Origin of the sequence: Halotalea alkalilenta DSM 17697 (assembly GCF_000621205.1) — a bacterium.
Taxonomy (GTDB): Bacteria; Pseudomonadota; Gammaproteobacteria; order Pseudomonadales; family Halomonadaceae; genus Halotalea; species Halotalea alkalilenta.
This window is the reverse complement of the sequence record NZ_KK211228.1, coordinates 250390-305590: the sequence shown is the minus strand read 5'-3', so window position 1 is coordinate 305590 and position 55201 is coordinate 250390. Positions and strand designations below refer to the sequence as shown.

Here is a 55201-nt window from a genome sequence, read left to right as displayed (position 1 = left end):
AGAGGGAGAGAGAGCGATGAAGCGTGGGCACAGCGATCACGGCGACGAGCAGCTGCCGAAGCGACGGGTGCACGTCGTCGCCGCCGCGATCTACAACGACGATGAGCGGGTGTTCCTCTCCCGGCGCCCCTCCTACGTCGACCAGGGCGGGCTTTGGGAGTTTCCCGGGGGTAAATTGCACCCGCACGAGACGGGGCTCGAAGCGCTGAAGCGCGAGCTCAACGAAGAGCTGGGCATCCACGTCAAGCGCGCGCAGCCGCTGATCCGGGTGCATCACGAGTACACCGACAAGCACATCCTGCTGGACGTATGGGGCGTTCGAGATTTCGAGGGCGCGCCCTACGGACGCGAGGGGCAGGTCGTGCGCTGGGTGCCGGTGGCCGATCTCGGACGCTACAACTTTCCCGCCGCCAACCTGCCGATCATCAAGGCGGTGGCGCTGCCGCATGCCTACATGATCACCGCCGACCGGGCCGACGAGGCGAGTTTCGAGGCCGGCCTGACGGCGGCGCTCGAGCGTCATCGGCCAAGGCTGGTGCGGCTGCGCGATACTGCGCTCGATGCCGAGGCCTACGCCGCTCGTGCCGAGCGGGCGGTGGATATCTGTCGCCGGGCCGGCGCTCAGCTGATGCTCGGGCACAGGGGGAGCGAAATGGAAGCGCTGGTCGCACTGGTCGAGCGCTTGGACGCCGGCGGACTGCACTTGACTAGCGATCAGCTCGGTGTGCTGGCTCGCCGGCCGCTGGATGGCGCTCGCTGGCTCGGGGCATCGGTGCACGATGCCGCGGGCCTGGCGCAAGCCGAGCGTCTCGACTGCGATTTCGCGGTGCTCTCCCCGGTGCGCGCCACTGGCTCCCATCCGGATGCGCAGCCGCTGGGATGGCATGGTCTACAGCAGATGATCGAACACGTACGGCTGCCGGTGTTCGCCCTGGGGGGCTTGGGGCTCGAGGATATCGACCATGCCCGAGGGGTAGGCGCCCAAGGGGTGGCGGCCATCTCTGCGTTCGAGCGCTAGAGTACGGATCCCGTCCAGCGGGATCGTTCGACGAAGGCGGCGCCGATCGATGGCGCCGCCTTTTTTCGTTCGCGGTGGAGTCGGGCAGGAGGCTGCGCGAGATTCTGCGACGCGGCGCTAGCGCTGCTCCTGCCCGCGTTCGAGGCTCTCCAGCATCGCATCGATGTCGGTTTCGTCCAGCGCCATCTCCCCGGGGATGCGGTGACTTTCATTCGCCCAGGCTCCCAGGTCCAGCAGCTTGCAGCGCTTGGAGCAGAAGGGGCGGTAGGGGCTCTGTTCGTTCCAGGGGACCTGGGTGGCGCACTGGGGGCAGGCGACCTTGAGGGAGTCGCGAGGTTTGGACATGGAATGACTCCTTCGCGCTTGTATCGCGATTGGGGTGGATCGATCGAGCCGCGGGCGGACTGTCGATATTGGGGCGAAGACGGCAGTGGTCAACTCCCGCAGGCGGTGCGTTGGTGTGCCAGCCGTCGATAGAAGGCGTCCAGTTCGGCGACTCGCCGCTCGGTCGATAGCTCGTCCCGGGAATTGTCGATCATCTCATCACTGCGGGCCAGACGTTCGGCGCGCGGCATCTGCGCGCGCACAATCGCTTCGGCCTGGGCGAGTTCGCCGCCATCGCGTGCCAGCACACGCTGCAGCTGCAGCGCTTCGGGGACGTCCACCACCAGTATCCGATCGACCACCTCGGCGTAGCGATCGGACTCGAGCAGCAGCGGTACCACCAGCAGGCGGTAAGGACCCTCGAGCGTCTCGAGCCGTTCGAGCATGCGCGCATGGATCAGCGGATGCATCCGCGACTCCACCCAGCGTCGCTCCTCGGGCGAGGCGAAGATCCGCTGGCGCAGCGCGGCGCGATTGAGCCGGCCCTGGCGGTCGAGGATTCGTTCACCGTAGCGCTCGACCAAGGCGTCGAGCATTGGTTCTCCTGGCTCGACCACCTCCCGGGCGATCTGGTCGGCGTCGACCGCTGCGATGCCGCGTTCGGCGAAGAGTCGAGTGACGGTGCTCTTGCCCGAGGCGATGCCGCCGGTTAGGCCGATGGTCAGCATGATAGCGCTCCGTGCCGGGGCGTGGATGAGGAAAGGGTTCAGTACTGGCCGCCGAGGTCGAAGACCGGCAAGTAAAGGGCGACCACCAAGAGGCCAATGACCAGGGTGAGCAGGGTCATGACGATCGGCTCGAGCAGCAGTTCCAGTCGCTCCAGGCGTCGCTCGAGTCTTTCCCGCTCGAGGGCCGCCGCGTGATCGAACGCTTCGGCCAGGCGACCCGAGCGCTCGCCGTTGGCGACCAGGGCGGCGAGCAGCGCACCGAAGGCGCGTTCAGCGCGCATCGCCACGCTCAGCGGTTCGCCCTGGGCGACTCTGGAGGCAAGCCTGCTCAACGGCAGCGCCCCCTTTGGGGTCGCGATGAGCTCAAGCGCGACGTCCAGGGCCAGCCCGCTGCTCTGGGCGAGTGCCAGTGCCTCCAGGATACCGACTTTGTCGCTCGATTGAAGCAGCGGTCCCAGCAGCGGCAGCCAGCGTGCAAGCCGCGCACTGTGTCGCCGTGCGGCGATCCAGCCGGCGATGAGCGCGAGCAGGGCGATGAGGCACGCTTCTAGCCGTGCGCCGAGTCCTGCGGAAAGGGCGAACAGCACCTCGGTGGGCAAGGGAAGATCCGTCGCATCGTCTGCATAGAGCGCGGCGAAAGTCGGCACGATCTCGATCAGCATTACCGCCATCAGGCCTACCGCGAGCACGGTCACCATCGCCGGGTAGCGCAGCGGGGCTGCGAGTCGGCGGCCGAGTCGGGCGCGTGCGTTGAGATGTTCGGCGAGGCGGGCCAGCACCGTCGCCAGTTTGCCACTGTGTTCACCCAGGCCGATCAGCGCGGTGCCGAGCGGCGCGTGGAGCGGCAAGGTGGTGGCGCCGAGAGCGGCCGAGAGCGAGTGCCCCTCGGTGATCGCTAGGCGAAGCGTCGACCAGTAGTGGTGTTCCGCTGCGGTCTCGGCATTTTCGCCGAGCTGCTCCAGCGCGTCGAGCAGGCCGATGCCCGCCTGCAACAGGCCGGATAGCTGGCTCAGGCGCAGCGCCAGGCGCTCGGGACCGAGGCGTTTGGTCCTCACGCGCAGGCGGCGCAGCCGTCGAACGATCAGTCCTCGCGCCGCGAGCTCGGTGTGGGCCTGGTCCCTGGTAGGGGCATGGAGTCTGCCGGTGCGGTGATCTCCGCTCTCATCCGTCGCCCGCCATTGCCATAGCCGCTGCTCAGAGCGCACGTTCCAGCGCCTGCCTCGAGATCACCCCCTGCGCCACCTTGTAGAGCCCTGCTCGGCGCAGGCCATCGACCTCCTCTGCGCCGGAGCGGTCGATCGGGCGCGAGAGCACTTCGAAGATGGCGATACGGCCGGCGTGTCCATTGTGGCAATGCCGACAGCCGCGGGCGACATGGGGGGAGAGCGTATCTGCGGTGAGGCCCAGCTCCATCGCCAGGTCCGCTTTCTGCGCCGATGGCGCCGGGACGCGGCAGGCAGGACAGAGCGTGGGTATGAGGCGCTGCGCGATCACCAGGGTCACGCACTCGGCGAGATCGCGCTCGTCGGCCCCCAGATGCGCCAGCCGAGCGAGGCTCGCTCTGGCGCTGGCGGCGTGCACGGTGGCGAGAACCAGGTGCCCGGTGCGGGCCGCCTTGAGCGTGATCTCGGCACTCTGGGGGTCGCGAATCTCACCGATCATCATCACGTCGGGGTCTTGGCGCAGGAACGCGCGCAGCGCAACGGTGAAGTCCAGCCCTATGCGCGGCTCTACCTGCAACTGCTGCACGCCGGGCAGGCGATGCTCGACCGGCTGCTCGGCGCTGACCACATGGCGACGCTGCCGATCGATGTGCATCAACGCGCTGTAGAGAGTGATCGTCTTGCCGCTTCCGGTCGGCCCGCAGACCAGGATCAGCCCACGGGCGGCCTCCAGGGCGCGTTTCAGCGCCGCCAACGGCAGCGGATCGAGGCCTAATTCGTCGAGGGAGAGCGCCTGGTAGGGCGCATCCACCAGGCGCAGGGATGCCTTCTCCCCTCGCACGGTAGGCAGCGTGGCGAGCCGGAAGGAGAGGGTGTAGCGATCCTCCGGCGAGATGCTCAGGCTGCCGTCCTGGGGCAGGCGCTGCTCGCCGACATCGAGGCCCGCGAGCAGCTTGAGTCGCATCATGCAGCGCTCGCCCAGCGCGGCGGGGAGCCGTTCGAGCGTGCGCAGTTCGCCATCGATGCGGATTCTCACCGTGAAGCGTTCTCCTTCGGGCTCGAAGTGCAGGTCGGAGCCACGCAGGCGCACGCAGGCCTGGGCGAGACGTCGCAGGCAGGCATCGGCCGAGGTATCGCTACTCGATGGTGCCGAGCGTTGGTCCGCATGAGCCAGATAGGCTTCCAGCAGCTTCGCCAGCTGCCGCGGTTCGGCGAGGCGCGGCACGATCGCGCGTGCGCAGGCGAAGCGTAGCTCGTCGAGCTGGTCGAGGCAGGCGCCGTTGGCCACGGCGACACTGAGCCTGCCTGCTTCTTCATACAAGGGCAGGGCGCCGATACGCGCGAACAGCCGGATCGGCAGGCCGGCGCAGGGTAGGCTGGATATCTCGATGCCATCGAGATCGACCGACTCGAGAAGTTCGGCAGGCGCTGCCGGACAGGCTTTTTCGTTCATCGCTGGATGCTCCCGGTGATCGCCAATGCGCACCGCGTCGAATGCCGCGGCATCGAAGCTATCGGCCGCGGCCGCCTGCTTTATAGGGGTCAAGTCCCCGGTTCGAGTGGACGTTATGCGCTGAGACGGGCGAGCACCGCTCGCTTGGATCGCAACGGAGGCGAGATGGACGAGAAACCGGCTGAGGCGGTGAATCTGGCGCGAGGCGCTCCTCCAGCGCATGCGCAGGGCGGATTCACGCTGCTCGAGATGATGGCGGTGGTAGCGATCGTCGGGGTGCTGGCGGCGGTGGCGATTCCCCGCTACCAGCTCTATGTCGCACGTTCCCAGGTCTCCTCCGCGAACATGCTGCTGAGGGCCCAGCAGGTGGGCGTGGAGGACCTGCTGCTACGCGGCCAGGAGGTGGATCTGGCGGCGCTGGGCCATTCGGGCGATTCGGTCGCCCATGCCCATGGCAGCTGGAGCGTCGAGGCGGACGGTACGCTGCGCTATCGATTCGGTGAAGGCTCCTCACCGCTGCTCGCCGGTGAGGGGGTGGAGCAATGGTTGCAACTGCAGCCGGGTAGCGGTCTCGAGGGTTGGCGCTGCCTAGCGTCGGCTGCGCTGGAGCCGACGCTGCTGCCTCCCGGTTGCTCGCTTTCGAACGGCGCCTAGTACAGCGCACGCTCCTCCTCGATCACCTCCTTGAGCAGGGCGAGGAACAGTTTGTCGGCGGGGGAGTGCTGGGATTCCCGAGTTGGGATCTTGACGCTGGTGGTGGCGGAGATCTCCTCGGCGATCCGCTCCGCTGCGTCTTTTTCTCCGCTGTGGCGTCTTGCGATCTCCAGGGCGGTGGGCAGGATCGAGGGATCGTAGAGGAGCTTCTTGATGAAACCGCGCAGCTCCTTGATGATCCGGGCCTGCTGCATTTCGCTGGATGTCGTCATGGGGATGCTCCTGTGGCATGTCCGGCGGCGGCCAGGGCGTGAAATGAAGACGAAGCGCCGCGAGTAGGGAAAGGGTGCAATGGGGCGATTATGGTCGGTTTGGGCGGTCAAAACATCCTAGTCCGACGCACGCCAGCATCTGATCTCGCCCAGCCAGTCGAGATCGACGGCCAGCGACGCCAGATGGGCGACGTCCGGCGGTGGCGTCTCGCGGCACAGATAGAGCTCGATATCGATGCGCCGCTGTCCGTCGCCGGCCGATGTGCGATAGTGAAGCGCCATGTCCAGGCGGCGGGACCACGCCTCGATGCCCTGCCAGTGCGCGTCGAGCAGCCGCTCCACCTCGCCGCGAAGCGGCAGGGGCCTCGCTTGGCGCCTGAGGCGCTCATCGCCATCGTTCTCAGGGTCGATGTGAAAGGTGACGTCGCGCAGGGCAGCGAAACGCTGGCGCAGGTGGCGGGTGACGGTATTGCCGATCTCGTGGGCTTCGGAAACCGTGAGCCGCGGTGCTACCAGCAGGTGCACGTCCAGCGCCACATCGGCGCCGATGCGCCTGGCGCGAAGATCGTGAAGATCGCGCAGTTCCGGAATCTCCAGCGCGCAGCGGCGCAGGCGCTCGGTCTCCTCTTCCGGCAGGGCGGTGTCGATCAGTTCTCGGCTTGCACCGCGGAGCGTGTCGAAGCCGATCTTGCCGACCAGGATGGAGACCGCCATGGCGGCGAGTGGGTCGAGCCAGTAGAAGCCGAATTGGGCGCCGGCGAGCCCGACCAGCACGATCAGCGACGAAAGCGAGTCGCTGCGTGAGTGCCAGGCGCTCGCCTCCATCAGCGGTGAACGCTGGCGTCGAGCCACGCGCAGCGTCCAGTGGAACAGCGCCTCCTTGACCAGCATCGCTAGCAGGGTGACGCCGATCGCCCAGTGTCCGGCATTCAATGCCTCGACCGAGAAAAGGCGCAGCGCGCTTTCCCATGAGACTGCGCCGGCGACCACCAGCAGCACGATGCCGAGCCAGAGGCTCGCCATCGTCTCGATCCGGCCATGTCCATAGGGGTGGCCCCGGTCTGGCGCGCGCCGGCCGAAGTGGGTGGCAATCAGCACTATCAGGTCGGTGAGCAGGTCCGCAAGGGAGTGGATGCCGTCCGCGACCAGCGCGCTCGACAGGGTGAGCGTGCCGACGATGATCTTCAGCGCGGCCAGCACCGCATCGATGAGGACGGTGGTCAGGTTGACGCGCTGTGCCTCGCGACGTCGCGCTGATGCGGTGCTGCTCGAGGATTGAGAGGGCATGGGGATCGCTGATCGGCGGACTCGACTGGAATTCTGTGCGGATGGGGGGGTGAAGGCAAATGCCCCGGTGACCCGCTGGTCGAAGGCTCAGCGCTTTTCATCCGCGGGCGGATCGATCCTGTTCGAAAAGCACCGCCCCTTGTAGACTTCGCAGCATGCTCCGGTTCGTCGCAGCCGCGTTGTCGCTCGCGCCATGCGTGCGATACGGCGTCCCTATGGTGTCGCAGATGGTGTCGAAGGAAACGTTCCACCGTGATGTCCCCCTTTTCGTGGCTACGCAATCTCTCCAATCCGTTGACCCACCAGGCCGGATTCGGACCGGTGCTGCGTATCATCGCGGTACTGCTGCTGGTACTGGTGGTGATGATGGCATTGCCGCTGGCGGTGCTCGCCCTCGAGCGTGATCCAGACATTCGCGCCTTCGCCACCTCTATCCTGATCACTCTCGGTGTATCGGGGCTGCTGCTGGTGCTGACCCGGGACGCCGGTTTCGAGCTGCGCCCGAGGCAGATGTTCATCCTCACCGTGATGAGCTGGGTGGTGTTCGCCGGCTTCGCCAGCCTGCCGATGATGCTCGGCTCGCCTCAGCTGTCGATCGCCGACGCGGTGTTCGAGGCGGTTTCCGGGGTCACCAGCACCGGCGCCACGGTGATCGTCGATCTCGATACCACCTCGGATGGAATCAAGCTCTGGCGGGGGCTTTTGCAGTGGATCGGCGGGGTCGGGATCATCGTCATGGCGATCGCGATCCTGCCGTTTCTCAAGGTTGGCGGCATGCGCTTGTTCCAGACCGAATCCTCCGCCTGGACCGAGCATATCGTGCCGCGCGCCGGGGGCATGGCGAAGTCGATCTCGATGGTCTATCTGGGCCTGAGCGCGCTGGCGATGCTCTCGTACTGGCTGCTGGGGATGCGCCCGTTCGATGCCGTCGTCCACGGCATGACATCGGTATCGACGGGGGGCTTCGCCAACTACGACGAATCCTTCGGCGTCTACGCTTCGCGCCCGGCGATCCTCTGGGTGACGGTGCTCTTCATGCTCAGCGGCGCGTTGCCATTCGTGCTCTACGTGCGCTTCATCACCCAGCGTTCGATGGCGATCTGGCGCGACCAGCAGGTGCGTGGATTCTTCACCATCCTGCTGGTGGTGATCGCGATGATGACGCTGGAGCGGATGCTCCATCACCCCGGGCCTTTCTGGCCGGCCCTGACCGAGATCACCTTCAACGTCGTTTCGGTGATCACCACGACCGGGTATGCCACCTCGGACTACAACCACTGGGGCACCTTCGCGGTGAGCGTGTTCTTCTACCTGCTGTTCATCGGCGGCTGCTCGGGGTCGACCACCGGTGGGATGAAGGTGTTCCGCTTCCAGGTCGGGCTGGTGATGCTGGTCAACCAGCTGCGTCACCTGGTCCATGCCCAGGGCGTGTTCGTCCAACGCTACAACGGCAGGCCGTTGACCGACGACATCGTCCGTGCGGTGGTGGCGTTCTCCTCGTTTTTCTTCTTCACCGTATCGGCGCTGTCGGTAGCGCTTTCTTTCCTCGGCCTCGACATGGTGACCTCGCTCAGCGCCTCGGTCTCGATGCTCGGTAATACCGGGCCCGGCCTCGGGGAGCTGATCGGGCCCGCAGGCAACTACGCGGGGATGCCCGAGGCGGCGAAGTGGCTGCTCAGCTTCGCGATGCTGCTCGGGCGGCTCGAGATCCTCACCGTACTGGTGCTGCTCACGCCGGCCTTCTGGCGCAAGTGACTGGGTGCCGGGGATGGTAGGGGAAGGCGAAGGCCCTCGATGGCTCGAGGGCTAAGGGTCAGGCGTCGAGCAGCATGGGGGCGCGGCAGTTGATCACCGGGTTGGCATACTGGCGCAGCCACCAGGGGCGAAGCTCCTTGGGAACCTCGGCAAGGCGCGCCTCGAAACGGGCGCGATCCGCCGAGGTGACGTCGTCGAGTTCGAGCAGCTCGGGATGCTCGCCCAGCTTCTCGAGCGCCAGGAAGTGCGAGGGATAGAGCCGGTAGCCCTCGAGCACTTGGCGATCTATCTCCTCGGTCAGTGCTTCGACGCTGTCGAAGTCACCGCCGTTGAGCGCGGTGCCGAAACGCAGGTTGACCCGCCCCTTGTCGCCGACGATGCCGGCGGCGATCGAGCGCATGTCCTCGAAGGCCAGCTTCTGGTAGCTGCCGTCGCTTTCGGTGGCGGCCAGCTCGCGGGCCTTCTGCACGTCGCAGGGATCGTACTCGTAGCTGATCGAGACCGGCACGACGTGCAGCCCGGCGATGATCTGCGCCAGCGGTGCGTCGCGATTCTCGGCGCGCTTGGCCATGCACAGCATCTTGATGATCGCCGGGTCGGTCCGGTCGATACCGTTCTTGGCGCGGCCCTGACGCTGGGCCATCCACACCGAGTGGTTGTCGATCTCGATCGAGTGTTGGATGTACTCGGAGAGCAGCTGGAACGCCTTGATCATCTCGCGTTTGCCGGTGGACGAACGTGGCACGATGAAGCTCTTGTTGAGCCGCATCAGATCGGAGACATAGGGCTTTTCGAGCAGGTTGTCGCCGATCGCTATCCGCACCGTGTTGCGGTTGTGCAGATAGAGGGCGAAGTTGACGAAGGCCGGGTCGAGCGAGATGTCACGATGGTTGCCGATGAACAGATAGGCCTGATTGCCGTCCAGCGCTTCGAGGCCATGGATCTCCAGGCCATCCACGGTGCGCTCGATCATGTGCTCCATGTAGTCGGCGATGTGGCGCTGGAACTCGGTGATCGAGTGGATGCCGCGCATGCGCCGACGCAGGCCGTAGCCGATCAGCGCACGGGTCAGCCAAGGAGCGACGGCGTCCAGGCGTGGGAGCCTGAAGCGAGCGATCGCGGCTTGGAATTCATCGTCGTGGGAGAGCCGGCTGAGAACGCTCGCCACCTCATCGTCTTGGTAGGGGCGCAGCGCCGAAAAACGGTCGGTGACCGTATCCGCGGGCGTGACGGGTGTCATTGATCGGAAATCACGGTGATTGATATGTTCATTTGGATGCATCAAGCCTCGACGGCCTCGTCCTGATGCCAGGGCGCGGGCCCGGTTTCCACCTCGCCCCCGAGCCACTCGATCAGCCGCTCGGAGAGCGCCGCCAGGGTGCTGGCCATCAGCGCGAACTCGGTCTCCAGACGTTCCACCGGATCATCGTTTCGTACCTCGTCATCGGCTTGGTCGAGCAGCTGATCGTCGAACTTCAGGCTTTTCAGCGCAAGGTCGTCCTGCAGCGTGAACGAGAGCTGGCCCTCCAGGCTCAGCGCCAGGCGGCTGACCTGACGCCCGGCCGCCAGCGCGGTCTGGATCTCTTCACCGTCGAGGTCGATGGCCCGCGCGCGCAGCACGCCATCGTCATCGCCGCGCAGCTCGACGGCATCGCCCAGAAGCAAATCCTGAGGCCTGCTCGCCGGCTCTCGCAGCCAGTCGGTGAGGGTCTTCGCCGGCGGTCGCTTGACCGACAGCGGGGTGACCTTGAGCGAGCCCAGCGCTTGACGCAGCAGGTCGATCATCTCTTCGCCACGCTTGCGGCTGGCGCAGTCGATCCCGATCAACGAGCGCCGGGTGTCCCACCATAGATCGATGTGCCCGCTGCGGGTGAAGGCCCGGGGCAGCAGCTCCTCGACCACCTTTTCCTTCAGCGCCTGCTTCTCTCGCCTGGGTGGTGCGAAGCCGTTGGCGGCCTCGAACGCTTCGCAGCGCTCCTCGAGCTCCTCGGCGACCACCGCGTTGGGCAGCAGGCGCTCCTGGCGGCGCAGCCTCAGCAGGCGGTGTCCTTCCAGCTCGTGGACCAGACGTTCGCCTCCGCGCCCAGCGGGAGCGCCGAAACCGACGCGCTTGGCCTCGAAGCGGCCGACCGGGCGGAAAGCCAGGACCGCCAGGGCGTCTTCGAGGGCCTGCTGGCTCAGCGATGCCTGATCATGCACTCGGTAAAGATGTAAATGCTTGAACCACATGGGGTGTCCATCCTTTTGATCCGGCCATTATGTCGAAACCCGCCTGGTGGTGCTAGGGCGGCGGGGTAATTGGCCATCGCCGCCGGGTGCGCTCCCGCCTTGGTCGCAGAGGCCCGGTATGCGGCCCGGTGGGGAGCGCCGGGGAGCCGCGCAGCGGCGTCCGGCGAGGCGGGCGGCGTGGCACGATTGTGGTACACTCGACGGATTCCGAAGACACCTCGTTGCCGTGGGCACGAGAGTCCCGCGCGGGCTGCGTTCGCCTGCCAGCGAGGTCGCTTCGGGCGCTCGTAAAAGTCAAATCAGGATTCAACGACCCATGGGTGAGATCGCCAGAGAGATTCTGCCAGTCAACATCGAGGACGAGCTCAAGCAGTCGTATCTCGATTACGCGATGAGCGTCATCATCGGTCGTGCTCTTCCCGATGTGCGTGATGGTCTCAAACCGGTGCATCGGCGCGTGCTCTATGCCATGCACGAGCTCAAGAACGACTGGAACCGCCCCTATCTCAAGTCGGCCCGCGTGGTCGGCGACGTGATCGGTAAGTATCACCCGCACGGCGACAGTGCGGTCTACGATACCATCGTGCGCCTCGCTCAGAGCTTCTCGATGCGCTATCTGCTGGTCGACGGCCAGGGCAACTTCGGCTCGATCGACGGCGACAGCGCGGCGGCGATGCGTTACACCGAAGTGCGTATGTCCCGGCTCGCCCACGAGCTGCTGGCGGACCTGGACAAGGACACCGTCGATTGGGTCGATAACTACGATGGCTCCCAGCGTATTCCCGACGTGCTGCCGACCCGGGTGCCGAACCTGCTGGTCAACGGCGCCACCGGCATCGCGGTGGGTATGGCGACCAACGTGCCGCCGCACAACATGGGCGAGGTCATCGACGCCTGCCTCGCATTGATCGACGATCGCCACCTGTCGATCGATGATCTGATGGAGTTCATTCCCGGCCCCGATTTCCCCACCGCGGGGATCATCAACGGTCGTGCCGGTATCCTCGACGCCTATCGTACCGGGCGCGGGCGGATCTACGTGCGCGCGCGCCACACCGTCGAGCACGACGAGAAGACCGGGCGCGATCACATCATCGTCACCGAACTGCCCTACCAGGTGAACAAGGCGCGGCTGATCGAGAAGATCGCCGAGCTGGTCAAGGAGAAGCGGGTCGAGGGGATCGCCGAGCTGCGCGACGAGTCCGACAAGGACGGTCTGCGGGTGGTGATCGAGACCAAGCGCGGGGAATCCGGCGACGTAGTGGTCAACAACCTTTTCTCGCTGACCCAGCTGGAGAGCGTGTTCGGGATCAACATCGTCGCGCTCGACAACGGCCAGCCGCGTACGCTCAACCTCAAGCAGGTGCTCGAAGCCTTCCTGCGCCACCGGCGCGAGGTGGTGACCCGGCGCACCCTGTATGAACTCAACAAGGCCAAGGAGCGCGGACACGTGCTCGAGGGCCTGACCGTCGCGATCTCCAACATCGACCAGGTGATCGAGCTGATCCGCGCCTCGAGCTCCGCGCAGGAGGCCCGCGAACGCCTGGTGGCGCGCAGCTGGCCACCCGGCCAGGTGCTCGGCATGCTCGAACGCGCCGGCAGCGTCAGCTGCCAGCCGGAAGGGCTCGACGACTCGTTCGGTCTCTCCAAGGATCGCAGCGAGTACCGTCTCACCGAGACCCAGGCCCAGGCGATCCTCGATCTGCGCCTGCATCGACTGACCGGTCTCGAGACCGAGAAGCTGCTCGAGGAGTACAAGTCGGTACTGGAGAAGATCGCCGAGCTGACGCGTATCCTCGCTTCGCCCGACCGGCTGATGGAGGTGATTCGCGAGGAGCTGACGGCGGTTCGCGAACAGTACGGCGATGCCCGGCGCACCGAGATCCAGGTCAGCCGGCGCGACCTGACCATCGAGGACCTGATCAACCAGGAAGACATGGTGGTCACCATCTCGCGCTCCGGCTACGCCAAGACCCAGCCGCTCTCCGACTACCAGGCGCAGAAGCGCGGCGGAAGGGGCAAGTCGGCGACGGCGATGAAGGACGAGGACGTGATCGAGCACCTGCTGGTCGCCTCGACCCACGATACCGTGCTGCTCTTCTCCGACCGCGGCAAGGTCTATTGGCTCAAGGTCTACGAGGTGCCCCAGGCGAGCCGCGGGTCGCGTGGCCGGCCGCTGGTCAACCTGCTTTCCCTCGACGAAGGGGAGTGGATCACTGCGATCCTGCCGGTGCGCGAGTATCGTGCCGACAGCTACATCTTCTTCGCCACCGCCAACGGCACGGTCAAGCGCACTTCGCTCGACCAGTTCTCGCGGCCCCGCTCCGCCGGCCTGATCGCGCTGGATCTCGACGAAGGCGATCGCCTGGTCGGTGCTGCGATCACCACCGGGCACGATCACGCGATGCTGTTTTCCTCCAATGGCAAGGCGATCCGCTTCGATGAGAACGACGTCCGCGCGATGGGCCGGACCGCACGCGGGGTGCGCGGCATGCGCCTGCTCGATGGCGCCAAGGTGATCAGCCTGATCATCCCCAGCACCACCGAGATCGACGAGTCCGCCGATAGCGATCTCGACACCGGCGAACCCGCGGACGGCAACGGTGCGGATCAGGTCTACATCCTCACCGCCTCCGAGAACGGCTTCGGCAAGCGTACCCGGCTCGAGGAGTTCCCGCTGCGTGGGCGCGGCGGCCAGGGCGTGATCGCGATGCAGACCAGCGAGCGCAACGGTGCTCTGGTCGCGGCGATCCAGGTCGGCGAGAACGACGAGATGATGCTGATCACCGATCGTGGCACCCTGGTGCGCACTCGCGTGGTGGAGATATCGCGCAGCTCCCGTAACACCCAAGGGGTTACCCTGATCCGCACCGCCGAAAACGAAAGCCTGGTCGCCACCGTGCGCCTCGACGACGAGACCGACGTCGATGCCGAGGATGCCGATGTCGACGAGGATGCACCGGAGAGCGGGGCGACTCCCGGTGACGAGCCCAACGCCTGACATCAGCGAAGATCATGAGCCGACATTTCAACTTCTGTTCCGGTCCCGCCACGCTGCCGCTCGAGGTGCTCGAGCGGGCGCGCGAGGAGCTCATCGATTACCAGGGGCGCGGCCTCTCGGTGATGGAGATGAGCCATCGCGGGGATGATTTCATCGAGATCGCAGCGCGTGCCGAGCGCAACCTGCGCGAGCTGCTCTCGATCCCCGAGGGCTATCGCGTACTGTTCGTGCAGGGCGGTGCGTCGACCCAGTTCTCCTGCGTGCCGCTCAACCTGCTCGGCGGCGGCGGCACCGGCAACTACCTCGACAGCGGCGTATGGGCGAAGAAGGCGCTGGCGGAGGCGCGGCACCTGGGTGGCGCCCACGTGGCCGCGAGCACTGCCGGCCTGGGCTATCGTCGTGCGCCCGCCCAGGACGAGATCGTGCTCTCCCCGGACGCGGCCTTCCTGCACTACACCGACAACGAGACCATCGGCGGCGTGGCCTACGACTACGTGCCGGAGGCCGGCGGCGTGCCGCTGGTCTGCGACATGTCCTCGTCGATCCTTGGCCATGAGATCGATGTCTCGCGTTTTGGTGTGATCTACGCCGGCGCGCAGAAGAACATCGGCCCAGCCGGGCTTACCGTGGTGATCGTACGCGACGACCTGCTCGATCGCGCGCGGCCCGAGACTCCGCAGATGCTCAGCTATCGGCAGGCCGCGGACCATGGCTCGATGCTCAATACGCCGCCGACCTATGCCTGGTATCTGTGCGGCCTGGTGTTCGAATGGTTGAAGGCTCGTGGCGGCGTCGCCGCGATCGCCGAGGTCAACCGGCGCAAGGCGGCCAGGCTCTATGCGGCGATCGACCAGAGCGAGTTCTACTCCAATCCGATCGACGCGGGCAGCCGCTCGGTGATGAACGTTCCTTTCCGGCTTCGTGACGAATCGCTCGACCAGCGCTTCCTCGCCGATGCCGAAGCGGCCGGGTTGCTCTATCTCCAGGGGCACCGCAGCGTCGGTGGGATGCGAGCGAGTATCTACAATGCCATGCCCGAAGAGGGTGTTGAGGCGCTGATCGAGTTCATGGACGGCTTCGCCCGTCGCCACGGGTGACCGCACGGCGGGGCGAAAACGCCGCGCCGTGTTCGAAGGCTATCGCACATACGGACCAAACCATGACAGAAGAGCGTTGTGCCCCTGGCGTTTCTCCGCACGATCTCGGCCGAGACATCGAGCAACTGGAGAGTCTCGACGAGCTGCGACAGCGTATCGACCAGATCGATACCGAGCTGCTAGGTTTGATCAGCGCTCGGGCGCGCTGCGCCCAGCAGGTCGCGCGGGTCAAGCTCAGCGATGATGCCGATGCCGTGTTCTACCGCCCCGAGCGCGAGGCGCAGGTGCTGCGTCGGATCATGGCGCTCAACCCCGGCCCGTTGGCCGACGAGGAGATGGCGCGGCTGTTTCGCGAGGTGATGTCCGCCTGCCTCGCCCTGGAGCGCCCGGTCCAGGTCGCCTACCTGGGGCCGGAGGGCACCTTCACCCAGCAGGCCGCGCTCAAGCACTTCGGCGATTCGGCCAGCACCCAGCCGATGCCTTCGATCGACGACGTATTCCGTGAGGTGGAGGCGGGGGCGGTCAACTACGGGGTGGTGCCGGTGGAGAACTCCACCGAGGGGGTGGTCAACCACACCCTGGATACGTTCATCGGTTCCTCGCTCAAGATATGTGGCGAGGTGGTGCTACGGATCCACCATCACCTGATGGTCGGCCAGAACACTCAGCGCGCGAAGATTTCGCGGATCTACTCCCACCCCCAGTCGCTGGCCCAGTGCCGGAAATGGCTCGATGCCCACTACCCGATGGCCGAGCGGGTCGCGGTCTCCTCCAACGCAGAGGCGGCGCGGCTGGTCAAGACCGAGTGGCACAGCGCGGCGATCGCCGGCGATATGGCGGCCCGCCGCTATGGGCTTGAGATCGTCGCCGAGAAGATCGAGGACCGGCCGGACAACTCGACTCGCTTTTTGATCATCTCCACCGATGACGTGCCGCCGTGCGGCAACGACAAGACCTCGCTGGTAGTGGCGATGCGCAACCAGCCCGGCGCGCTGCATGCGCTGATCGAGCCGTTCCAGCGCCATGGGATCGACATGACCCGGCTGGAGACCCGCCCTTCGCGTACCGGGGTGTGGAACTACGTGTTCTTCATCGACCTCAAGGGGCATCGTGAGGATCCCGTCGTCGCCGCGGCCCTCGAGGAAGTACAGCTGCGCGCTGCCGAACTCAAGGTGCTCGGCTCCTATCCGGTGGGCGTACTCTGAGATGAGCTCGAAGGTACAGTCGCCGCGCTGCACCGCGGTGGTCGGGCTGGGGATGATCGGTGGCTCGATCGCCGCGGGCCTCAAGCAGGCGGGATGGGGCGGCGAGCTGCTCGGCTGCGATCTCGATCCCAGCGAGCTTGCGCAAGGAATGGCGCTGGGGGTGATCGATCGCCAGGCGACTCTCGAGACCGTCGCGCGGGAGGCCGATCTGATCGTGCTCGCGGTGCCGGTATTGTCGATCCACCGGGTGCTCGAACGACTCGCGCCGCTGCTGGCGAAGCGCCAGTTTCCCCCTGTGGTGACGGATGTCGGCAGCGTCAAGTGCCGGGTGCGCGAGGCGGTGGTATCGGTATGCGGGAGCATGCCGGGCTGGCTGGTGCTCGGTCACCCGATCGCCGGTGCCGAGCGCAGCGGCGTGGCCGCGGCCAATCCCGAGCTCTACCGCCAGCACCGAATCATTCTCACTCCCGAGGCGGATACCTCTCCCGATGCGCTGGCGCTGGTGCGCACGATGTGGCAAAAGCTCGGTGGCGAACTGCTCGAGATGAGCGTCGAACGCCACGACGAAGTGCTCGCTCGGACCAGCCATCTGCCGCATCTGCTCGCCTTCTCGCTGGTCGATACCCTGGCGCTGCAGGACGAGCGGCTCGAGATATTCCGCTACGCGGCCGGCGGCTTTCGCGATTTCACCCGTATCGCGGGTTCCGATCCGGTGATGTGGCGCGACATCTTCATCGGCAATCGTGACGCGGTGCTGCATGCGCTCGACGAGTTCGAGGCGGGCGTGGCGCGATTGCGCCACGCGGTCGAGGCCGGCGACGGTGAGCGGATGCTGGGCGTCTTTACTCGCGCGAACCATGCGCGGCACTATTTCCAGACTTTGTTGAATCAGTCGAGTTACCAAGCGAGCTATCACCACATGGAACAACGCAACGTGCGCTATCGCGCTGCCGCCGGCGGTCGTGTCGAAGGCCGTATTCGAGTCCCGGGCGACAAGTCGATGTCGCATCGCTCGATCATGCTCGGCGCCCTCGCCGAGGGCGAAACCAGCGTCGAGGGCTTCCTCGAAGGCGAGGACAGTCTCGCGACGCTGCAGGCATTTCGCGACATGGGCGTGGTGATCGAGGGGCCCGAGCAGGGACGGGTGCGGATCCACGGCGTCGGCCTGCATGGCCTGCGCAAGCCGGCCGGGCCGCTCTACCTGGGCAATTCGGGCACCGGCATGCGGCTCTTCTCCGGCCTGCTGGCCGGCCAGGCCTTCGATACCGAACTCACGGGCGACGCTTCGCTGAGCAAGCGCCCGATGAATCGCGTCGCCGATCCGCTGCGGCTGATGGGGGCGGTGATCGAGACCGGCGATGGCGGCCGTCCACCGCTCAGGATCAAAGGCGGCCAGCGGCTGCACGGCATCGACTACGACATGCCGATGGCCAGCGCCCAGGTGAAGTCCTGCCTGCTGCTCGCCGGCATGTATGCCGAAGGCGAGACGCGGGTGCGCGAGCCGGCGCCTACCCGGGATCACACCGAGCGGATGCTCAGCGGTTTCGGCTACCCGGTTTCCCGCGAAGGCGCGGTGGCCTCGATCCGCGGAGGCGGACGCCTGAGCGGTGGAAAGATCGACGTCCCCGCTGATATCTCGTCCGCCGCGTTCTTCCTCGTGGCGGCCTCGATCACCCCGGGCGCCGACCTGGTGCTCGAGCACGTCGGCATCAATCCCACCCGGATCGGGGTGATCAACATCCTGCGCGAGATGGGTGCCGACATCACGCTGCTCGACGAGCGCGAAGTGGGCGGCGAACCGGTCGCCGATATCCATGTGCGCCACGCCGAGCTGCACGGCATCGATATTCCGCAGGACCAGGTGCCGCTGGCGATCGACGAATTCCCCGTGCTGTTCGTCGCCGCCGCCAACGCGCAGGGCACCACCCGGCTGCGGGGCGCGGAGGAGCTGCGGGTCAAGGAGTCCGACCGGATCCAGGCGATGGCCGACGGCCTCACCGCTCTTGGAGTGGTCAACCGCGTGCTGGAGGATGGTATCGACGTGGTCGGCGGCCCCTACGGTGGCGGCAGCGTCGACAGCCTCGGCGATCACCGCATCGCGATGGCGTTCACCGTGGCCGCGCTGCGTGCCGCTGGCGACATCGTGATCGACGACTGCGCCAACGTGGCGACCTCGTTCCCGAACTTCGAGGCGTTGGCCAAGCAGGTCGGCATGCGCCTCCAGGTCGAGGTCGAGCGGGTATGAGCGATGCGCCGGTGATCACCATCGATGGGCCGGGCGGCGCGGGCAAAGGCACCGTCTCTGCGTTGATCAGCGAGGCGCTGGGCTGGCAGCTGCTCGACTCCGGCGCGCTCTATCGCTTGACCGCGCTGGCGGCGAATCGCCAAGGCGTGGCGCTGGATGATGAGCCTGCGGTGGCGGCACTCGCCGAATCGCTGCCGGTGGCGTTCATCGCCGCCGAGGGGGGGGCGCGTATCGAGCTCGACGGGGTCGACGTGAGCCAGACGATCCGCAACGAGCAGGTCGGTGCCGACGCCTCGGTGATCGCCGCGCTGCCCAGCGTGCGCACCGCGCTGCTGGCGAGGCAGCGGGCATTTCGCCGGGCGCCGGGGCTGGTCGCCGATGGGCGCGACATGGGCACGGTGGTGTTCCCCGATGCGCCGCTGAAGATTTTTCTGACCGCGTCGGCCGACGAGCGGGCCCGTCGCCGGCATGATCAGTTGCGGGAAAATGGCACTTCTGCTACGCTTCAGAGCCTTTTGGAAGAGATCAGGGTTCGGGACGAACGTGATCGGAATCGCGCCGTTTCTCCGCTCAAGCCGGCGGCGGATGCGATAACCATCGACAGCACCGAACTCGAGATTCCAGAAGTAGTCGCCCGCATCAGGGCGCTGCTCGCCGAACGGGGGCTTTGAGCCACTGAGTCGGGTTGGAAAGCCCTTCTGGGATGCCCCATCAAGACGTCATGGGGTGACGATACCGAAATCGCAGTCTGAAAGGTGCGTCACTTCTAACCAGCGCTAACGTCCATGGGGAGCGTCACACTGGCCCACACTCGCTGGTGGTGTGGAGATCGCGGCGATTTTGCCGCCTTAACGTTGATCACGTAGGAATAACATGAGCGAAAGCTTTGCCGAGCTGTTTGAACAGTCTCTCAACGACATCAACATGGAGCCGGGCGCCATCGTTCTGGCTTCGATCGTCGACATCGATGGTGACTGGATCACCGTCAATGCCGGCCTGAAGTCCGAAGGCCAGATTCCGGCCGCTCAGTTCAAGGACGAGAACGGCCAGCTGACCGTCAAGGTCGGTGATGAAGTTCGCGTCGCGCTGGAAGCCGTCGAGGACGGTTTCGGCGAAACCCGCCTGTCGCGCGAGAAGGCCAAACGCGCCGAAGCTTGGAAAGAGCTCGAAGCGGCCTTCGAAGACGACCAGATCGTCAAGGGCGTGATCAACGGCAAGGTCAAAGGTGGCTTCACCGTCGACGTCAACTCGATCCGTGCGTTCCTGCCGGGTTCGCTGGTCGACGTGCGTCCGGTCCGCGACACCACCCATCTCGAGAACAAAGAACTCGATTTCAAGGTGATCAAGCTCGACGCCAAGCGCAACAACGTCGTCGTCTCGCGCCGTGCCGTGCTCGAAGCCGAGAACAGCGCCGAGCGTGAAGCTCTGCTCGCCACCCTGCAGGAAGGCCAGCAGATCAAGGGTATCGTCAAGAACCTCACCGACTACGGCGCTTTCGTCGACCTCGGTGGCGTCGATGGCCTCTTGCACATCACCGACATGGCGTGGAAGCGGATCAAGCATCCGTCCGAAATCGTCGCCGTCGGCGACGAGATCAACGTCAAGGTGCTGAAGTTCGACCGCGAGCGCAACCGCGTCTCCCTCGGTCTCAAGCAGCTGGGCGAAGATCCGTGGGTCAACATCAAGGCCCGCTACCCGGAAAACACCAAGGTGCGCGCCCGGGTCACCAACCTCACCGACTACGGCTGCTTCGCCGAGCTGGAAGAGGGCGTCGAGGGTCTGGTCCACGTGTCCGAAATGGACTGGACCAACAAGAACATCCATCCGTCGAAAGTCGTCCAGGTTGGCGATGAAGTTGACGTCATGGTGCTCGATATCGACGAAGATCGTCGTCGCATCTCGCTTGGCATCAAGCAGTGCACCTCGAATCCGTGGGAAGACTTCAGCTCGCGCTTCAACAAGGGCGACCGGGTTTCCGGCACGATCAAGTCGATCACCGATTTCGGTATCTTCATTGGCCTGAACGGCGGCATCGACGGTCTGGTCCACCTCTCCGACATCTCCTGGTCGGAAGCGGGCGAAGAAGCCGTTCGTCGCTACCGCAAGGGTGACGAGGCCGAGGCGGTCATCCTGTCGATCGATCCCGAGCGCGAGCGCATCTCGCTGGGTATCAAGCAGCTCGAAAGCGATCCGGTCTCCGAATACCTTGCCGTCAACGACAAGGGTGCGCTGGTCAACGGCCGCGTCACCGAAGTCGACGCCAAGGAAGTGCTGGTCGAGCTGGCGACCGATGTCATCGCGGTCCTCAAGGCTTCCGAGATCTCCGATGAGCGCATCGAGGATGCACGTACCGTGATGAACGTTGGCGACAGCGTCGAAGCGCGTATCGTCGGTGTCGATCGCAAGAACCGCATGATCAACCTGTCGGTTCGTGCGAAAGACCAGGCGGATACTCGCCGCGCGATGAGCAAGCTGCGTGACGAAGAGACCGAGACTGCGGGTCCGACCACCATCGGCGACCTGATCAAGCAGAAGCTCGGCCAGGACTGATCGCTGATCGGTCAATGATCGTCCGGCCGTATCTGGCCGGATGATCGAAACGAAACGGTGCCCCGTGCGATTTCGCCGGGGCACCGTTTTTTCATGTCACCAGGGTCGCGATCCTGGCGAGACAGGCCCGGTAACGTTTCCCGGTGCGCCGGATCATCTTCCCGCCAGTGCCTTGATCATCCCGGTGAGCATCGATAGCTCGCGTTTGCTGGGTTCGCTGCGACGGATGATCGCGCTCAGCTTCTCTTCCGTCTTGGCGTGGGGCTGATTGAGAAATCCACTCGGTCGGAGCAGCTCCACCAGCAGCTCGTCGAAGTACTCGAGCTGGGCACGGCTTGGCCGCGGCTCTCCTCCCTGCAATTCCCCCATGCGCGCCGACGGTGTGGCATTGGCGCTGCGACGCCAGGCATTGCGCAGCTCATAGCAGGAAATCTGCACCGCCTGGGCGAGGTTGAGAATCCCGTAGCTGGGGTCGGTAGGCAGCCGCAGCTGGTGGGTACAGTGATCCAGCTCCTCATTGGTGAGGCCGAATCGCTCTCTGCCGAAGACCAGCGCTACCGGGCCATGCAGTGCCGCATGTATTGCCGCCTGGCCCATCTGGTCTCCCTCCTCGAAGCAAGGCAATGCCCGCTCCCTCAGGCGCGCGCTGGCGCCGATCACCATCGTGCAGTCGCTCACCGCTGCCCGAAGCGAATCATGGACCTGGGCCCGATTGAGCAGTTCGCTGGCTCCGGCCGCCATCCGGCTCGCTTCTTCGGCGGGAAAATCGCGGGGATTGATCAGGTGCAACGCCGTTATGCCCATGGTACGCATCGCCCGAGCGGCGGCACCGATGTTGCCGGGATGGTAGGTCTGCACCAGCACGACACGGATATTGGCGAGCAGATGATCGTTGGCGGTAATCGGCATGAGGGGTATGGAGTCCGGGGGTAGGGCGAGGTGCCATTATATCGATGGCAACGGCAGGGGAGTATCGAACCCGCTCCTTGCCTCTTTCGCCGCGAGCCTGCGTCCGGCGCCATCGCGCCGGACGCGGTCATCGATGCCGGATCAGTGGGGGTTGGCGGCATCGATGAAATCGGACAGGTCGCGATCGAAGCGGTCGGCTTCCTCGATGAACGGTGCGTGTCCCGACTGCGCATAGCGCGTGCTGCGGATTCGCGGGTTCAGGGCCGTGGCGCGGGCGATGGAGCGCTCTGCGTCCACTAGGGAATCGCGTGCGCCATAGAGCAGCAGCAGTGGCTTATGGATCGAGCCCAGGCCTTCGGCGGAGGCGATCGTCATCGAAAGCACCGCACTTTGCATCTGCGGCGATGCCAGGGCCGCATTGGCGAGCAGGCGCTGGAAGGTGATCGGATCGGGCTGAGTCTCGAAACACAGGGTGAGGAAGGTGCGCTCTGCATCGAGGTGAGTCTTCAAATCGGGCGACGTCAGATCGCGGTACACGTCGGGGTGGGGCGCGCTCAGCTCCGGGCTTAGTTCGATCACGCCGCCGACATAGACGGCACCGGCGATGCGCTCGTCGCCGTAGGCGGCCAGGTAGTTCGTGATCACGGCGGCGCCTAGCGACCATCCCACCAGTACGGGATCACGCGCATCCGACGCTGCGATCACCGCCGCTAGGTCGTCCGCCCAGCGGCGCCCGTCGGTATAGGCATCGGTATTCTCCGGCTTGCCGGATAGACCATGGCCGCGCAGGTCATAGGTGATCAGCCGGTAGCGTTGGAGCTCCGGGCTGGTCATCTGCGCGTCCCAGCTCAGATGGCTGCCGAGCAGTCCGTGGACGAAGACCACCGCGGGGCCGTGGGGATCGCCCGATTCCTGGACGGCGAGCGTGACCCCATCCGGCGCGGTCACGGTGTAGTGCTTGGTGTTCGCCAGCGCGACGGCCGATATGGCCATCATCAAGGTCACCATCACTATTTGGAAACCACGAGCAAGCTTTGGGTGAAGCATGATGAGAAGGCTCCTGGAAGTGCAGATGGAGACAGTTTCAACCCTCACGCCGGTGTGAGGGTCAAGCGCCGGGTGCTACGCTTATGCCCCATGAACCAGATCACTTCCAAGCACCCCATGTCGATCGGCATGCTCGCCCGCGAAACCGGGGCGAGCGTGCGCTCGCTTCGCCACTATGACGAGCACGGCCTGCTCTCTTCCGGTCGTGCCGGTAACGGCTACCGCACATTCCCGGCCACAGCGATCGTGCGGGTCAGGCAGATTCAGCGGCTGATCGCGGCCGGCTTCAGCCTGACCGAGATTCGCGGGTTTCCCGACTGCATGCTCATGATCGAAGGCGCGGCGGCCTGCCCCGAAACCTCCGAGGTCCAGCGCAAGCGATTGGCTTCGGTGGAACGGCAGATCGCCGATCTCGAACGTCGCCGCGTGCGCCTGCGCAGGATGCTCGTCGAAGGGGCTGCCCCGCCATTGGATTAGTGCACCAGGCGCTCTCCACCCCGGGACGCTATCAGCTAAATCCCGCCGGGCTTCTCCGGGGAACTGGCACCGACTCGAGCCGTGGCTGGGCGCATAAAAAAGCCTCGCGCGGGGGCGCGAGGCTTTCGTTGGCCGGCCGTTGGATCGGCCGGGGAGGGCGTGGATTACATCATGCCGCCCATGCCACCCATGCCGCCCATGTCAGGCGCGGACGGGGCTTTCTCTTCCGGATCCTCGGCGATCATCGCCTCGGTGGTGATCATCAGGCCACCGACGGAACCTGCGGACTGCAGCGCGGTACGGGTCACCTTGGCCGGGTCGAGAACGCCCATTTCAGCCAGGTCGCCGTATTCGCCGGTCGCTGCGTTGTAGCCGAAGTTGCCTTCGCCTTCCTTGACGCGGTTGACGACCACGGATGCTTCTTCACCGGCGTTGGTGACGATCTGACGCAGCGGTGCTTCGAAGGCGCGCAGCGCCAGCTGGATACCGTGGGTCTGATCTTCGTTGTCGCCTTTGAGGTCCTTGAGCTTGGTCAGCGCGCGGATCAGCGCGGTGCCACCGCCAGGAACCACACCTTCTTCTACCGCAGCGCGAGTGGAGTGAAGCGCGTCTTCGACGCGAGCCTTCTTCTCCTTCATCTCCACTTCGGTAGCCGCGCCAACGCGGATGACCGCGACGCCGCCGGCCAGTTTGGCGACGCGCTCCTGGAGCTTCTCACGATCGTAGTCGGAGGAGGTCTCTTCGATCTGGGCACGGATCTGGCCGACACGTGCTTCGATGTCCGCTTCGGCGCCAGCACCATCGATGATGGTGGTGTTTTCCTTGGACATGGTCACCCGGCGTGCGTTACCCAGGTGCTCGACGGTCGCCTGTTCGAGGGTCAGGCCGACTTCCTCGGAGATCACGGTGCCGCCGGTCAGGATCGCGATGTCCTGCAGCATGGCCTTGCGGCGATCACCGAAGCCCGGTGCCTTGGCAGCAGCGACCTTGACGATGCCGCGCATGTTGTTGACCACCAGGGTGGCCAGCGCTTCGCCTTCGATGTCTTCGGCGATGATCATCAGCGGCTTGCCGGCTTTGGCGACTGCCTCGAGGACCGGCAGCAACTCGCGGATGTTGGAGATCTTCTTGTCGACCAGCAGGATGTAGGGGTCTTCGAGCTCGACCGCCATGGTTTCCTGGTTGGTGACGAAGTAGGGCGACAGGTAACCGCGATCGAACTGCATGCCTTCGACGACTTCGAGCTCGTCTTCGAAGCCACGGCCTTCGTCAACGGTGATGACGCCTTCCTTGCCGACCTTTTCCATCGCGTCAGCGATGATCTGGCCGATGGTGGAGTCGCCATTGGCGGAGATGGTGCCGACCTGGGCGATGGCCTTGGAGTCCTTGCACGGGACGGAGAGCTTCTTGACTTCCTCGACGGCGGCGATGATCGCCTTGTCGATGCCGCGCTTGAGGTCCATCGGGTTCATGCCGGCGATGACGCCTTTCAGGCCTTCGTTGACGATGGCCTGGGCCAGCACGGTAGCGGTGGTGGTGCCGTCGCCGGCGACGTCGGAGGTCTTGGAAGCGACTTCCTTGACCATCTGCGCGCCCATGTTCTCGAACTTGTCTTTGAGCTCGATTTCCTTCGCGACGGAAACACCGTCCTTGGTCACGGTCGGCGCGCCGAACGATTTCTCGAGAACAACGTTACGTCCTTTCGGCCCGAGGGTGGTCTTGACCGCGTCGGCCAGAACATTGACACCGCGTGCCATCCGCTTGCGAGCGTCATCACCGAACTTGATCTGCTTAGCTGCCATGTCTCTGTCTACCTCAATTAATTCAGTAGGCGAATAATGATGAAGGTGTCATTTGTCGCCGCTAAGGCGACCGGGTGTTCGAGATGGCCGATCAGGCCTCGAGCACGCCAAGAATGTCGGACTCGCTCATGATCAGGACTTCTTCACCGTCGATCTTCTGTTTCTCGACCCCGAAACCTTCCTTGAAGATCACTTTGTCACCGACCTTGACGTCGAGCGGGCGAACCTCGCCGTTTTCGAGGATACGACCCTTGCCGACGGCCAGGATTTCACCGCGGGTCGGCTTTTCTTGCGCGTTGCCCGGCAGCACGATGCCGCCAGCGGTCTTCTGTTCTTCTTCCAGGCGACGAACGACGACGCGCTCATGCAAGGGACGAATTTTCATTGCTCAAGTTCTCCTGAAGTTACCTGTCACTCGAATGTCGGACGCCTCGCCATCACTGGCTCGGCGGGGCTTGGCCGGTATCCCGGACCAAAACTCAAACGATCTCGTCTCGATGTCGGGCTATTAATGTGGTCGCGGTTTTGCATTTCAAGGGGCGCTCGGCAAATTTTTCGGCCCGGAGCACACCCTGGCGAAAGTCAATCGCGATGCTTGTGCTCGATGTACTCTCCTTCGATGGTCTGGCCTTGGTTGGATCGATCGCTTTGGGCTGCACGCTCGTCGCGGAAGGGCGCTTCACCGTGGAAGGTGTCTCCGCCGGTGCGGTCCCGTCGCGGGTGATAGGGCTCCACCGGTGGGTTGCCGCGCAAGCGCCGGAGCAGCAGCGGCACCAGGCAGCAGAGCCCGACCAGGTCGCTGAGTGGACCCGGCAGCAGCAGCATGAAGCCGGCGATGACCAGGGTGCTGCCACGGATCAATTCTGAAGGGTTGGCCCGTCCTTGAAGCAGGCTGAGCTGAGCGTTGCGCAATGCCTGCATGCCTTCACGGCGAATCAGTTGGATGCCGAGTACCGCCGTGCCGATGATCAGCAGCAACGTGGCGAGCACTCCGATCTGGCCACCAAGCAGGATCAGTGCGATCAGGTCGGCGAGGAAGTAAAGCGCGATGAAGATGAAAATCGGCATGGAGCGGTCCAAGGAGGTAAAGGAATGACCTTACTAGTGGGCGCTCCTTGGCCGGATTTCAATGGTGCTGGGTGATCCAGATCTGAAGCGGCGCGGCGGGCCGCGCCGCGATGGCTCAGAAGCTCAGGTGCTCTTCGAGGATACTGACGGTCGCCGCACCGATGCCCTCCGTGCGAGTCAGGTCCATGGCATCGAGGAAGGGGCCATTCGCTTCTCGCTCGGCGACGATCGCCTGTGCCTTGGCCGGGCCGATGCCTGGCAGGTGCACTAGCTGTTCGACGGTGGCGGTGTTGACATCGATCGGTGCTGGCTCGAGCGCTGCGGCGGGTTGGGCCAGCGTCAGCAGTACGGCGAGCAGGGGGGACAGAAGATAGGTGCTCATGGTCGGTCTCCGAAAGCGGAAATGTCGGTTGGAGGGAAACGCCCTCGATGAGAGCTATCGACCCGGCTCGTCGGTTTTTGACCCTGGACGAAAGGATGCCTCATCCGGATGAGTGGCGATCGCTTTCCAACTCGCGAAGCGAAGGGTATAAACGACGCCGACGAGCGTTGTGGATTCCCGCGAGGAACACGGACGCCGGGACGCCCTCCGTCTCTCTTCAACGAAGGATTCCCCATGCAATCACCCCTGATCATCGCCCTCGACTACGCAAAGCTGGACGATGCGCTGGCGATCGCCGATCTGCTCGACCCCGCGACATGTCGGGTCAAGGTCGGCAACGAACTCTTCACCGCGGAGGGACCGCTGGTCCTGCGCGCGTTGCGCAACCGTGGTTTCGAGGTATTCCTCGATCTGAAATTCCACGACATTCCGAACACCGTCGCCAAGGCGGTGCTCGCGGCGGCGGACCAGGGCGTATGGATGGTCAACGTCCACGCCTCGGGAGGACGGCGGATGATGGAGGCGGCGGCCGACATCCTCGAGAAGCACTCGATGAAGACCCACCTGACCGCGGTTACCGTGCTGACCAGCCTGGCCGGGAGCGAGCTGGCCGAGGTCGGTATCACCTCGACGATCGATGAGCAGGTCGAGCGCCTGGCGCAGCTGGCCCAGGCCTCCGGGCTCGATGGCGTGGTCTGCTCGGCGCGCGAGGCGCGCAGGGTGCGCCAGTGCTGCGGGGACGATTTCCTCAAGGTGACGCCGGGGATTCGCCCCTGGTTCGCGGCCGCCAACGACCAGCAGCGCATCACCACGCCGGCGCAGGCGCTGGATGATGGCAGCACCCATTTGGTGATCGGACGCCCGGTGACCCAGGCTGACGACCCCTCCAAGGCACTGGCGGAAGTGCTGCGCGAAATCGAGGGACACTGAACCCGGTCGTGAGCCCGGCTGCGCTCAGTGCGCGGCGTGGGGCGCTTCGCTGCGAGGCGGGAATTCGTCGATCGGCTTGATCGTTTCCCAGTCGTGGCATTGAGGGCAGTGCCAGTAGAGCCGTTCGATCTGGAAGCCACAGTGGCGGCAGACGAACCGCGGGTCTCGCTGGACCAGCCGCTCCAGATGATGATGCAGGGTCTGCATCAGCAGGCGCTCCGCCGGGTGCCGTGGATCGATGCGCTCGACGTCGAGCGCGGCGAGATAGACGACGCCGCGGAGATTGGGAAACTGCTCGAGCCGCTCGCTGAGCTTCTTCGCCGTGGCCTCCAACCCTTCGCGCGGCAGGCCACGCTGCGCTCTCATCAGTAGCGCCGAGATGCTCGGGGTCTGCTCCAGCGCCCGGTCGAGGTGCGCGAGCAGGCCGGGTTCGTCGTCGAGCATGTCGTAGGAGCGGCCCAGGCGCTCGAGGATGATCGGAGAGAACTCCCGGTCCTGCTGCGGAATTTTCGACAGCGCTTTGATCTCGTCGCGATAGCGGCCCAATGCATGGAAACGCTCCGCCTGGATCCAGTGGCTGCGTACCGAGCCAGGGCAGGTCGATAACGCCTGCTTGAGCTTTTTCTGTCCCGACGCGATGTGTCCCCGCTCGAACTCCTCCAATGCCAGCTCGCAAAGCCAGTTCGCCGCCGCGCGCTGCAGGGACGGATCGTCGCGCAGTCGCTGAGTGCTGGCTACGTCGAGTGCCGCTTGCCACTCCTTCTCCTGTTCGAACAGTTCGATCAAAAGCCGTCGCGCGGCGCTGAGTATCTGCTCGTCGTGGCAGCGCTTGATCAGAGAGTCGAGCAGCCCCTCGGCGCGATCGAGCACTCCCAGGCGCATGAAGTCGCGCGCGAGCTCAAGCTGGACCTGGTCGCTCTGGCGCGAACTGAGCGCCGGGCGGGCGAGCAGGTTCTGATGGATCTTCACCGCACGATCGGCTTCACCCCTGCTGCGAAACAGGTTGCCGAGGGTGATGTGGGTGTCGATCGTCTCGCTGTTGACCTCCAATGCCTGTACGAAGGTCTCGATCGCGCGGTCCGGCTGTTCGGTGAGCAGGAAGTTGAGGCCAACGAAATAGTCACGCGAGAGCGTGACCGTACCTTGTTGCTCGAGGTGTCTTCCCCTTTTCGTCGAACCCCGGCGTCCGAGCCACCAACCGATCATCAGGGCGGTGAGCAGGACGACGAAGAGGAGAATATCGCGCATCTAGTGGGATTCCTTCAGCCCCTGGGTACGCAGGCGGTCGAGCTCGAGCTGCTGCTGGCGGTTCTCACGCCGGCTGCGGGCCAGTGCGGAGCGCAGCCTCACATAGAGCCCGGTCATCGCCGCCATGCCGAGTATCACGCCGAGCAGCAGGGTCGCGAGGAGCCAGAGCGCGAGGGAGGCGGGGGGCAGTTCGATCCAGATCACATCGAGCGGGATGGCCTGCTGGTTGCGCACCGCGAAGAGAATGCCGAAGAGCACGACGACCAAGGAGATGATGGCCAGGAGCAGCCCTTTGAGCCAGCGCATGAGAGATCGATTCCTTTGCGAAGGGGATGAGAACGGCCGCTCTACGGCCCGAGCGACCATTCTAGCAGCGCCAAGGGGCTACCGGGGCCGCGTGGGCCCAGCTCAGTAGCCGAGCGCGCGGCTCGCATTGACTTGCTCGCGGAGCTCCTTGCCGGGCTTGAAGTGGGGAACGTACTTACCATCGAGGGGCACCGCATCGCCGGTCTTGGGATTGCGACCGACGCGGGGCTCGCGATAGTGCAGCGAAAAGCTGCCGAAGCCGCGAATCTCCACTCGACCGCCCTTGGCAAGGGTTTCGGTGATGTCATCGAGGATCAAGCGGACTGCGGTTTCAACCTCCTTGAGCGACAAATTGGCGTGCTGCGCCGCAATCTGCTCGATCAATTCGGATTTGGTCATCGGATGCTCTCCAAGCTTCGGTATCCCTCGGGGTTAAGGGTTGTTTTTGTTTGCGTGGGGCAATTCCTCCGGACTCAGCATAGCGGCCAGCCCCGGGAAAAACAATTCTGAAAAAACAAGACATTAGGCAGGCCCGCCGACAACGGTGTTCAGGCACCTTATACTGCTGCCGATGCAATACCCACGGTCGCCTGAAAGCGGCCCTTCCAGGAGAGATTCCCTTGTTCGACGAAGCATCTCGAAAACGACTCCAATGGCACTCACGGCGCGGCATGTGGGAGCTCGACATGATGCTGAGGCCCTTCTTCGACGCCTGTTTCGACAGCCTCGACCCGCAGCGCCAGCTCGACTACCAGCAGCTGCTCGCCCGCGAAGACCAGGAGCTGTTCGTCTGGCTGATGCGTCGTGAGGTTTGCGACGACGCGAGCCTGCAGCCGATCATCGACGATATCGTCGCTTACGCACGGGAGCGCGATGAGGTCAACGTTCGTCCCATCTAGGCTGGCGCTGGCCGCTCATCTGGGAATCGCCTCCCTGATCGCGCTGGCGCTTTGGCTTTGGCTCGACTGGCGCCTCGGCCTGCTTGCATGGCCAGGGCTCTGTTGGCTGGGCTGGTATGAGACACGCAGAGCGCCGCCTGCTCTGCGCTGGTCGACCGTGCGGTCGTGCTGGCAGGACGACCGCGATCGGGAGGTGGACATCGTCGCTTTTCGGCTCGCGCCGCTGGTGATCGGGTTGAAGATCGACGGACGGGTATTTTGGCTGTGGCCCGACAGCGCGGACGCGCAGACGCTCTGGCGGCTGAGGCGGCGACTCAGGCAGCGCAGCGAGCATCGAGCCTGAAGAGCGTAAGTTCAGACCCCGCTGGTCTCGTGGGGGATTCGCTGCTTGTCGTGGATCATGTAGTCATGGTTGGCGCGCCGCTGGAGCCGTTGGCTGGGCAGGCGCTGGATGTTGCCGAGATTGGCGGCCAGTGCGCTGGTCTGGCGCGCAAGTTCGCGATTGAGCCATAGATAGCCGCTCGGGCTGAACAGCTGCCGGCCATTCTCGGTGCTCGCCCCGAGCGCGCGCCCGGCATAGCGCTGCAGGCTGAACGGGGCGACCTTGACGTCGATCAACTGGCCGGTACGGATCTGGAACGCCAGCGTGCCCAGCGCGCGCGCCAGGCGATGCTGCTCCTCGCGCAGTCCTTCCAGCCCTTCGATCAGGTCATGGCCGTCGCGGGTATCCCAATGGGTCTCCAGCAGCAGTTCGACGGTCGACATCATCCGCCGTTCGAGCGAGAGGATGTCGTTCAGCGCCCCGCGCTTGATACGGCCCTCCTGGTGGACGCCGTCGATCAGGCCGCGCTGCTTGACCAGCTGGGCGGTGGCGGTCTTCATCAGCTTGGCGCCGAGCTCGAGATCGAGGCGCTTCGATGCGGTATGCGAATGGTAGAGCCTGGCGAGCTTGTCGAGATTGTCGGCGAGCAGGAAGCGCAGCACGTCGGTGGCCTTCTGCGGCAGCACCAGGAGGGTAACGAGGATAGCGATGCTGGTGCCGATCACCACATTGGCGGCGCGCCACAGCGCGGTGGATATTTCCGGGTCGCCGTCGCCGACCACCATCAACAGGGTGATGCCGAACATCAGCGCGCTGTAACCGTAGCGTGATGTGAAGGTGGCATAGGTGGCGACGCCGATCGCCGCGAGGGTCAGGCCGTTGGCGAAGATGGCGGAGGGTAGCGGCAGAAGCAGCAGCGCGATCCCCAACAGGCCGCCGAGAATGGTGCCGGCCAGCCGCTGCAGCCCCTTGTCGAGCACGCCGCCGACATGGGGCAGCCCCCCCATCACCATCAGCGCGCTGACCAGTGCCCAGCTGCCGTGGGGCAGTTGAAACAATGCCAGCAGGCCGAAGATGATCGCCAGGGCGAGCACGGCACGGAAGGTATGGATCAGCTGGCGATGCCGATAGATGAAAAACGGGTCGCGGAGGGGCGGCAGTAGTGGCATCGCGTATGTCGTCTCGGCGCTGAGGGGAGCTTGGCGTTCGATCGAAGTGAAGAGGGATTATACTTTAGTATGATACTTCGCCCGCCGTATCACCACCAGACGGCATGCTTCGTCGGTGACCATCACTCGACCATTCGGCAGGGCGCTCGAGTGAAGCTTAGCCTAGCACCATCGATTCGACCTTGGGCACCGAAGGGCCAGGCCAGATTGCGCTCTCCGTGGCCGATCGCCAGCCCGGTGTAGAGCGCTATGTCGTGCGGGGCGAGCCATTCGGCGAATACCTCGGCGATCGATGAAGCACTGCCGGGAACGGGACAGTCCTTGAATTCGCCCAGGCAGACAGCGTCGAGCCAGCGCTTGTCGAGACTTTCGAGCAGTTGGAAGAAGCTGCGCTCCAACCGATAGAGTGGCTCGCCGACGTCCTCCAGCAGCAGCAGGCTGGGCGCTTCCAGGCGCAGTGCCGCCGCGGTGCCGCAGAGGCTGGCGAGGACGGTGAGATTGCCGCCCAGCAAGCGGCCGCTCGCCGGCGAGACATGCCCCCAGGGCGCGATCGGGAGGGTTCCATGGGATTCATCGATAACCGCAGCGATCGACCTCATCGCCTGCCAGCGCGAAGAGTTTGCCGGTAGCTCGGGATCCTCGAGCTCGAGTTTGTTCAGCTCGCACGCGACCGGCCCATGAATGGCGGCCAATCCCCGGGCGGCGAAGGCGACCAGCAGTGCGCTGATGTCGGAGTAGCCGATCAGCGGGCGCCGTGTCGCGGCATCGATGCGGGACCAGTCGATCCGGTCGAGCAACTGCGCGCAGCCATAGCCACCGCGCAGACACCACACCGCGTCGACGTCGGGACGTCCATAGGCCTGGTAGAGGTCATCGAGACGGGCGTCGACGTGGCCTGCGAGATAGCGGTGGCGCGCGGTGACATTGTCACTGGGCAGTGCTTCGATACCGAGCGAATCGAGGCGCGACAGGCACTCATCCAGGGCTGCGCCATCGACTGCGCCAGCGGGGGCGATCAAGGCGACTCGCTTCGGGGATCTCCAGAGGGGAGAGGGCATTGGCGTGGGGCTCCTGAGTTCAGACTGAAAACCGCCTGTTGCCGATGATACCGCGTCGAAAAATCGTCCGGGACGTGCGTTCTAGGATATAGCTCATACTCAAAGCTCGGATCTCAGACTATCGAAGGCATCTCGGAGAGCCTTGGCCATCGGCTTTCGCTGACCCGTTTGACTGTGCCATGTCTGAGTCGTCAACCTCGCAGCGCCGATGGCTACGATCGCCACCATTCGAAGTGCCGTACGGCGCTCGGGCTGCCGCCAGACCTCACAGAGCGTGTTGAAGAGCGCCTGCTCCTGCTCTGCGTAGTACGTCTGCTTGCGCGCAAGCAGCGATTCGCTCGATCGCATGACTTTGTCGATGGCCGCCATCTGTTCGGTTGGATAGCGCGCGACGTGCTTCACCATCACTTCGCGAACGGCATCGAGCGGCCGTACGTCGGGCGACACCTTCAGCAGGTCGGCATACAGGCCGGCCCAATTGGCGTCTTGCCGGAACAAGATGATGTCGTCTTTCGACTTGAAGTAGGAGAAGAAGGTGCGACGCGAGATGCCGGCTTCTGCCGCGATGACATCCAGCGTCGTACCTTCGTAACCGTTGGCGAGGAACAAGCGCCACCCGGCATCGGCGATGCGTTGACGCGTTTCTCGGCGCTTGCGTTCCCGCAAGCCTTCTACAGGTACAGTGTCCGCGGAGGGGAGGGTTTTCGACATTCTTGAATGGCCTATTGTGCACTTGCACTTAGTGCATTAATACCCGCACTGAGTGCGATTATTTGTGCACCCTGCTGAATTCCAGCTTACCTTCGTTTCCGGTGCCAGGTAAAGACCATGGCGGTGGGCCGTCTCCGATACGCGGCCGCCCATCCATGGGCGGGCGGCGGAGAGCTCAGCGGCACGCAGTTGCAGACGTTCCACGCCAACCAAACGTCAATGCGCGTCTCCATGGCGTGCTCCGGGACAGGAGTCTCTTGCCATGACCCGACCTGCAACCCCTGACGCACGCCCGCCGCACGCGCTGCAGACCCTGTTCAACCTGCGCCGCGAGGAGATCGGGCCGGTACTGATCGCAGCACTGTTCTTCTTCTGCGTGCTGACCGCGCTGATGCTGCTGCGGCCCGCGCGCGGCGCTGCTCGGCAGCATCGACATGTGGACGCAGGGCGCGTTGTCGACGCTCTTCGCTGCGACCTCGCCGCAGGCTCAGGGCGGCGATTACTACGGGCCTGACAAGTTACACGAGATTCGAGGTTATCCCGCCTTCGCCAAAGTACCGCCGCAGGCGTTGGATACGGGTGACGCTGCGAGGCTATGGGTGGAGTCGCAGCGACTTACCGAAGTCGAATTTTCCTCCGGCGCTTAGCGGGCTTCAGCATTCAAGGATGACAGGGCTTGCAAGGGAGCACGCTCGATCACCGGCGGGTCTTCAGCAGGAGAGCGGAACGAAGAGACGCCGGACGATCGCGGATATAAACCGGACTATCCAGCATGGATCGCGCTATCGACAGCGCCTATCGTCGGTCTGGCCTGGACGGAGCCATATTCCGCTCGGTCAAGGGCGGGGCGTACGACCATGAAAGTGCCTTCGATATCGAACATGGTGCGCAGCCGCAGAGCATCGAGGATACGAGAGGGCAGCGGCCCCAAGGCCGTACTCGATCTCCTGCGTTTGCGTGTGGAAGGTGGTCACCAACATCGCACGCAATTCTTTCCTCGGCCGCTCCTTCGCTGCTTCGAAGGGAGTGACTGCGCCCTCTGCCGACTGGCAACCCTAGTAACGGAAGGCGCCTTTTAGCGAACAGGCACGTCTGGTGGCTGCTCCTTCCACCTTCCCTGCGGCTGCAGCGTTCGACACGAGAACGTTCGAGACAAGAAGAGAGACGGCTGATGGATTTCGACCCGGTGGATGCGGTGATGGTGTGGATCAGCGCCTACGGCCTGATGGGGCTTTTCGCCATCGCCCTGGTGGAGCGTTTCATTCCTCTAGTGCCCTCGTATGGGCTGCTGCTGGCCGTCGGCATCGCCGCTGCGGATGGCGTCTGGTCGCTTTCGACCGCGTTCCTCGCAACCTTCGTCGGCAGCGTGTTCGGCTGTGCGGCCTGCTTCTATGCCGTCAGGCTGCTGGACGAGGCGCGATCCACGCGTTTTCTGATCAAGGCTGGCAGGCTCTTCGGCTTGTCCGCCGAGCGCATCGAGAACGCAATCGTGTCGGTGCGCCGCAATCAGACCGTGCTGGCTTTCTCACTCCAGCTCGTGCCGACCGTCAGGCTCTTCGCCCCGGCCTTCGCGGCCCTTTTGCGTGGGAATTCGCGAAGCTTCCTGGTCGCCTCGACCGCCGGTATCGCGATCTGGAACGGTCTGTTCATCGGCATCGGATATCAAGCCTCGCGCTCGATCGAGACGGCGAACACGACGGTTCTGGCCCTGGTTGCCCTTGGCTGCCTGCTTGCCGCGGAAGTGGCTCTGCTCTGGATCGCACGCTGGATTCGGACCCGGCGCAAGCCGGGAGGTCGCGCAGTGCGATGTCTGCTGGCTCTCCGCGACGGCAAGCGATCGGCCACGTCGTCGTCCCCTCGCAAAACGTGTTCGAGGTAATGTTATGAAGCACCAGAATTTGACCGAGGCGCTCGGCTTCTTCCAGGCCTGGCTCAAGAGCCCGATGCGCGTCGCCGCCATCGCACCGTCCGGCCGCGCGCTCGCACGCCTCATCACCTCTGAGATATCACAGGATACTGGACCGGTCATCGAGCTGGGGCCGGGCTCCGGCTCGTTCACACGGGCTCTGATCGCCTGTGGTGTCAAACAAGAGGACCTCGCGCTGATAGAGTTCGGATCCGAGTTCGCCGCCGCGCTCCATTTCCGCTATCCCAAAGCGCGCACGCTGTGGATGGACGCTACCCGCCTGCGTACCGTCGATCTCTTCGATGGGAGGCGCGCCGGTGCCGTCGTCAGCGGGTTACCTCTGCTGTCGATGCCGCCGCGCAAGATAATCGCGATCCTGGCCGGTGCGTTCCGTAAGATGAGAGTGGATGGTGCTTTCTATCAGTTCACCTATGGCCCGAACTGCCCGGTTCCGCGCAGGTTGCTGGACCGCCTCGGGCTCGAGGCGGAGCGCATCGGCGGGACGCTTGCCAACATTCCCCCCGCAGCGGTCTATCGCTTGCGCCGACGCGGATGACACAGTGGATGTTCTCATCCAGAAGATCGATCGCCCAGGCGCTGACGCGCATGTCGATCTGGATGCCGGGATAGCCTCGGTGAAACGCAGGCGAGGCCGATACCCGGATCATCCTCGCCAGCGGACTCGGTACGTCGACGCGTAGCCGGCCCTCGACCAGCTCGTGGGCCTGCGAGACGCCGTTTTCTACCTCTCCCAGGTCCTTCATCACCACATCATCGCGACCTCCCTGCGCGTCACCGTGGGTGTTCGACCATCGGGATCCGTTGGATTGACAAGAGGAACGATGTTCCATATAAAATCGGAACATCGTTCCTCTTGTGTCGTAGGGCAGGAGGCCGATGGCCCAAACACGGGAGGAGGAGGTGAAGATGCAATATCGTCCGCTAGGCCGCACTGGTATCAAAGTCAGCCCTTACTGCCTCGGTGCCATGATGTTCGGCGCCATGGGGAACTCCGATGACGACGAGACGACCCGGATCATCCACCAGGCGCTCGATGCCGGGATCAACTTCATCGACACCGCTGACGCATACAGCCAAGGGAGCTCGGAGGAGGTGGTCGGCAAAGCGCTGCGGGGCCGGCGCGACGGCGTCGTGCTCTCTACCAAGTTCTATCACCCGATGGGGAAGGATCCGAACCAGCAGGGCGGCTCGCGCCGCTGGGTCACCCGCGCGGTGGAGGACTCCCTGCGCCGGCTGCAGACGGACTACATCGACATCTACCAGCTCCACCGCCCGGCGCCCGATACCGACATCGAGGAAACGCTGTTCGTCCTCGACGACCTGATGCGCGCGGGCAAGGTTCGCGCGATCGGCACCTCCACTTTTCCCGCCGCCGACATCGTCGAGGCGCAATGGGTGGCCGAGCGGCGCGGCCTCTCTCGCTTTCGAATCGAGCAGCAGCCGTACTCGATCCTCAACCGGGGGATCGAAAATGCCATCCTGCAGACATGCCAACGCTACGGGATGGGGGTATCGGCCTGGAGCCCGCTGGCCAAGGGCATGCTTTCGGGGAAATATCGCAAGGGCCAACCGACGCCTGATACTCTGCGGGCGAAGTATTTCCCCAAATTGATGTCGGACGTCCGCAGTCTGGAAGCCGTCGAGCGGCTCGTCGCGCTGGCGCAGGATGCTGGCGTGCCGTTGACCCACATGGCGATCGCCTTCGTGCTATCCCATCCTGGTATCACCTCGGCCATCATCGGCCCGCGGACGATGGCGCAGTTCGACGACCTGCTGGCCGGGGCGGGCTTCGCGCTCGACGACGCGCTGCTCGATCGGATCGACGAGATCGTTCCGCCCGGAGCAGACATCGCACCGCTGGAAGGCTCGGCCTATGTGCCGCCTGCGATCAAGCAGCCCGAGCTTCGCCGCCGCCCGATGTCCGAGCGGGCTGCTGCTTGATCGGTGTATGCTCGAGCTTCGAAATGAGCGATAGGACCAGCGATGATGGCGGCAAGCCGGCAGGAGCAGGGCGAGGGTACGCCTCGCCCCAAGCGCGCCGACGCGCAGCGAAAGAAGGCCGCATTGGTGAAGGCGGCGTTGGAGGTCTTCACCGAATCAGGCGTCGATGCGCCGGTTCGCGAGATCGCTCAGCGGGCCGGTGTTGGACTTGGCACGGTTTACCGTCATTTTCCGCAGCGCTCGGATCTGATCGTTGCGGTCTATCGCAGCCAGGTGGACGAGTGCGCGGATGCGGCCGCGGTTCTCGCCGGCCGGCACGAACCCTTCGAGGCGCTCGCCGGCTGGATGCGGTGTTTCGCGGATTTCATCTCGACCAAGCGCGGCCTGGCAAGGGGGCTCAACTCCAGCGACCCGGCCTATAGTGCCTTGCCCGGCTACTTCTTTTCCCGTCTCGGGCCTGCGCTCCAGATGCTGCTGGACGCCGCCATCGATTCCGGGGCCATCCGTCGGGGTTACCAGGCGAACGAGCTGCTCCAGGCGGTCGCTGCCTTGGGCCGGGGCGGCCATGATAAGGAGCCCGGCCACCTGCACAAGATGGTCGAGCTGTTGGTCGATGGCCTGCGCCGTGTCCATGCCTCAGCGGAGCCGGGAGCGCCGAAAGAGGGCGCTACTCCGCCCGCCTCGTAAACCGACGGGCGGTGATGTTCGAGCAGGCCAGCCTTGCGGCTTGTGATCGCTTCTATGCAATGCGCCGCGGCCTTCAGCCGCGGCGCTCTCGTTTGGTCCCGACCCATCAAGTTCTGGCCATGCAAGGAGACCCCTCAAAAGAGCTGACCCCTTTCCCGCCGAGATGTCGAGCGTTGCATCGTCATCCATTCAGCGCCGGCTGAAAGCCTGGTCACTGGCAAACCCTCGAGCTAATTGTGCGTCATTTCGTACATGTCATTCGGATTAGTCAGTCTTATCGTACGGAACATATTCCATCATCATTCTAATAAGAGGAAACAGCAGCTCCTCTAATCCAACGGTTCGGCGTCTCGCATCGATGTTCGCTGCCGGTGACCGACTCAGGCGAATTTCCCCTGACTGTGGAGAAACACATTGTCCCAAGTAATTCTCATCACTGGAGCGTCGAGCGGTTTCGGCTCGCTGATTGCGCAAACGCTGGCCCGCCAGGGGCACATCGTCTACGCCGGCATGCGAGACATCGCGCGGCGCAACGCCGCGAAGGCGGCGCAGGCGGTAAAGTTCGCGGCTGACAACGGCGTCGTGCTCAATCCCATCGAGCTCGACATCCAGCTTCAATCGGTGGTCGACCAGGCGATCGAGACGATCATCGCCGAGCAGGGGGTGATCGACGTCGTGGTCCATAATGCCGGGCATATGAGCTTCGGTCCTACCGAGGCCTTCACCGCTGAGCAGCTCGCGCAGCTTTATGACGTCAACGTTCTCGGCACGCAGCGCGTCAATCGCGCTGTGCTCCCGCACATGCGTGAGCGCGGCGCCGGCTATCTTGTCTGGATATCGTCCTCGAGCGTGCGTGGTGGCATTCCGCCATTCCTAGGCCCTTATTTTGCCGCCAAGGCGGGAATGGACTCGCTCGCCGTCACCTACGCCTATGAGCTCGCTCGCTGGGGCATCGGGTCCACCATTGTGATGCCCGGCGTGTTCACCAGCGGAACGAGCCACTTCGACCATGCCGGCCAGCCGGCCGACGGCGCAGTCGCAGCTGAATATGCACGAGGACCTTACGCCGTCGTTGCCGACGTCGTCATGAAAGGGATCGCGCGCCTCGAGCCGGACGACAACGATCCGCAGCTGGTCGCTGACGCGATCGCACGGCTGCTCGCTTCGCCCGCCGGGGCTCGGCCGTTTCGTGTCCACGTCGATCTGTCCGAGGACGGCTGCGAGGTCGTCGACGCAGTCATGGAGCGTGTGCGCGCTGAGTTCCTGCGCCGTGTCGAGCTCGGCGACCTGCTCAAGGCCATTCCCCGCAGCGCCACCAATTGACCATTAAACGCAGAACAGGAGCAGGAATCATGTCCATCATCAATCGTCGTGTCGCCATCGTCACCGGTTCCTCGCGGGGCATCGGCCGGGCCGCGGCTGAGCGGCTGGCCAGGGACGGGCTCGCCGTCATCATCAACTACGCCGGCAGTGAGGCGGCAGCCAAGCAGACGGTCGAGGCCATCACCGCGGCCGGCGGCGAGGCCAGGGCTTTCAAGGCGGACGTCGCGGACGAGGCGCAGGTCGAAGCGCTGTTCGACTTCACCGCACAGGCGTTCGGCGGCGTGGACGTCACTGTGAACTGCGCAGGCATCATGACCACCAAGCCGGTCATCGATTTCACCGTCGAAGAGTTCGACCGCATGCACGCGATCAACGTACGCGGCACCTTCCTGGTCTCGCGCGAGGCAGCTCGGCGGATGCGCGCGGGAGGTGCGATCATCAACATCTCGACCGCGGTAGAGCGACAGGCCCTGCCGGCCTATGGCCCCTATGCTATGTCGAAGGGCGCGGTCGAGGGCCTGAGCCTGATTCTCGCCCGCGAGCTCAAGGGTCGTGACATCACCGTCAATGCGGTCGGCCCTGGCCCCGTGGCCACCGAGCTGTTCCTCACCGGCAAGGACGAGGCGCTCATCGAGCGGATCGCAAGCCTCAACCCCTTCGATCGGATCGGGCAGCCGCCCGAGATTGCCGAGGTGATCTCGTTTCTCGCCGGTCCCGCCCGCTGGATCAATGGGCAGACGATCTTCGTCAACGGCGGCATGAACTGAACTTCGCCCGCCCAGCCGACCGTGCACATGGAAGTGCACCTCATCGGCCTGGAGAACCTGCTTCACCCGTGCATCCGCGAGTGAAGGCCCAGCGCAGCGGCGCAAGTCCGACGCACTGGTCGATCTCAAACCTCGAGTGCTCTAGGAGAAACGAATGAGTCATTCCCAGGATTCACCGCGCGGCTATCTCACGGTGACCTTCGCCGCCGCCGTCACCGCCGCTCTTGCCGCCGCTGGCGCGCTCGCGCTTTCGCTGCCGGTCTGGGCGATGTTCATCGGCTGGATCGCGTTCTTCACCCGCGGCCTGACCACCCGATCGACGCTCGAGAACCTGGGGTGCGTCTGGCTCGGGCTGGGCATCGGTGCGCTATCGGCGCTTGCCAGCGGCGCACTGGTCCCGGCGCTGGGCGTATCGTTGGCGCTGCCTCTGGTCGTGTTCGTGGTCGCCTTGGTCGTGGTCTCGCTCCGCGGCATGCCGGTCCTGAACAACCTGCCGAGCTACTTTCTCGGCCTCGTGACCTGGTTCGCCGCGCATCTCGAGCCGGCTCTCGAGAGCGTCGTCCACCTGGCCGGCGCCACGACGCTCGGCTCGATTGCGGCCTGGGTTTCGCACTTCATCCCGCGTCAAGTGCTCAAGGCCGCTCGAGCATGAATGCTGCGACCTCGTCTTCCAAAGCGCGCCTCGCATGTTCCCGGTGGCGAATTCGTCCCGGATACCGGCGTGCTCCGGGACAGGAGTCTCTTGCCATGACCCGACCTGCAACCCCTGACGCACGCCGGCCGCACGCGCTGCAGACCCTGTTCAACCTGCGCCGCGAGGAGATCGGGCCGGTACTGATCGCAGCACTGTTCTTCTTCTGCGTACTGACCGCGCTGATGCTGCTGCGGCCCGCGCGCGATGCGCTGGGCATGGAGCGCGGCATCGAGAGCATCCGCTGGCTGTTCATCGGCACCGCGCTGGTGACGCTGGCGGTGAACCCGCTGTTCGGCTGGCTGGTCAGCCGGCTGCGGCGGCTGCAGTTCATCAGCGCGACCTACGGCTTCTTCGTGCTGAGCCTGGCCGGCTTATGGGGCCTTTTGATCTTCGCCCCCGGCGCGATCGGCGAGCGCAGCGGCCAGGTGTTCTTCGTCTGGTTCAGCGTGTTCAACCTGTTCGTCACCATGGTGTTCTGGGCGCTGCTGGCCGACCGCTTCACCAGCGACCAGGGCAAGCGCCTGTTCGCCCTGATCTCGGTCGGCGGCACGCTCGGGGCGATCTTCGGCCCCTGGCTCACCTCGCAGCTGGCCGAGCCGCTGGGCACCCCCAGCCTGCTGCTGGTCGCCGGCGGGTTCCTGCTGCTGGCGCTGGCCATGGCCTGGTTGCTGGTGCACGTGGCGCCGGACCGGGCAGGCACCGATGCGTCCGCCGCCACGGCAGGACCGGCCGACGAGTCCGAGCGCATCGGCGGCAGCGCCTGGGCGGGCCTGCGCGCGGTGTTCCGCTCGCCCTATCTGACCGGCATCGCCGGCTACATCCTGCTGATGACCGTGGTCGCGACCTTCGTCTACTTCACCCGCCTGCAGATGGTCGCGCAGGTCGCCGACGACATGGATGCGCGCGCGGCGCTGCTCGGCAGCATCGACATGTGGACGCAGGTCGCGGTGCTGGTGCTGCAGCTCACCCTGACCGGCAAGATCATCCAGCGCTTCGGCCTGGGCGTGGCGCTGGCGATCCTGCCGGTGGCCACCGCGCTCGGTTTCATCGGCCTTGCGATCTACGGCTCGTTCGTGGTGCTGGTGCTGCTCGAGGCCACCAACCGTGCCGTACAGCGCGGCATCACCCGGCCGGCGCGCGAGGCGCTGTTCACCGTGGTGGGCCGCGAGGAGAAGTACAAGGCCAAGGCCTTCGTCGACACCTTCGTCTACCGCGCCGGTGATGTCGCCGGTGCGCAGACCGAAGGAGCGCTCGGGCGTCTCGGGCTGGCGATGGGTGGACTGGTCAGCGTGGTGGTGCCGCTGGCGCTGGTGTGGGCGGCGCTTGCGCTGTGGCTGGGCCGCGCGCAGGCGCGGCGCTCGCCCGATCGAGCTCGTTGATCGCCTCGGACGGCTGCCGGATGACGCCGCGCTACTGCCAGCACACCAAGAGAATGACAGCAGCCATGAGCACAGAAACAACCACCTCGGAAGTCAGAAGCTACCGGCGCATTCTGCTGGCCGCGATGATCGGTACGGGCTGCGGCCTGTTGTCCATCACGCAAGCAGTTCGTCAGGCGGTCGGGGACTTCGACAGCCCGTCAAAGCAGGCCCGCGGTGAGCGCCTTGAGCGTGGCCGCCGCCCGGGTGGCGCAGTCGAGCTTGCGAAAGATGCTCTCGACATGAGTGCCTACGGTGCTGGGGCTGATACCCAGCGTGCGGGCGGCTTCCTTGTTGCTCGCGCCGAGGCTGATCTGCCGTAAAACCTCGAGTTCGCGTTGCGATAGCACAGTGCCGGTGCTGGGCGCCGGTCGCGCAGGGGCGACGCCCGATGCCGCCATGATCGCGGTTTCGGTGATGTCGACGTCGAAGCGCCCGGCGCTCGCTTCTTCCCTCAGCATCCGTGCGGCCTCCCCGGGCGTATGCGCGGGCCTCCATGGACGTGCCTCGACCAGCGTCTGTAGTGCGACGGCTGTGGCCAGCACTCGATGCGACGTCGCCAGCGCCGCGCCCCCTACGCCGCGAAAGTAGCCGCTGCCGTCCAATCGTTCATAAGCGTAGGAAGCGAGTTCCGTCGCGGGACCCAGGCCAGGGATCTGGCGTGCCGCTCGCGAGGTCCAGTAAGGCATCAGCCGGACCTGCTCCCACTGGTGGCTAGAGAGCTGGTCGGGCGGCGTGTTCCAGAGCTGGTTGGGCAGCGCCGCCCGCCCGATGCCATGCAGCAGCGCGGCGTCTTGCAGCAGCTCCCGTTCGGCTTTCTCCATGCCGATGAGCTCGGCGCACTGGCAGGCCAGGTGCGCGACTCGCCGGGAGTGCCCGGCCAGCCAGGGCAGCTTGAGCTCCACGACGTCCGCCAGCAGCGTAAGCTTGGGAGGCGTCTGGGTTCCCCCGGCGCGGAGGTCCCAGTCCGAGACGCGAGGGGGCATGAGTTCCATGTCGTCGAGCCAGCGCGGGCCGTGTTCGATCGCAAGCATGGTCAGGTCGGCTGGGTACTTCGCGCCTGCCTCGGCTTGCAGGAGCTTCAACGCCTGTTCGCGCCCATGGGCGCGCGCGAGTATCTCCAGGTCGCTCGCCACGTTGACCCGGTAGGCCGCGCGCGGTACCGCGTCCGCGCCGAGGCCTTGCGGCGAGCCCAGGCCGTCATGGCGTTCGAAGGCGTGGCGCAATCCTGCCTCCACCTCAGGCGGCAGTCCCAGGTTCGCCGCCACATCGCCGGATATCTCACAATGAATGACGGCCAGCGGCACGATCAGCGAGCGGGTGTGCGCGTCCAATGGCGGCAGGGTTTGCGCCATCATTGCTTCGCGCGAGGCGATGTCGTCGCCCAGCAGTTCGGCGAAGCCGCTGGCATTGGCGGTGCAGCCCGACCAGCGCAGCAGCGCGACCGCGCGAGCATGGTTCTGCTCGGCGGGACCAGCGCCTTCGGCTGCGGCGAGCAGGCCTGCCAAGCAGGCCGTGCGGCGCGAATGATCGGTTGCGCGCCCCATGCTGAGGTCGCCGACGAAAGCCAGCGCTAGAACGGCATCGGTCAGGTCCATAAGGCCAGTGGTGAGATGGATGGTGTGATGGATGGTGTGATGGGGGAGGGAACGGATGCGGGATGGACTATAGCGGCACCGCTCATCGGGCGGGTATCGGTTGATCGACCGATGCCGGTCGAAGCGCCGGGCCGGAATACTGCAACTCCACAAGCACGACTTCCGATGCTTGAGAACGCAGTGAAAGGAGCCTTTCCATGAAACGCTATAGTATCGCAACCGCCTTCCTGACCCTCAGCCTGGTGACGGGCTTTTCCGCACCGGCGCTGGCCGCCCAGCCTTCGGTCGTGATCACCCACGGTGCCTTCGCCGACGGGTCCGACTGGGCCAAGGTGATTTCGCTGCTGCAGGACGAAGGGGTGCAGGTGCAGGCGGTCCAGAATCCGCTCGAATCGCTGGCCGGCGACGTGGCCGCTACTACGCGGGCCATCGACAATCAGCCCGGCGACGTCGTCCTGGTCGGCCATTCCTGGGGCGGGGTGGTGATCACCGAGGCGGGCAATCATCCCAAGGTCTCCAATCTGGTCTACGTCGCGGCATACGTGCCCGACAGCGGACAGTCGGTCGAATCTCTGACACATGACCAGCCAGTGGCACCGGGTCTGGCCAGTATCGTCGCGGACGATCATGGCTGGCTGCGCCTGACGCCGCAAGGGGTCGCCGAGGATTTCGCCCAGGACGTTCCCGCCGGGCAGGCGCGCGTCATGGCGGCCACGCAAGGGCCGATCAAGGCCTCCGCCTTTGGCGAAGCGGTATCGACGGCGGCTTGGAAGACCAAGCCTTCGTGGTACATCGTGGGGGAGAACGACCGCATGATCCCGCCCGAACTGCAGCACACGATGGCAAACGAGATCGGCGCCAAGGTCACCTCGCTGCCCACCAGCCACGTGCCGCAGCAATCGCGGCCGGCGGACGTGGCCCGTGTGATCCTGGACGCTGTGTCCAGCATTGAGGCCAGCGCCGAGTGAAAGCGCTGGCGCGAACGCAGCCAGACTGACCCGTGCTGTTCCGATTCGCAGTCTTTTACGGACACCCAGCCCATCGGCCTGCGTGTCCGTCTTTGGTTTGGATGTGGACTTCATTGTGAGCCTTGGCTGCAACGCTTATCCGCGCGCCGGTAGCCTCCTCATGCGTCATCGCTCTGTGTCATCGCTAGGGTCGCGTCGAGCAGCCGCGCTGCTCCGTTGGCCCTCGGCGGTTTTCCATCGAATGAACTCCCCGCTTGACAACATCGGTTCAAAGCTAATTCTACCTATAGTAACTTACTAAAGGTAGGGTTGGTGGGCAAGCCGTGCCGGGCATCTAGTCCGGTAATGGAGGCCTTTGTGCCTGCGTCGAGCACCTTCGTAACGCGACCTCCGCGCTCGCACCAGGTGCGAACGACGTTGCGCATCCGCTGCGGAGTAATTTCCAAGGAAAAATCATGATCAATCTTTCTCGCAGGGCGCTGCTCGCAGGTTTCGGTGCGGCGGCGATGATCACGGCCATGCCTGCTTTTGCCCTGCAGGCGACCATGCCGCCGGTTCGCATGGTCAGAACCAATGGGATCGACCTGGCGGTGTATGAGGCCGGTTCAGGTCCGGCCATCGTCCTGCTGCACGGCTTCCCTGGGCTGGCCTACACCTGGCGCCATCAGATACCCGCGCTCGCTGCCGCGGGCTATCGCGTCATCGTCCCCGACCTGCGCGGCTATGGGCTGAGCGACAGGCCAGAAGCGGTCGAGGACTATGACGTTGCCCAGCTGACAGCGGATCTCGTCGGCCTGCTCGACGCGCTTGGGGTGGAGCGGGCGGTATTGATGGGCCATGACTGGGGCGGTCTGCTCGCCTGGCAGATGCCGCTTTTCTACCAGGAGCGGATCGCCGGAGTGATTGCGCTCAATACACCACACATTCCCCACTGGATGCTCTGGCTGCACCCAGTGCTGGTCAACGCCGTGTTGCCGAAGGGGCGAACCTTCGTCGCCGATCCGAATGTCGATCCGATCGCGCAAATGCGCGAAGTCTACCGTCCCGAGATGTACGTGCTGATGTTCCAGGACGGGAAAGCGGCCGACGAGGTGATGAACCAGGACGTGCGCGGCACATTGCGAAGCGCGCTGCGCAAGGACCTGATCACCAGCGCCGATTGGGACGAACTGCCGCCTGAGCTGGGGCACATGGCGTACTACGGGCAGCCCCTGCCGGATCGTCTTCCGGGGCGGGATGTCCTGAACGCACAGGAGCTGAATTTCTACCTCCGACACTTCGAGCGCACCGGCTTCACGCCGGGTATCAACTGGTATCGCAATATTTCGCGCAACTGGCATGCGGGACGCGATATCGACCAGACCATCCATGTGCCTTCGCTGATGGTATCCGCAGCCAATGACGTGGTTCTCAGGCCAAGCATGACCGATGCAATGGATGCGTACGTGAAGGATCTCGACAGGTATGTGCTTGCCGATTGCTGGCATTGGACGCCCGAAGAGAAGCCGGCGGAATTGAACCGGCTGGCGATTGCCTGGCTGGAGAGGCGCTATCCATCGCATTGAACGTGCATAGGTCCCTGCGTGGGTTGTGCAGCGCAACCTCACCGGGGATATGCGCCAGTTCCACCGAGCGCCGGTGGGCAGGCCGAGAATTCAAACATGAGGTTTTTGGTAATGGAGAAGATGATGAGAGGACAGGTGCTGTTCGTCGGCGGTTCGGGAATAGTTGGGCGTCAAGCGGTCAGGTTCTTTCGCCAGCGGCATCCTGATCTGCCGATCCTGATCGGCGGGCGCGATTTGGCGAAGGCGAGGGCGGTCGCCCGGGAAGTGAGTCCGGCCGAAGCGGTGAAGCTCGACGTCGAAAGCCCTGGGCTGGGACTTGGCCGCGACGTTTGCCTGGCCGCCGTGGTCATGATGGCGCCCGACGAGGGTCTTCATGGCCTGGCATGCGCGCAGGAGAGGGGGATCCCCTACCTGAGCATCGGCAACTGGCTGGTCGAAGTCGGTGCCGAGATGGCGCATTTCATCCGCCGCCCTCGAGCGGCCCCCATCGTGCTCGCCAGTCATTGGCACGGTGGGCCCGCGGTCTTTCTCACCCAGCTGATCGCAAAGACCTTGGACAGCGTGCGTGCCATCAGGGTCGGGGCGATCGTGGATGAGCTCGACCCGACCGGCCCCGCTGCCATCGCGGACATGGAGCGGGGAGGGGAAGGTGGCACCGGTGCCCTGGCCTTTGAGGGGGGACGGCGCGTTTGGCTGTCCGGGGACGCGGCCCGAAGAATGGTCAGTGCCATCGATGGCAGGGAGCTCGAGGCCATCGCGTTCGCACCGTATGACATCGTCAGCCTCCATGCCGTGACAGGTGCGCAGGACGTGCGCTTCGATCTCGCGACCGGTGTGTCGTCGAGCCGCCTGCGGGGAGGCGACATCGCCACCGAGCTGATCGTGGAAATCGACGGCGAAATCGGCGCTATCCCGAGATCACGCCGTTCGACCATCGAGTTCCCGAAAGGGCAGGCTGCGTTGACGGGGCTCAGCATTGTGCTGGCGCTATCGACCGTCCTGGGTCTGGAAGGCCGGCCGCCGGCCCCTCCAGGTCTCTACTTTCCGGAGCTTCTAATGGACACCGAATGGTTCCTGGACGAGCTTGTCCGAGCCGGCGCCACCGTGGAGAAGGATGTCGAATGACCAAGGGACGCTCCGACGACCGAACGGGAGCCGGCTGAGCGACACCCCGGATGAGTGAGCGGTACTCGACGAGCCTGTCGCAAAAGGCTCGCCCCTCTAATATCCAGCCTGCCGCGGGGTGATTTGCCCCCTGGTCTGGCTGGCATGTCTTGCCGGCGGCATGCCGAATATCCGGGCATAGTCGCGGCTGAACTGCGAAGGGCTTTCATAGCCGACCTGGAAGCCGGCACTGGCCGCGTCCGCTGCATCGCTCACCATCAGCCGACGCGCTTCCTGCATGCGCAGTTGAGTGCGGAACTCGATGGGGCTCATGGTCGTGACGGCCTTGAAGTGAAGGTGGAAGGTGGAGCGACTCATTCCCGCGACCTCTGCGGCATGTTCGATGCGGCAGGGGCCGCGGAAGTGCGCCCTGATCCAAACGATCGCGCGGGCGATCTGGTTGAGCCGGCTGTCCGCCTGGGCCATGTGACGGACGACGCTGCTGTCGGGCCCGGTCAAGAGGCGATAGAGGATTTCACGAATGGTGAGCGGTGCCAGCGCGTCGATGTCGTGCGGGGCATCCAGTAATCCCACCAGGCGTATCGCCGCATCGAGCAACGCAGGGGTGGTTCTGTTCAGCGTCAGCCCGGCCGGGCTCGTGACCTCTTCCCCGGCCGATGCCGGGTAGCGGATCGCGAGATCCGATAGTTCGGCCGAATCCAGGTCGAGCTGTAGCGACAGATAAGGATGGCTCGAGCTTGCCTCGATGACCGATCCCATCACCGGCAGCTCGACCGAAGCGACCAGGAAATGGGCCGGGTCGTAGCGATAGGTGGTCTCACCGAGGGCCGCTTGCTTGGTGCCTTGGGCGATCAGGCAGAGCGTGGGCGCATAGATCACCGGCATCGGCATCGTCGGGGAGGACGCGCGAAGCAGTTTCACCCCCGGCATCGGGGTCTCATGGCTGCCATCGGCTGGCGCATGGCGGCCGATGAGATCGACGAGCGTATCGAGTCTGTTCATGACTGCCATGTTACGCCGGCGGCCGAACGGCGCAAAAGCGCAAATGACCAGCCTCGGACGATCGTGCAAGCACGCCGGACAAGCGGGATATCCCGGCGAGAGGAGGGTGGAAGAAGATATTTCGGGTCAGCCGCAAATCGCAGGCGCCGAAAGGATCTCAACGAATGACTACATCCAACTCACTCGCCCACTATCGCTTGCTCGGCCGATCCGGTCTTCGTGTATCTCCCCTCGCGCTCGGCACCATGACCTTCGGCTCCGACTGGGGCTGGGGGGCCGACGACGCCGAGGCGAAGCGGATCTTCGACGCCTACGTCGATCGCGGCGGCAATTTCATCGACACCGCGGTCAACTACACCAATGGCAGCGCCGAGAAGATGCTTGGCGGCTTCATCAAGGACAAGCGCGAGCGCATCGTCCTTTCTACCAAGTTCACCATGGCGCGCGAGCCGGGCAATCCGAATTCCGGCGGCAACCACCGCTTCAACCTCGTTCGCTCTGTCGAGGCCAGCCTGCGCCAGCTCGACACCGATCGCATCGATCTGCTCCACGTCCACGCCTGGGACTTCACCACCACGCCCGAGGAGGTGATGCGGGCGCTCGACGATCTGGTGCGGGCTGGGAAGATCCTTTACGTCGCGATCTGCAACACGCCAGCCTGGCGCGTCGCCCAGATGCAGACGATCGCCGACCTGCGTGGATGGTCTCCATTCGTTGCGCTGCAGATCGAGTACAGCCTGGTCGAGCGCTCCGTCGAGCATGAGCTGATCCCGATGGCGCAGGCGCTGGGCCTTGGCGTGCTGCCCTGGTCTCCGCTCGGCGGCGGCGTCCTCACCGGCAAATACGGCCGTTCGGACCTGACCGACGAGAACGGAGCCGAGATTTCCCCGACGCGCAAGGGCGTCATCGCCTCCACCGGCCATTTGAACCAGCACGCGCTGGAGATCGCCGACGTAGTGGGCGAAATCGCCGAGGAGCTGGGTGCCTCCCGTTCGCAGGTGGCGCTTGCCTGGACGCTGCTCAATCCGGCCGTGGCCTCGCCGATCATCGGTGCGCGCACGCTCGCGCAGGCCGAGGACAACTTCGGCGCGCTGGAGGTCAGCTTCACCGATGCACAGATTGCCCGGCTCGATCAGGCCAGCGCCCTGGCGCCGATCTTCCCGGCGCGCTTCATTGCGCGGCCAATGGCGCAGCAGCTGATGTTCGGCGGCGCGACGGTAGTCGGTCGCAGGTAATGACGGCATGCAATTGGCACTGATCCTCTGTTGGCGCTGGCTGGCGAGCATCAGCGATAGGAGAACGTGATGACGGACCACCGTAGCCGCGTCGCCCTGATTACCGGGGCAAACAAGGGCATCGGATTCGAAACGGCACGCCGGATCGGCCGGCACGGACATGTCGTCTTGCTGGGGGCGCGTGATCCCGCGCGCGGTGAGGCGGCCGCCACGACCCTCAAGGAGGAGGGGATCGACGCCCATTTCGTTCATCTGGACGTCACGAATCGCGCCACGATCCTTGCTGCCGCGCGGGATATCGAAAGGCGCTTCGGCAGGCTCGATATTCTCGTCAACAACGCGGGGGTGAGCTCGCCATTGGACGGCCCCCTCGGCAAAGCGGATCTCGCCGAAGTGCGCCGTCTCTTCGAGACCAATTTTTTCGGCACGCTGGAGGTCACTCAGGCGCTGTTGCCACTTCTGAAGAAAGCGCCTTCGGCGCGGATCGTCAACGTGTCGAGCGGCCTTGGCTCGCTTGCCCGAAACAGCGATCCGGATTGGGAGTACGGGGCGGTCCAGTTGACCGGCTACAACAGCGCGAAAGCCGCCCTCAACATGGCAACCATCCTTCTGGCCAAGGAGCTGAAGAGTGCCAGCATCAAGGTGAACTCGGTGGCGCCCGGATTCACCGCGACCGATTTGAACGGCGGTGGCCCGGGAGCCCAGACCGTGGAAGAAGGGGCGGAGGCTTCGGTACTGGCCGCGCTGCTGCCCGATGACGGCACGACAGGTGGTTTTCTGGGCCGACAGGAACCCGAGCCCTGGTGATCGGCTGGAGAGCGCGGGACACCGATCGCTAGCCAGCTTAACGCCGCGTTTTCCCGGCGCGCTTCATTGCGCGGCCAATGGCGCAGCAGCTGATGTTCGGCGGCACCTCCATCACCCGCAGAGCGTGATCGCCACTCGACCCATATCACGAGAGAACCACGATGCGTTCGATTCATGCCTCACTGCTGCTGGCCGCTGCTTTGGTCAGCCTGCCGATCGCCGCGCAGGCGGACAACGAAATCCAGCCCGCGACGTGCGCCGCCAGCGGCCCGGCGAGCCCGGGTGAGCTTCACCGCGAATGGATCATGGTCGGATGGGAGAAGCATCCCGGCGATTCTTTCGATTTTCGCCAGAGGTTGGGCCACCTCTATCACTGGGATTCCAGTGATGTAGTGCTCTACGACAACTTCGATCTCCAGCACCGGGTGGGGCGCAGCGCGAGCGAATGGGCCTCGCTCTGGACGGGGCCGTTCAACGAGCTGAGGGAGGCCCGGCACAGCGTGATGGACGGTCCGGACGTCATCGACGGTGGCCGTCTTGCCGCCTCCACCCTCGAGTTCGCGGCGCGCCTCGAAACCGCGCAGGGGGAGATCGTCGGCAATCGAGCGCGCACCTCACTGGTCTGGGAGTGCACCCCGGACGGCTGGAAGATCGTTCGCGAGCACACCTCGGTGCGGCTCGTTTCGCGGGAGGAGATCGACGCGATCGTCCCCCATCCCAACGGCTGACACTACATTTCATCGGTGAAAGGAGCGAATACCATGGCATCACTGACTTCTCACAGCATCCGCGCGGGCCTCCTGGCCTTGGGAGTGATCGCCTGCGTCGCCGTGTCGTCGCCCTCGGCGAACGCAACCGAAGCCGCAGGCGCCGAGTCCCGCAACAAGCGGATCGTCACCCAGGCGTTCGAGCGCTGGGCGGCGGGTGGAACCAGATTCTTCGACGAACTGCTGGCCACCGATGTGGTCTGGACGATCGAAGGGTCCAGCCCGAGCGCTGGCACCTTCGAGGGGCGCGAGGTCTTCATCGACCGCGCCGTACGCCCGTTCGCCTCTCGCCTGTCGAGCCCCGTGCGCCCGGTGGCCAAGCAGGTCTGGGCGGACGGCGAGCATGTGATCGTCAACTGGGACGGCGAAGGCATGGCCCAGGATGACGTTCCCTATCGCAACAGCTATGCCTGGATACTGCGCATGCGCGATGGGCAAGCGGTGGAGGTGACCGCATTTCTCGATCTTGCTCCCTATGACGCCGTGCTGGAGCGCATTCCGGCACCTCGGGCAGGAGGTCAAGACCAGTGAAAGCGATCATCACGCTGGCTGCCTGCGGCTTCGCCATCGTCCAGGCGCAGCCCTCGGCAGCCCAGGTAAATCAGCCAGCGACAGAAAGCGCTGTTAGTCAGGAGGAGCGGAGTATGCAGCAACATCCTTATGTCGGCATGTGGGTCACAGGCGATGGCCACGTTCGGCAGGAGCTCCTGTCGAACGGCCGCTACGACGAGGCCAGGGGCAGCCGCCAGAGCGCCTATCAGGGCCGTTACGAGGTGAATGGCAATCACATCGACTATTGGGACGATACCGGGTTCACGGCCGATGGCACCTTCGTCGACGATGATGAACTCCACCATGGCGGCATGATCTTCCATCGCGAGCATTAGCCGAGCCGCTTCCTCAACGAGTGAACGTCGAAAGCGGCAGGGGCGCGCGGCTTCCTCGAGACCAGCGTCAGAGACTCGAAGTCCAAGGGCTGCGCGCTCCTTTGCCGATGCCGCTAAGATTGTCGAGTGCCGTCGAAGAGGCTAGTTTGCAGGCTGGTGATGGCGCTCGCTGTCGCGGACATGGGCTTTGAGGAGGGCGAGGGATGAGTGAAGAGCAGCCGCAGGTCGACGACGCCGGGCGGGTAGTGGCGCTGCAGGTAGGATTCGCCGCATTGATCGAGCTACTGGGGCGCGAGCGGCCGGAGCTGAGGCAGCGCGTGCTCGAGTGCTTGCGACAGACGGGAGAGAATCCGACCAACGCGCATCTCCAGAGCGCCTTCACCGAGCTCACCGAGATGGTCGAGGGGCTCGCGCGCTAAGAGGCGTCGCAGCGCCCCGGCTCAGAGGCAGCGGTGCCGCCATCTGCGGGGCGCGCGAGTGGAAGCGGCAAGCCATTGGGCTTGCCGTTTCGCGTTTCAGCCCAGCGTCAGGCGCATCAGTGCGATGCCGGCGAGGGCGGGTGCCAGCGCTATCAGGTTGAGCAGCAGCAGTGCTCGCACCGGCAGCGGGCTGGCCCAGCGAAGATGGCGGAAAACCGCCATCAGCAGGATGGCCAGCGTGGCGGCCAGCGGCACGACGACCAGGATCATTCCGAGGACGTGGTAGAACTGCTGCAGCGGCATGCTTGGCTCCGTGGATGGCGGTGCCGCCCAGCCTAAGCCAGTCTCAGCGGCAAGGATAGCCGCATCGCTTTGGTGCGTCTCGACTGGTCAGCCGCGGTCTGGATCGGTATTGTGCCCCTCGCAGCTGCGGCCATGACCGTGGCGCGGTGGTTCGAAGCGTGCACGGGGCGGTCATCGAAGATCGATCGGCGTTTTCCGTGCGGGGTTGGCTCGCGGTTTACCGCAATGGCAACGTCACCAGGCTCAGCGTGGGAATGCGAGGAGCGGCGGCGGTCGAGGATCGGGATAGATGAACGAAAACGTGGCCGGTGTCTCCAGCTCGGGCTTGTACCCCGAGCAGCGGGCGCGCAGGGCGGCATGGGGCAGCTTCATCGGTGCGGTGGTGGATTGGTACGACTTCCTGCTCTATGGGATCGTCGCTGCGCTTGTGTTCAATTCACAGTTCTTTCCCAGTGTCAGTCCTGCCACCGGCACGCTCGCGGCGCTCGCCACCTTCGGTGTGGGCTTTCTGTTTCGTCCGATCGGCGGCATGGTATTCGGCCACTTCGGCGATCGTCTCGGGCGCAAGCGCATGCTGGTGCTGACGGTGATCCTGATGGGCGGTGCCACCGCATTGATCGGGCTGCTGCCGACCTATGAACAGATCGGCATCTGGGCCCCGGTGCTGCTGGTGTTGCTGCGGGCAGTCCAAGGGTTCGCGGTGGGGGGCGAGTGGGGAGGGGCTGCGCTGATGGCGGTGGAGAGCGCGCCCAAGCACCGTCGTGCGTTCTACAGCAGCGGTGTGCAGGTCGGCTATGGCGTCGGTCTGATCCTCGCCACCGGCAGCGTCGCGCTGCTCAGCCATTGGCTCGATGAAGAGGCGTTCAACAGCTGGGGCTGGCGGCTGCCCTTCGTGTTCAGCATCGTCTTGGTATTCATCGCCTTCAAGGTGCGCGCCAGCGTCGATGAGTCGCCCGAGTTCACCGAGCAGGTCGAGGTTAACGAGGAGGGCGCGGCGAAGCTGCCACTGCTCGAGGCGCTGCGCCGTCATCCGAGCGCGTTTTTGCTGATCATCGCGATGCGTATGGCCGAGCTCTTCACCATGTACATCGTCACCACCTTCGCGCTGAGCTACTCCACCACCCACCTGGGGCTTTCGCGAGACCTGTTCCTGTCGATCGGCCTGCTGGTCGGTGCGATCAGCTGCGTGACGATTCCGTGCTTCGCCTGGTTGGCCGATCGGTTCGGGCGCAAACGGGTCTACGTCACCGGCGCGGTGATTGGGGTGGTCTTCTCATTCCCGTTCTTCTTTGCGCTCGAGGCGCGCAACGTCGTCATGATCGTGTTCTGTGCGGTGATGCTGGCCAACATCGCCCACGACATGGTGGTGAGCGTGCAGCAGCCGGTATTCGCCGAGCTCTTCGGCACCTCCTATCGCTACAGCGGTGCGGGGGTGGGCTACCAGGTCGCGAGCGTGGTCGGCGGTGGCTTCACGCCGTTCATCGCCGCTTTCCTGGTGGCGATGTGGGATGGCGCCTGGCTGCCGGTGGCGGTCTACCTGACGCTCGGATGCCTGCTCTCGGCGCTGGCGGCGGGCTGGATGATGCGCGGCCGGGAGCATGACGTCGCCTAGCGGCCCCTCGACGGGCAGTGGGCTCAATGGCGATAGTCGAATTCGAACCCAGCCGCTCGCTGTCGCTCGCGCTCGTCGCGCAGGTCTTCAACGAGCAGGGCCGAAGCGGGGCGCTGCAGGGTGAGGGAGAGCCGCTCGCCGCTGGCGTTGAGATCGAAGTCCAGGCAAGGGGTGTCCTCCCGGGTGCGGTTGAGCACCACCGCGAGCCTCAGTAGCCTGACCAGCCGGCCATGGAGATGGCACCGTTCGGGATCGAGCCGCTCCTCGGCCTCCTTCAGCGAGAGACCGCGACGATGCCCTAGTACCAGCAGCGCAAGCAGCCGCTGGTCGAGCTGGGAGAAGCCGGGAAGATCGGCGTTCTCGATCATGTAGGCGCCGTGCCGATGGAATCGGGAATGGGAGATCAGCAGGCCGATCTCGTGCAGCTGTGCCGCCCAGCCGAGGAAGGCGCGCGCCTGGTCGTCGAGCGTCCAGTCATCCCTGACCTGGTCGAAGCACCTGAGCGCGGTCGCGACGACGTTGTCGAGGTGGCGCTGGTCGCCGCCGAAGTGGCGGGTGAAGGAGGCGACCGCACTGTCTCGGGGATCGAGCTGCGTGCCGCGGCCGGTGAGGTCGAGCAGCACGCCGTCGCGCAGCGCGCCTTGGCTGATCCGCAGCGAATCCAGATAGAGTCCATCGAACAGTGCGCCAACGATGGCGACGCCGGCGGGAAATACCCGCGCTCGCTCCGGCTTCATCCCGGCGAACGGCAGCTGCTCGACCGAACCGCTGGCGCAGAGCAGGTCGACCACTCTCTTGATCGCGCCGTGGTCGAGCCGTTCGCCGTCGCCGCTCTGCCCGCCGGCGA

General features: G+C 64.9%; 56 protein-coding genes (1 of these 56 cut by a window edge). 32 read left to right on the top strand and 24 right to left on the bottom strand.

Annotated features, from left to right (window positions below; genetic code table 11):
- Positions 1-52 precede the first annotated feature (52 nt).
- On the top strand, positions 53-1018 hold the full coding sequence (locus Q376_RS0114235) for a Nudix family hydrolase (protein WP_027350866.1): 966 nt from the start codon (positions 53-55) through the stop codon (positions 1016-1018).
- Between the two features lie 117 nt (positions 1019-1135).
- Here Q376_RS0114235 and yacG read toward each other — a convergent pair whose 3' ends face one another.
- The 4 genes from yacG to Q376_RS22810 all read right to left on the bottom strand — a co-directional run bounded on the left by yacG (position 1136) and on the right by Q376_RS22810 (position 4779).
- A complete protein-coding gene (gene yacG / locus Q376_RS0114230; RefSeq protein ID WP_027350865.1) occupies positions 1136-1363 on the bottom strand; it encodes a DNA gyrase inhibitor YacG in 228 nt (75 codons plus the stop codon).
- 89 nt (positions 1364-1452) lie between these two features.
- The gene (gene coaE / locus Q376_RS0114225) at positions 1453-2070 is read right to left on the bottom strand and encodes a dephospho-CoA kinase (RefSeq protein WP_027350864.1); all 618 of its coding nucleotides are present in this window, start codon (positions 2068-2070) and stop codon (positions 1453-1455) included.
- Positions 2071-2108: 38 nt separating this feature from the next.
- Entirely contained in the window at positions 2109-3275 is a 1167-nt protein-coding gene (locus tag Q376_RS0114220) for a type II secretion system F family protein (RefSeq protein ID WP_027350863.1), read from the bottom strand.
- Positions 3265-4779, bottom strand: coding sequence for a GspE/PulE family protein (locus Q376_RS22810; protein ID WP_052365312.1), 1515 nt, complete (start codon positions 4777-4779; stop codon positions 3265-3267). The genes Q376_RS0114220 and Q376_RS22810 overlap by 11 nt, the downstream gene beginning before the upstream one ends.
- A 72-nt stretch (positions 4780-4851) precedes the next feature.
- Here Q376_RS22810 and Q376_RS25545 point away from each other — a divergent pair, with 72 nt between their 5' ends.
- Positions 4852-5340, top strand: coding sequence for a pilin (locus Q376_RS25545; RefSeq protein ID WP_052365310.1), 489 nt, complete (start codon positions 4852-4854; stop codon positions 5338-5340).
- Here the strand turns inward: Q376_RS25545 and Q376_RS0114205 are convergent.
- Both Q376_RS0114205 and Q376_RS0114200 read right to left on the bottom strand, forming a co-directional pair.
- Positions 5337-5612, bottom strand: coding sequence for a hypothetical protein (locus Q376_RS0114205; protein ID WP_027350862.1), 276 nt, complete (start codon positions 5610-5612; stop codon positions 5337-5339). The genes Q376_RS25545 and Q376_RS0114205 overlap by 4 nt on opposite strands.
- A 117-nt stretch (positions 5613-5729) precedes the next feature.
- Positions 5730-6899 carry a cation diffusion facilitator family transporter gene (locus Q376_RS0114200; protein ID WP_027350861.1) on the bottom strand — a complete coding sequence of 390 codons (1170 nt, stop codon included), beginning with the start codon at positions 6897-6899 and terminating at the stop codon, positions 5730-5732.
- Between the two features lie 255 nt (positions 6900-7154).
- Here Q376_RS0114200 and Q376_RS0114195 point away from each other — a divergent pair, with 255 nt between their 5' ends.
- Entirely contained in the window at positions 7155-8654 is a 1500-nt protein-coding gene (locus Q376_RS0114195; RefSeq protein ID WP_027350860.1) for a TrkH family potassium uptake protein, read from the top strand.
- Positions 8655-8712: 58 nt separating this feature from the next.
- On the opposite strand, the gene Q376_RS0114190 is transcribed toward Q376_RS0114195, so the two are convergent.
- Positions 8713-9894 (bottom strand): 1-acyl-sn-glycerol-3-phosphate acyltransferase, encoded by a 1182-nt coding sequence (locus Q376_RS0114190; RefSeq protein ID WP_027350859.1) that lies wholly within the window; start codon positions 9892-9894, stop codon positions 8713-8715.
- 41 nt (positions 9895-9935) lie between these two features.
- Complete coding sequence (locus Q376_RS0114185) at positions 9936-10883, bottom strand: recombination-associated protein RdgC (protein WP_027350858.1); 948 nt, start codon at positions 10881-10883, stop codon at positions 9936-9938.
- A 316-nt stretch (positions 10884-11199) separates the two neighbouring features.
- Between Q376_RS0114185 and gyrA the strand changes: the two genes are divergently transcribed.
- The 6 genes from gyrA to rpsA all read left to right on the top strand — a co-directional run bounded on the left by gyrA (position 11200) and on the right by rpsA (position 20981).
- Positions 11200-13884 (top strand): DNA gyrase subunit A, encoded by a 2685-nt coding sequence (gene gyrA / locus Q376_RS0114180; RefSeq protein WP_027350857.1) that lies wholly within the window; start codon positions 11200-11202, stop codon positions 13882-13884.
- Positions 13885-13898: 14 nt separating this feature from the next.
- Positions 13899-14981: a 3-phosphoserine/phosphohydroxythreonine transaminase gene (serC, locus tag Q376_RS0114175; RefSeq protein WP_027350856.1), complete on the top strand. Its 1083-nt coding sequence runs from the start codon at positions 13899-13901 to the stop codon at positions 14979-14981.
- 62 nt (positions 14982-15043) lie between these two features.
- Positions 15044-16186 (top strand): prephenate dehydratase, encoded by a 1143-nt coding sequence (gene pheA, locus Q376_RS0114170; RefSeq protein WP_081803573.1) that lies wholly within the window; start codon positions 15044-15046, stop codon positions 16184-16186.
- A gap of 1 nt (position 16187) precedes the next feature.
- A complete protein-coding gene (locus Q376_RS0114165; protein WP_027350854.1) occupies positions 16188-18431 on the top strand; it encodes a bifunctional prephenate dehydrogenase/3-phosphoshikimate 1-carboxyvinyltransferase in 2244 nt (747 codons plus the stop codon).
- A complete protein-coding gene (gene cmk / locus Q376_RS0114160) occupies positions 18428-19102 on the top strand; it encodes a (d)CMP kinase (RefSeq protein ID WP_027350853.1) in 675 nt (224 codons plus the stop codon). Before Q376_RS0114165 ends, cmk begins: the two co-directional genes overlap by 4 nt.
- A 202-nt stretch (positions 19103-19304) precedes the next feature.
- Positions 19305-20981, top strand: a complete 1677-nt coding sequence (gene rpsA, locus Q376_RS0114155) for a 30S ribosomal protein S1 (protein ID WP_027350852.1) — start codon at positions 19305-19307, stop codon at positions 20979-20981.
- A 153-nt stretch (positions 20982-21134) separates the two neighbouring features.
- Here rpsA and Q376_RS0114150 read toward each other — a convergent pair whose 3' ends face one another.
- Complete coding sequence (locus tag Q376_RS0114150) at positions 21135-21890, bottom strand: RNA methyltransferase (RefSeq protein ID WP_245598958.1); 756 nt, start codon at positions 21888-21890, stop codon at positions 21135-21137.
- A gap of 141 nt (positions 21891-22031) precedes the next feature.
- Entirely contained in the window at positions 22032-22886 is an 855-nt protein-coding gene (locus Q376_RS0114145; protein ID WP_211266679.1) for an alpha/beta fold hydrolase, read from the bottom strand.
- A gap of 168 nt (positions 22887-23054) precedes the next feature.
- On the opposite strand from Q376_RS0114145, the gene Q376_RS0114140 reads away from it, so the two are divergent.
- Positions 23055-23414 carry a MerR family transcriptional regulator gene (locus tag Q376_RS0114140; RefSeq protein ID WP_245598957.1) on the top strand — a complete coding sequence of 120 codons (360 nt, stop codon included), beginning with the start codon at positions 23055-23057 and terminating at the stop codon, positions 23412-23414.
- A gap of 164 nt (positions 23415-23578) precedes the next feature.
- Here the strand turns inward: Q376_RS0114140 and groL are convergent, their stop codons facing one another.
- The 4 genes from groL to Q376_RS0114120 form a co-directional block, all read right to left on the bottom strand.
- Positions 23579-25216, bottom strand: a complete 1638-nt coding sequence (gene groL, locus Q376_RS0114135) for a chaperonin GroEL (protein WP_027350848.1) — start codon at positions 25214-25216, stop codon at positions 23579-23581.
- A gap of 91 nt (positions 25217-25307) precedes the next feature.
- Positions 25308-25601, bottom strand: coding sequence for a co-chaperone GroES (locus Q376_RS0114130; protein WP_027350847.1), 294 nt, complete (start codon positions 25599-25601; stop codon positions 25308-25310).
- Between the two features lie 197 nt (positions 25602-25798).
- Complete coding sequence (locus Q376_RS22800) at positions 25799-26284, bottom strand: FxsA family protein (RefSeq protein WP_052365307.1); 486 nt, start codon at positions 26282-26284, stop codon at positions 25799-25801.
- A gap of 115 nt (positions 26285-26399) precedes the next feature.
- Positions 26400-26666 carry a ComEA family DNA-binding protein gene (locus Q376_RS0114120; RefSeq protein ID WP_027350846.1) on the bottom strand — a complete coding sequence of 89 codons (267 nt, stop codon included), beginning with the start codon at positions 26664-26666 and terminating at the stop codon, positions 26400-26402.
- Positions 26667-26900: 234 nt separating this feature from the next.
- Here Q376_RS0114120 and pyrF point away from each other — a divergent pair, with 234 nt between their 5' ends.
- Positions 26901-27596, top strand: coding sequence for an orotidine-5'-phosphate decarboxylase (pyrF, locus tag Q376_RS0114115; protein WP_027350845.1), 696 nt, complete (start codon positions 26901-26903; stop codon positions 27594-27596).
- Between the two features lie 24 nt (positions 27597-27620).
- Here pyrF and lapB read toward each other — a convergent pair whose 3' ends face one another.
- The 3 genes from lapB to Q376_RS0114100 all read right to left on the bottom strand — a co-directional run bounded on the left by lapB (position 27621) and on the right by Q376_RS0114100 (position 29549).
- Entirely contained in the window at positions 27621-28844 is a 1224-nt protein-coding gene (gene lapB / locus Q376_RS22795) for a lipopolysaccharide assembly protein LapB (protein WP_052365305.1), read from the bottom strand.
- The gene (locus Q376_RS0114105; protein WP_027350844.1) at positions 28845-29150 is read right to left on the bottom strand and encodes a lipopolysaccharide assembly protein LapA domain-containing protein; all 306 of its coding nucleotides are present in this window, start codon (positions 29148-29150) and stop codon (positions 28845-28847) included. It abuts the gene before it with no gap.
- Between the two features lie 102 nt (positions 29151-29252).
- Entirely contained in the window at positions 29253-29549 is a 297-nt protein-coding gene (locus tag Q376_RS0114100) for an integration host factor subunit beta (RefSeq protein WP_027350843.1), read from the bottom strand.
- A gap of 221 nt (positions 29550-29770) precedes the next feature.
- Between Q376_RS0114100 and Q376_RS0114095 the strand changes: the two genes are divergently transcribed.
- Together Q376_RS0114095 and Q376_RS0114090 are read left to right on the top strand one after the other, a co-directional pair.
- Positions 29771-30049, top strand: coding sequence for an FAD assembly factor SdhE (locus tag Q376_RS0114095; protein WP_027350842.1), 279 nt, complete (start codon positions 29771-29773; stop codon positions 30047-30049).
- Positions 30024-30392: a hypothetical protein gene (locus tag Q376_RS0114090; protein ID WP_027350841.1), complete on the top strand. Its 369-nt coding sequence runs from the start codon at positions 30024-30026 to the stop codon at positions 30390-30392. The genes Q376_RS0114095 and Q376_RS0114090 overlap by 26 nt, the downstream gene beginning before the upstream one ends.
- Before the next feature lie 11 nt (positions 30393-30403).
- Here the strand turns inward: Q376_RS0114090 and Q376_RS0114085 are convergent, their stop codons facing one another.
- The 3 genes from Q376_RS0114085 to Q376_RS0114075 form a co-directional block, all read right to left on the bottom strand.
- Positions 30404-31540, bottom strand: coding sequence for an FUSC family protein (locus Q376_RS0114085; protein WP_027350840.1), 1137 nt, complete (start codon positions 31538-31540; stop codon positions 30404-30406).
- Between the two features lie 122 nt (positions 31541-31662).
- Positions 31663-32598 (bottom strand): S66 peptidase family protein, encoded by a 936-nt coding sequence (locus Q376_RS0114080; RefSeq protein ID WP_027350839.1) that lies wholly within the window; start codon positions 32596-32598, stop codon positions 31663-31665.
- Between the two features lie 99 nt (positions 32599-32697).
- Positions 32698-33309 (bottom strand): TetR/AcrR family transcriptional regulator, encoded by a 612-nt coding sequence (locus tag Q376_RS0114075; RefSeq protein ID WP_027350838.1) that lies wholly within the window; start codon positions 33307-33309, stop codon positions 32698-32700.
- A 262-nt stretch (positions 33310-33571) separates the two neighbouring features.
- Between Q376_RS0114075 and Q376_RS25220 the strand changes: the two genes are divergently transcribed.
- The 9 genes from Q376_RS25220 to Q376_RS22775 all read left to right on the top strand — a co-directional run bounded on the left by Q376_RS25220 (position 33572) and on the right by Q376_RS22775 (position 42027).
- Positions 33572-33823, top strand: a complete 252-nt coding sequence (locus tag Q376_RS25220; protein ID WP_027350837.1) for a hypothetical protein — start codon at positions 33572-33574, stop codon at positions 33821-33823.
- 657 nt (positions 33824-34480) lie between these two features.
- On the top strand, positions 34481-35188 hold the full coding sequence (locus tag Q376_RS22790) for a DedA family protein (RefSeq protein WP_052365304.1): 708 nt from the start codon (positions 34481-34483) through the stop codon (positions 35186-35188).
- 4 nt (positions 35189-35192) lie between these two features.
- Entirely contained in the window at positions 35193-35771 is a 579-nt protein-coding gene (locus Q376_RS25065; protein ID WP_211266678.1) for a class I SAM-dependent methyltransferase, read from the top strand.
- 371 nt (positions 35772-36142) lie between these two features.
- Positions 36143-37177, top strand: coding sequence for an aldo/keto reductase (locus Q376_RS0114050; RefSeq protein ID WP_027350836.1), 1035 nt, complete (start codon positions 36143-36145; stop codon positions 37175-37177).
- Between the two features lie 42 nt (positions 37178-37219).
- Positions 37220-37864, top strand: coding sequence for a TetR/AcrR family transcriptional regulator (locus Q376_RS22780; protein ID WP_052365302.1), 645 nt, complete (start codon positions 37220-37222; stop codon positions 37862-37864).
- A 414-nt stretch (positions 37865-38278) separates the two neighbouring features.
- A complete protein-coding gene (locus Q376_RS0114040; protein ID WP_027350835.1) occupies positions 38279-39187 on the top strand; it encodes an SDR family oxidoreductase in 909 nt (302 codons plus the stop codon).
- 29 nt (positions 39188-39216) lie between these two features.
- Positions 39217-39954, top strand: a complete 738-nt coding sequence (locus Q376_RS0114035) for an SDR family oxidoreductase (protein WP_027350834.1) — start codon at positions 39217-39219, stop codon at positions 39952-39954.
- A 154-nt stretch (positions 39955-40108) separates the two neighbouring features.
- A complete protein-coding gene (locus Q376_RS0114030; protein WP_027350833.1) occupies positions 40109-40606 on the top strand; it encodes a DUF1097 domain-containing protein in 498 nt (165 codons plus the stop codon).
- 95 nt (positions 40607-40701) lie between these two features.
- Positions 40702-42027 (top strand): NTP/NDP exchange transporter, encoded by a 1326-nt coding sequence (locus Q376_RS22775; RefSeq protein ID WP_052365300.1) that lies wholly within the window; start codon positions 40702-40704, stop codon positions 42025-42027.
- Between the two features lie 200 nt (positions 42028-42227).
- Here the strand turns inward: Q376_RS22775 and Q376_RS0114020 are convergent, their stop codons facing one another.
- Positions 42228-43613 carry an HD domain-containing phosphohydrolase gene (locus Q376_RS0114020; RefSeq protein ID WP_211266677.1) on the bottom strand — a complete coding sequence of 462 codons (1386 nt, stop codon included), beginning with the start codon at positions 43611-43613 and terminating at the stop codon, positions 42228-42230.
- A gap of 248 nt (positions 43614-43861) precedes the next feature.
- On the opposite strand from Q376_RS0114020, the gene Q376_RS0114015 reads away from it, so the two are divergent.
- The 3 genes from Q376_RS0114015 to Q376_RS0114005 all read left to right on the top strand — a co-directional run bounded on the left by Q376_RS0114015 (position 43862) and on the right by Q376_RS0114005 (position 47322).
- Positions 43862-44632: an alpha/beta fold hydrolase gene (locus Q376_RS0114015; RefSeq protein ID WP_027350831.1), complete on the top strand. Its 771-nt coding sequence runs from the start codon at positions 43862-43864 to the stop codon at positions 44630-44632.
- A 455-nt stretch (positions 44633-45087) separates the two neighbouring features.
- The gene (locus Q376_RS0114010; RefSeq protein WP_052365298.1) at positions 45088-46197 is read left to right on the top strand and encodes an alpha/beta fold hydrolase; all 1110 of its coding nucleotides are present in this window, start codon (positions 45088-45090) and stop codon (positions 46195-46197) included.
- 111 nt (positions 46198-46308) lie between these two features.
- Entirely contained in the window at positions 46309-47322 is a 1014-nt protein-coding gene (locus tag Q376_RS0114005; protein ID WP_052365324.1) for a saccharopine dehydrogenase family protein, read from the top strand.
- Positions 47323-47418: 96 nt separating this feature from the next.
- Here the strand turns inward: Q376_RS0114005 and Q376_RS0114000 are convergent, their stop codons facing one another.
- Positions 47419-48324 (bottom strand): AraC family transcriptional regulator, encoded by a 906-nt coding sequence (locus tag Q376_RS0114000; RefSeq protein WP_027350828.1) that lies wholly within the window; start codon positions 48322-48324, stop codon positions 47419-47421.
- Positions 48325-48488: 164 nt separating this feature from the next.
- On the opposite strand from Q376_RS0114000, the gene Q376_RS0113990 reads away from it, so the two are divergent.
- The 6 genes from Q376_RS0113990 (at position 48489) to Q376_RS0113960 (ending at position 52439) form a co-directional block, all read left to right on the top strand.
- The gene (locus Q376_RS0113990; protein ID WP_027350827.1) at positions 48489-49559 is read left to right on the top strand and encodes an aldo/keto reductase; all 1071 of its coding nucleotides are present in this window, start codon (positions 48489-48491) and stop codon (positions 49557-49559) included.
- 69 nt (positions 49560-49628) lie between these two features.
- Complete coding sequence (locus Q376_RS0113985) at positions 49629-50366, top strand: SDR family oxidoreductase (protein ID WP_027350826.1); 738 nt, start codon at positions 49629-49631, stop codon at positions 50364-50366.
- A gap of 161 nt (positions 50367-50527) precedes the next feature.
- On the top strand, positions 50528-51094 hold the full coding sequence (locus Q376_RS0113980; RefSeq protein ID WP_052365296.1) for a nuclear transport factor 2 family protein: 567 nt from the start codon (positions 50528-50530) through the stop codon (positions 51092-51094).
- 33 nt (positions 51095-51127) lie between these two features.
- A complete protein-coding gene (locus Q376_RS0113975; protein WP_027350824.1) occupies positions 51128-51664 on the top strand; it encodes a nuclear transport factor 2 family protein in 537 nt (178 codons plus the stop codon).
- A complete protein-coding gene (locus tag Q376_RS0113970; RefSeq protein WP_052365294.1) occupies positions 51661-52020 on the top strand; it encodes an Atu4866 domain-containing protein in 360 nt (119 codons plus the stop codon). Before Q376_RS0113975 ends, Q376_RS0113970 begins: the two co-directional genes overlap by 4 nt.
- A 203-nt stretch (positions 52021-52223) precedes the next feature.
- Positions 52224-52439 (top strand): hypothetical protein, encoded by a 216-nt coding sequence (locus Q376_RS0113960; protein ID WP_027350822.1) that lies wholly within the window; start codon positions 52224-52226, stop codon positions 52437-52439.
- A 96-nt stretch (positions 52440-52535) separates the two neighbouring features.
- Here Q376_RS0113960 and Q376_RS0113955 read toward each other — a convergent pair whose 3' ends face one another.
- Positions 52536-52742, bottom strand: coding sequence for a hypothetical protein (locus tag Q376_RS0113955; protein WP_027350821.1), 207 nt, complete (start codon positions 52740-52742; stop codon positions 52536-52538).
- A gap of 289 nt (positions 52743-53031) precedes the next feature.
- On the opposite strand from Q376_RS0113955, the gene shiA reads away from it, so the two are divergent.
- On the top strand, positions 53032-54354 hold the full coding sequence (shiA, locus tag Q376_RS22770; protein ID WP_052365291.1) for a shikimate transporter: 1323 nt from the start codon (positions 53032-53034) through the stop codon (positions 54352-54354).
- Between the two features lie 23 nt (positions 54355-54377).
- Here the strand turns inward: shiA and Q376_RS22765 are convergent, their stop codons facing one another.
- Positions 54378-55201, bottom strand: partial view of a Ppx/GppA phosphatase family protein gene (locus Q376_RS22765; RefSeq protein WP_052365289.1) — the 3' portion only. The gene runs 667 nt beyond the window's last position; the window shows 824 of its 1491 coding nt (coding positions 668-1491); its start codon lies off the right edge, out of view — the gene reads right to left on this strand; the stop codon is at positions 54378-54380.

What these genes read in the sequence shown, in the direction of transcription:
- Q376_RS0114145 (WP_211266679.1), bottom strand. Translation starts at nt 22,886, where the DNA reads ATGATGGCCATATCGGCCGTCGCGCTGGCGAACACCAAGCACTACACC.
- Q376_RS22780 (WP_052365302.1), top strand. Translation starts at nt 37,220, where the DNA reads ATGATGGCGGCAAGCCGGCAGGAGCAGGGCGAGGGTACGCCTCGCCCC.
- Q376_RS22775 (WP_052365300.1), top strand. Translation starts at nt 40,702, where the DNA reads ATGACCCGACCTGCAACCCCTGACGCACGCCGGCCGCACGCGCTGCAG.
- lapB (WP_052365305.1), bottom strand. Translation starts at nt 28,844, where the DNA reads ATGCGCGATATTCTCCTCTTCGTCGTCCTGCTCACCGCCCTGATGATC.
- Q376_RS0114030 (WP_027350833.1), top strand. Translation starts at nt 40,109, where the DNA reads ATGAGTCATTCCCAGGATTCACCGCGCGGCTATCTCACGGTGACCTTC.
- Q376_RS0114185 (WP_027350858.1), bottom strand. Translation starts at nt 10,883, where the DNA reads ATGTGGTTCAAGCATTTACATCTTTACCGAGTGCATGATCAGGCATCG.
- yacG (WP_027350865.1), bottom strand. Translation starts at nt 1,363, where the DNA reads ATGTCCAAACCTCGCGACTCCCTCAAGGTCGCCTGCCCCCAGTGCGCC.
- Q376_RS0114195 (WP_027350860.1), top strand. Translation starts at nt 7,155, where the DNA reads ATGTCCCCCTTTTCGTGGCTACGCAATCTCTCCAATCCGTTGACCCAC.
- Q376_RS0113985 (WP_027350826.1), top strand. Translation starts at nt 49,629, where the DNA reads ATGACGGACCACCGTAGCCGCGTCGCCCTGATTACCGGGGCAAACAAG.
- Q376_RS0113980 (WP_052365296.1), top strand. Translation starts at nt 50,528, where the DNA reads ATGCGTTCGATTCATGCCTCACTGCTGCTGGCCGCTGCTTTGGTCAGC.
- Q376_RS0113990 (WP_027350827.1), top strand. Translation starts at nt 48,489, where the DNA reads ATGACTACATCCAACTCACTCGCCCACTATCGCTTGCTCGGCCGATCC.
- Q376_RS0114075 (WP_027350838.1), bottom strand. Translation starts at nt 33,309, where the DNA reads ATGTCGAAAACCCTCCCCTCCGCGGACACTGTACCTGTAGAAGGCTTG.
- Q376_RS0114100 (WP_027350843.1), bottom strand. Translation starts at nt 29,549, where the DNA reads ATGACCAAATCCGAATTGATCGAGCAGATTGCGGCGCAGCACGCCAAT.
- Q376_RS22800 (WP_052365307.1), bottom strand. Translation starts at nt 26,284, where the DNA reads ATGCCGATTTTCATCTTCATCGCGCTTTACTTCCTCGCCGACCTGATC.
- Q376_RS0114165 (WP_027350854.1), top strand. Translation starts at nt 16,188, where the DNA reads ATGAGCTCGAAGGTACAGTCGCCGCGCTGCACCGCGGTGGTCGGGCTG.
- Q376_RS0113960 (WP_027350822.1), top strand. Translation starts at nt 52,224, where the DNA reads ATGAGTGAAGAGCAGCCGCAGGTCGACGACGCCGGGCGGGTAGTGGCG.
- Q376_RS0114000 (WP_027350828.1), bottom strand. Translation starts at nt 48,324, where the DNA reads ATGAACAGACTCGATACGCTCGTCGATCTCATCGGCCGCCATGCGCCA.
- Q376_RS25545 (WP_052365310.1), top strand. Translation starts at nt 4,852, where the DNA reads ATGGACGAGAAACCGGCTGAGGCGGTGAATCTGGCGCGAGGCGCTCCT.
- pyrF (WP_027350845.1), top strand. Translation starts at nt 26,901, where the DNA reads ATGCAATCACCCCTGATCATCGCCCTCGACTACGCAAAGCTGGACGAT.
- Q376_RS0114015 (WP_027350831.1), top strand. Translation starts at nt 43,862, where the DNA reads ATGAAACGCTATAGTATCGCAACCGCCTTCCTGACCCTCAGCCTGGTG.
- Q376_RS25065 (WP_211266678.1), top strand. Translation starts at nt 35,193, where the DNA reads ATGAAGCACCAGAATTTGACCGAGGCGCTCGGCTTCTTCCAGGCCTGG.
- cmk (WP_027350853.1), top strand. Translation starts at nt 18,428, where the DNA reads ATGAGCGATGCGCCGGTGATCACCATCGATGGGCCGGGCGGCGCGGGC.
- Q376_RS0114150 (WP_245598958.1), bottom strand. Translation starts at nt 21,890, where the DNA reads ATGCCGATTACCGCCAACGATCATCTGCTCGCCAATATCCGTGTCGTG.
- Q376_RS0113955 (WP_027350821.1), bottom strand. Translation starts at nt 52,742, where the DNA reads ATGCCGCTGCAGCAGTTCTACCACGTCCTCGGAATGATCCTGGTCGTC.
- Q376_RS0114050 (WP_027350836.1), top strand. Translation starts at nt 36,143, where the DNA reads ATGCAATATCGTCCGCTAGGCCGCACTGGTATCAAAGTCAGCCCTTAC.
- shiA (WP_052365291.1), top strand. Translation starts at nt 53,032, where the DNA reads ATGAACGAAAACGTGGCCGGTGTCTCCAGCTCGGGCTTGTACCCCGAG.
- Q376_RS0114010 (WP_052365298.1), top strand. Translation starts at nt 45,088, where the DNA reads ATGATCAATCTTTCTCGCAGGGCGCTGCTCGCAGGTTTCGGTGCGGCG.
- Q376_RS0114205 (WP_027350862.1), bottom strand. Translation starts at nt 5,612, where the DNA reads ATGACGACATCCAGCGAAATGCAGCAGGCCCGGATCATCAAGGAGCTG.
- Q376_RS0114020 (WP_211266677.1), bottom strand. Translation starts at nt 43,613, where the DNA reads ATGGGGCGCGCAACCGATCATTCGCGCCGCACGGCCTGCTTGGCAGGC.
- Q376_RS0114035 (WP_027350834.1), top strand. Translation starts at nt 39,217, where the DNA reads ATGTCCATCATCAATCGTCGTGTCGCCATCGTCACCGGTTCCTCGCGG.
- groL (WP_027350848.1), bottom strand. Translation starts at nt 25,216, where the DNA reads ATGGCAGCTAAGCAGATCAAGTTCGGTGATGACGCTCGCAAGCGGATG.
- Q376_RS0114190 (WP_027350859.1), bottom strand. Translation starts at nt 9,894, where the DNA reads ATGACACCCGTCACGCCCGCGGATACGGTCACCGACCGTTTTTCGGCG.
- Q376_RS0114005 (WP_052365324.1), top strand. Translation starts at nt 46,309, where the DNA reads ATGGAGAAGATGATGAGAGGACAGGTGCTGTTCGTCGGCGGTTCGGGA.
- Q376_RS22790 (WP_052365304.1), top strand. Translation starts at nt 34,481, where the DNA reads ATGGATTTCGACCCGGTGGATGCGGTGATGGTGTGGATCAGCGCCTAC.
- Q376_RS25220 (WP_027350837.1), top strand. Translation starts at nt 33,572, where the DNA reads ATGACCCGACCTGCAACCCCTGACGCACGCCCGCCGCACGCGCTGCAG.
- Q376_RS0114200 (WP_027350861.1), bottom strand. Translation starts at nt 6,899, where the DNA reads ATGCCCTCTCAATCCTCGAGCAGCACCGCATCAGCGCGACGTCGCGAG.
- rpsA (WP_027350852.1), top strand. Translation starts at nt 19,305, where the DNA reads ATGAGCGAAAGCTTTGCCGAGCTGTTTGAACAGTCTCTCAACGACATC.
- serC (WP_027350856.1), top strand. Translation starts at nt 13,899, where the DNA reads ATGAGCCGACATTTCAACTTCTGTTCCGGTCCCGCCACGCTGCCGCTC.
- Q376_RS0114105 (WP_027350844.1), bottom strand. Translation starts at nt 29,150, where the DNA reads ATGCGCTGGCTCAAAGGGCTGCTCCTGGCCATCATCTCCTTGGTCGTC.
- pheA (WP_081803573.1), top strand. Translation starts at nt 15,044, where the DNA reads ATGACAGAAGAGCGTTGTGCCCCTGGCGTTTCTCCGCACGATCTCGGC.
- gyrA (WP_027350857.1), top strand. Translation starts at nt 11,200, where the DNA reads ATGGGTGAGATCGCCAGAGAGATTCTGCCAGTCAACATCGAGGACGAG.
- Q376_RS0114080 (WP_027350839.1), bottom strand. Translation starts at nt 32,598, where the DNA reads ATGCCCTCTCCCCTCTGGAGATCCCCGAAGCGAGTCGCCTTGATCGCC.
- Q376_RS0114090 (WP_027350841.1), top strand. Translation starts at nt 30,024, where the DNA reads ATGAGGTCAACGTTCGTCCCATCTAGGCTGGCGCTGGCCGCTCATCTG.
- Q376_RS0113975 (WP_027350824.1), top strand. Translation starts at nt 51,128, where the DNA reads ATGGCATCACTGACTTCTCACAGCATCCGCGCGGGCCTCCTGGCCTTG.
- Q376_RS0114130 (WP_027350847.1), bottom strand. Translation starts at nt 25,601, where the DNA reads ATGAAAATTCGTCCCTTGCATGAGCGCGTCGTCGTTCGTCGCCTGGAA.
- Q376_RS0114120 (WP_027350846.1), bottom strand. Translation starts at nt 26,666, where the DNA reads ATGAGCACCTATCTTCTGTCCCCCCTGCTCGCCGTACTGCTGACGCTG.
- Q376_RS0114140 (WP_245598957.1), top strand. Translation starts at nt 23,055, where the DNA reads ATGTCGATCGGCATGCTCGCCCGCGAAACCGGGGCGAGCGTGCGCTCG.
- coaE (WP_027350864.1), bottom strand. Translation starts at nt 2,070, where the DNA reads ATGCTGACCATCGGCCTAACCGGCGGCATCGCCTCGGGCAAGAGCACC.
- Q376_RS0114085 (WP_027350840.1), bottom strand. Translation starts at nt 31,540, where the DNA reads ATGCCACTACTGCCGCCCCTCCGCGACCCGTTTTTCATCTATCGGCAT.